This window comes from Kitasatospora sp. NPDC059327, assembly GCF_042752535.1.
In the GTDB taxonomy this organism is placed as follows: Bacteria; Actinomycetota; Actinomycetes; order Streptomycetales; family Streptomycetaceae; genus Kitasatospora.
In genome coordinates this window covers 57,672-115,342 of the sequence record NZ_JBHYYB010000021.1, presented here as the reverse complement: position 1 = coordinate 115,342, position 57,671 = coordinate 57,672, and the positions used below count along the sequence as shown (strand labels likewise).

Here is a 57,671-nt window from a genome sequence, read left to right as displayed (position 1 = left end):
ACCCGGTGCGCGGCCCGAAGGCCCGGGCGGCCCAGGTGAAGGTGGTCCCGCAGTCCGGGTCGGAGGCGTTGAGCTCCTTGTACGCGTACGCGATCATCAGCATCGGGATGAACGCCAGGATGGTGACGATCGGCGCCTGGAACCCCACCCCCACCACGATGATCCCGAGCGTCGCGGCCAGGCTGTACGCGGGCGCCGTCGAGGCCAGCCCGATCGCGATCGAGGAGACCAGACCGAGCGCGCCGGTCTTCAACCCCTTCTCGCCCGCACCCGAGCCGGTCGCCTGAGGCGCGACGCTCGGGGCCGGACCGTCGGAGGAGTGCGGCATCGATCCCACCTCCTCCCCCTGACCCGCCCGAGGTCGTCGAGCGGCATCACGGGGCCAAGACAATTCGTCTTAAACCGACGATACTGCCCACACCCCGCCGGGGCGCGACCAGCCCGCGGCCCCCGGCGGGGAAAGCCCTGCCCACCCAGCTGCCCCGGCCCGCGGGGTGGGTCCGGCCAGACCCCGAACCCACCCCGCGCGATCACGACCTCAGCCGGCCTCGACGGCCGGCCGCCGGGTCAGGGCGCGTGCTCCTCGTACCTGAGGGTCCACTGCTGGTTGCCCTGCGGCGCCGGACAGTCCCAGATTCCGAGGCGGGTCCCCTGGGCCGTGGCCCAGCCGGGCAGTTCCAGGCACCTTCCGCCCGGGTTGCTGACCGGGTCCACCGTGGCCGGGAGGTAGATGCGGCCGTCCGGGCGCACGGCCCACTTCTGCCCGGTGTTTCCCACACACCTGGAGAGGACCACACGGGTGCCGTTGCCGAGGGCGTTGTCCTTCGTGGAAACACACCAGCTTCCGGCGCGGACAGTGCCGTCGACCGCGAAGTTGAATCGCTGGTTCACGGTCTGCCAGCAGGCGTACACGGAGAGCTCGGCACCCTCGTAGGGCCCACCCGCGTTGTCGGCGCAGAACCAGTCGACCAGGTTGGAGCGGATGGTGACGCTGGAGTCGGAGTAACCGGCGAAGGCCGGGGCGGCGAAGGTGGTGACCTTCCCCCTGGCTCCGGGGCTGCTCACCCCGGCGAAGACGGCGACCGCGTTGGTGCTGTCCATGACCCAGAGGTCCGCGGTTCCGTCGTTGTTGAGGTCGCCCGCACCGATGCGGGCGAAGTCGGCCGACGTCAGCGACTGACCGGTGGTCATCTTGATGCCCTGGTCCGGCCTGGTCAGTGCGGTGTAGTCGACGGACCCGTCGCTCTTCCAGCCGAGTGGGTAGGCGTAGACGTCACCGGTGACACGGTTCCGGGCCCAGAGAGTGGCCTGATAGGTCTCGTCCCCGCCCCCCGGAATGGTGGTGGCGCCATTGGCCGCACCGGGGTTGACGAGCTCCAGGTCGGCCCAGCTCCCCGAGGTGGTGGGGATGAGGGTGGCGGCATCGAGGCCGTCGACCTGGCCATTGGGCCGGAACAGGTAGAGCTGGTTGTTCTCCAGGGTGAGGATCGAGGTCTGGGTCATGATGACCTTGTGGGTCTCGTTGTTCGGCTCACCCCCCACCGCTTCGCCGTCGGGCGTACCGAAGGCGATCACCTGTGAGGCGCTGCTCCAGTTGGCCCGGTTGTAGCCGGGGCACGGTGCTTCGGTCTCGTAGGCGGTGCAGTCCGGCCGGTTGAGCGCGACCGGTGCGAGGGTGTCGAAACGCCCGGTGCCGCCGTTCGGGATCAGGTACAGGACTTCCCTCAGCCTGGAGGTGGTGTCCTTGTTGTAGTGGGCGATGATCTCATCGACGGCCTGCCCGACGGCGAACGTCCCGTGGTGACTGACCTGATAGTCGGCCCAGGTGACCCCGTACTCGCGGTTGCCGGGGGCCGCCGCCGCAGGAGCGGCGAGCGAGGTGGTGGGGTCGATGGTGCCGCCGATGATTCGCAGGTCACCGCTCTTGTCGACGCTGATGACGTCGGGCTTCTGATCGTTGTCGACGTCGCCGAACAGGGGCTGGGTATCCGGCCTCCAGGGAACGTAGAAGTTGTAGAGCGCCGGCTGGCTGTAGTTTCCGGCGTTGTCCATCGCCCAGGCGTAGAGCGTGTTGGTGCCCCAGTCCTTGGGCTGGTAGCTGAACGGCCGGCCGGGAGCCATGGTGCCGTTCTGGCCGCAGCGCCATCCGACGGCCGGCGTCGGATCGGTACTGACACGGATGCAGGCGACGCCGGAGGCCTGGAGCCCCGCCCCCGGAGCCGGATCCTCGGCATTGATCGTGAACCAGCCCGGGTCGTTCATGTACTTGGCCGGCGTCGGGTTCGGGGTGCCGGAGGGCGGGAAGTCCGTGGAGCTGATGCTGACCCGGGGGTTGGTCCGGTCCACCCGGAAGTAGCACCAGACGCTCGCCTCGGAAGTGAGCAGGCCGTCGGTGGATCGGGCCAGCCAGCCGTACTGGTGACCATCGGTCAACGGGCCAGGCGAGACCCATTCGGCGGGAGAGTTGTAGCTGCCCCCCTGACGGCCGTCGGCCCACGAGAAGCCGCGGTCGTTGTCGTCCCACATCTGGAACCCGGTGAAGAGGCTCTGCCCCGTGGGAGACCAGCTGTTGGCGAGTAGGTAGATGTTCTGGTTACTACCGACCCAACCCGGATTGTCCCAGGGATTGACACCGGCCCCACTGCTGCACTCGGCCGTGCTGTTGTCACTCGCGAAGCCCGGGGTGGGGCTGGTGCGCGGGTACCAGACGGTCGGGGTGATGTCGTAGGTGGTGGTGACGCTGGGGTTGTTGGCAATGGCGTGACGGAAGAGCTCATTCCCCTCATCGCTCTCGGGGGCGATGCCGATGGTCCAGGTGGCCCACTTCTCGGCCGCCGCACGCTTCATCATGTCGGTGACGTCCAGGGCGAGCGGGCCGGTGCCGGTGATCCACTGACTGCTGCCCCGCGTGCAGCCCTGCATGACCACGTCCTTGGCCTTTCCGCAGGGCTGGCGAATCCAGTTGGTGTGTTCCTCGATCCCGGTAGGGGTCCAGAACACGGCCAACGGGGTCGGGGTGCCAGGGCTGGAGGCCCCGGTCACCTGTGCGTTGAGGGTCGAGGTGAACAGTGTCGGCGGGGTCGTGGTGCCGCCGACCACGGTGTAGATGGCCGGGTTCACGTTGAACTGGAAGTAGGCACGCTGGCGGCCGAGCTTTCCGCAGTCCAGGCGCGGATCGGAGCTGTGGTAACCGCAGTAGCCGGTGGAGAGGTTGGACTTCTTGTTGAAGTTCTCCGCGTCCTCGTGGTTCTCCTGGACCTCCACCGAACTCTGGGTGTAGCTGGTGACGGCCGTGAGCGACGGATCCAGGTACCAGGGCCCGGTGCCCGAGTTGAGCGCTTCCTGGTTGGGCGTCAGCTCGATCGCGTTGCCGGCGACCTTACTGCCGATCGCGGCGACGTTGGCGCCGTCGCCCGGTGCCTCCGTGGTCGAAGGTGCCGCGGCAATGGACTGCGGGGCGGCAGCGGTCGCGGCCGACCTGGCCGACTTGGCCGCGACGGCAGGGGCGCCCACCACAGGAATGGACGAGTCCCACTGGAGCGGCGCGGGCGCCCGGAAGCGCAGTGCGCCGGTGGCGTCCTTCACATCGATCCGCCCCTGATCGTCGGACGCAACGGTGAGGCCCTGGGCGGTGATCGGGAAGCGGAGGTTCTTGAGTGCCGGATTCGCCGCGGCCGCCGGCGTGTGAACGACGATCACATCGCGCCAACCGCCGACCGGGAGCGCGGTCAATTGGAGGTCCACGCCGGGGAGTACGTCCGCGTAGGTAGCAGTGGCCCCGTTGAGCACCGGCTTGGGCAGGGAGAACGGCGCCTCGACGGCCAGCTTCTTCCCGTCCGGTGTGGAGACCGTGGCCATCGCCCCGGAGCCACCGCCGGAGAACGTCAGACCGGTGGTCGCGACAGCCGGGCTCAAGGTGCCATCCGGATTCGACCGCAGCGTGGCATCGATGTCGACCCAGGCACTCCCCCGCTTGGTCCGCACGGGAAGGGCATTGTCGGTGGTCGTCAGCTTGCCGTCCGGCTTGGCGATGGTCTTCGACGCCTCATCGGTCATCGCGTCCACGATGACCGGATCTCCGGTCGCCCTGGCCTTGACGATGGCATCGACCACGGCCTGCTGCAGCGGTGTGCGCGGTGGCGCGGGCTTAGGGGGAACGAGCGGCAGTACGCCACCCGTCGGCCCGTGCGAGGGCGACGGGGTGCTCTCGGCAGCGAGGGCGGCCGGTGCGGTGAGCAGAGCGAGGCCGAGAACGCAGCTCGCACCGAGGGCGGTCATGCGGACCAGTCGGTTGCGTATCGATGGTGGCGGCGGTGTGCTTGTCCATGGGCGTGGAGTGGTGGACATGTCGTTGCGTGTTCCCTCCGGGTCTGCGGCCTCGACGTCGGGGCAGCGTTCGGGTCGGAACGATGCGGCCTGACCTGCGATCAGGTCAACCCGACTGTCGCCTTGGTTGGAATTGTCCGAATCGCTCCGGATCGTCAGATCAAGAATCTGTAAACATCACATGCATGGTGACCGAACCATCTGGCGGCGCAATCAACCTGTCACCTATCGTCACCTCGATCATGAGACAGCTGTGTCTGTATACCGCTGTATCGACAATGAGCGAGGAGATCCCACCGTGGGCCTTTGGCCTGCCCGGAAACGGGCTGTGAGACCAGCGGGGGGCCGATGGCGTTCCCCTGCCGTGGCGACGATGGTCGCCCTGGCGATGACGGGAGTCGCCGTGCCGCCCGCAGCGGCTTGGACGTTCCCCGAGCCGGAAGGCGAGATCTGGACGCCCCCGAACACACCTCTGGGCGACGGAACGGTCTCGGTCAAGGGCCATGACGCCCGACCGTCGGGTGCCAGAGCGGTCGGCGGGCCGGCCGACTGGAAGCCGGAACCGGTAGCACCGGTGGTCACCGGCACCGAGACTGTCAGCCTCGGAGTAGACAGTCCCGAGGCACAGGCGGCCCGTTCCGCCACCGGCGGCGCCTCCCCTTCGTCCAGCGGGGCGACCGGCGCCAAGGCCGGCGACCTGGCGGTCAGGGTCGCACCCGGAACAGGTCTGGGCGAGAGCGCGACCACCGTCACCGTGCAGGTACTCGGCGAGGACAAGAGCAAGGCAGCGGGTGTCGGCACTCCCCTCGTCGCGGTCTCCGATGCCGGTACGACAGCCACGAGCGATGGCCGCTCCGCGAGCGTCACGCTCGACCTCAAGGCGCTGCAGGCGGCCGGCTGGTCCGACCGCGCCGCGCTCGTCTCCCTGCCGGCTTGCGCGCTGACGACCCCGAATCGGGCCGAATGCCGGACCCAGACGCCTGTTCCCTCGAAGGCCGACGGCACCGGCAAGGTGACGGCCGACGTCACTCTGCACCCGGCTTCCGCCCCGCAACCTACGGATGACAAGAGCCAGAGCGGAGCGGTGAAGGCCTCGTTCACCACCGTCGGCTCGCCGGCCCTGGCCCCTGCGGCGAGCAGCGGTGCGGGTGCGCCGGTCGTGCTCGGGGCGATAGCGGCACCGTCCGGGCGTGGAGGCTCCTACACCGCAACACCGCTCTCGCCTTCGGCGGCTTGGAGTTCAGGATCCAACGTAGGCAACTTCACCTACGACTACCCGATCCAGATGCCGCCTTCCCTCGGCGGCGCGGCCCCGGCGGTGTCACTCAGCTACAACTCCGCTGCTGTCGACGGCAAGACCTCGGCCACCAACTCGCAGTCCTCGTGGATCGGTGACGGCTGGAGCTACGAGCCCGGTTTCATCGAGCGCTCCTACAAGAACTGCGACAAAGCCGGGATCACCGGCTCGGCCGACCAGTGCTGGGGCGGGCAGAACGCCACCCTGGTCCTCGGGGGTCGCTCCGGAACCATCGTGCGCGACGACGCCGTGGGGACCTGGCACCTGCAGAACGATGACGGGTCAAAGGTCGAGCAGCTCACCGGCGCCCCCAAGGCAGCCGGTGACGTCGACTACCAGGGCATGGAGTACTGGCGGATCACCACTCCGGACGGTATCCAGTACTACTTCGGGCGCAACCACCTGCCGGAGGGCGACGGCACCGACCCCGCCGCGTCCTCGGTCCTCACCACCCCGGTGTACTCCCCGAACAGTGGCGACCCCTGCTACAGCGCGGGGGCCGGCACACGGTCCTGGTGCCAGATGGCCTGGCGCTGGCAGCTCGACTACGTCGTCGACACGCACGGCAACCTGACGACGTACAGGTACACCACCGAGAGCAACAAGTACAACCGCGGTGGCTCGCCCATCAGTGCCAACGGCACTCTCACCGACTACCAGCGCGCCGGCTACCTGCGCGAGATCGGCTACGGTCAGCGCCTGGAAGAGCAGAAGGCGGCCAAGGGCACGCTCACTCCCGCCGCCAAGGTGCTGTTCAAGGTCGAGGAGCGGTGCAAGCCCGGCACCTCGGTCTGCACCGAGGACCAACGCACCTCGACCGACTGGCCCGACGTGCCGATCGATCAGATCTGCACCGGCAGCTCTTGCACGAACAGTGCGCCGACGTTCTTCTCCACCAAGCGCCTCGGCGAGATCAGCACTCAGGTCCTGGTGAACGGTGCCGACCGCACGGTGGACACCTGGAAGCTGCAGCAGAGCTTCCCCCCTCCCGGCGACGCGACTGCGGCAACGTTGTGGCTCGACTCCGTCCAGCGCGTGCCGAGCAACGGTCAGGCGCCGCTCGAGAAGCTGCCCGCGGTCACGTTCGGCTACAAGATGATGCCCAACCGTGTCGACGGCACCGATGTACCCGAGCACATGTTCATGCGCCCGCGCATCAAGGAGATCGTGACCGAGACCGGCGGCGCGATCAACGTTCTCTACTCCGACGCCGAGTGCTCCCGCGTCAACCAGCGCATGCCCGCCTCCGAGGTCGACAACTCGATGGCCTGCATGCCGGTCAAGTGGTACCTGCCCGGCCAGTCCTCCTCGAACCCGGTCAACGACTGGTTCAACAAGCCCCTCGTCCGAGCCATCACGGAGCAGGACCTCGTCAGCAGTCCCGCCATCGGCAGGACCACCGAGTACACGTACAACGGGGGCGCCGCCTGGCACCGCAACGACGCCGAGTTCACCGACCCCAAGACCCGTACCTGGGACGGCTTCCGCGGCTACCAGTCGGTGACCACCACCACCGGTAGCGGTTCGGTCAGCGAGGCGCCCAAGACCCAGCAGACGGTCACCTATCTGCGCGGCATGGACGGTGACTACCTCGCCAACGGCAGCAGCCGGCGGAGCGTGCAGGTCGCCAGCCCCCTCGGCGGAACGGTCACCGACAGCGACTGGCTCAGCGGTCACGTCGTCGCGACCGAGGTCTACGACAAGGCCGGCGGCTCCGTCCAGACGATATCCGGCACGACCGCTCAGACGGTCTCCATCGATGGCTACACCGGGAATCCCGTCACCGCGACCCATGTCCAGAGCACAGGCGCGCCGCAGGTCTACGCCCGCCATCCGGACAATCAGGTCACCTCGGTCACCAAGTCCCGCCTCGCCGACGGCACCTGGCGGAGCTCTGCCGCAAGTACCACGACCGACCCCTCGCGCGGCAACCGGGTCGTCCAGGTCAATGACAAGGGTGACGGCACAGCGGCCACTCCTGAGACCTGCACCAGCACCAAGTACGCGGTCAGTGACAACCAGCAGCAACTCAACCTGGTCTCGCAGCAGATCGCCGTCCAAGGTCCCTGCGGCACCGACCCCACGTCCACCAGTACAATCAGCGGGAGTCGCAGCCTCTATGACGGCAGGCCGTTCGGCCAGGCGGGGCCCACCGGTGACCTGACCGGCAGTCAGGTCCTGGACCACTTCGACCAGGCCGCGAGCCCCCTCTACGTCAGCAGCGGCGACACCACGTTCGATGTCCTCGGCCGGCCTCTGACGACCACGACGACCGACGGATCGGTCTACGACCGCGACGGCTCCCGGATCAGCGGTCCCTCGACCACTCCGGCCGTCACGTCCGTCACCTACCTCCCGGCGTCGGGCGCTCTCCCGACCGAGGTCCGGTCCACCGGCCCCCTGGTCGGCTGGACCACCGCTGTCACCCTGGACCCCGCCCGTGGGTCGCCCCTGACCGACAAGGACGTCAACGACCGCGTCACCACCGCTCAGTACGACGCCCTGGGCCGTCTCACCGCAGTGTGGGCACCGGACCGGCCCACCACTGATCTTCCGAGCCGGAAGTTCACCTACTCCCTCAAGGGCGCCAAGGGTCCGTCCGCGGTCACCACCGAGTCCATCAACGACGACGCCGTCACCTACTCGGCAGTCATCGACATCCTCGACGGCCTCGGCAGGCCGCGCCAGAGTCAGAGCACCAGCGCTGCCAAGCCCACCGGCCGCCTGATCACCGATACCCTCTACGACACCCACGGCTGGGTCATCAAGACCTCCAGCCCGTACTACGAACAGGGCTCCTTCCCGAACGAGTCGGTCTTCCTCCCCGCTGGTGACGGCCAGGTACCCGGCCAGGCGTGGAACAGCTACGACGGCAACGGCCGCGTCGTCCGGTCGGAGTTCCGCTCCTACGGCAACCTCCAGTGGGCCACCACCACGGCCTACCCCGGCGCGGACCGGACCGACGTCACCCCGCCCGCCGGCGCGGCACCGTCCTCGGTCGTGAGAGACGCCCGCGGGCGTACCACCGCCGGCTGGCAGTACCGTACGCCCACCGCGACGGGCAACCCCGCTGACGCGGACGTCACCACCTACGCCTACACGGCTGCGGGCCTGACGTCCCAACGGACCGACAGCAGCGGCAACCGCTGGAGCTACGGCTACGACCTTCGCGGGCGGCAGACCTCCGCGTCCGATCCTGACACGGGCGTGACCCAGACGGTCTACGACGTCAATTCCCGCATCGACCACACGACCGATGCGAAGGGCAGCTCGCTCACCTACAGCTATGACCTCCTCGGACGCAAGACCGGTGTGTTCAGCGGCAGTGTCGCCCCAGCGAACCAGCTCGCATCGTGGACCTACGACACGCTGCTGAAGGGGATGCCGACCTCGTCGACCCGGTACGTCGGCGGTACGTCGGGGGCGGCCTACGTCAAGGCCGTGACCGGCTACGACACCGCTTACCGGGCACTCGGCGCCACCATCACCGTCCCGACTGCCGAAGGGGCGCTCGCCGGGACCTACACCACGACGAGCACCTACAGTCCGGTCCTCGGATCCCTGAAGAAGGTGAGCGTCCCCGCCGCCGGCGGTCTCCCCGCCGAGACCATCAGCTACGGTCGCACCATCACGGGCCTGATGACCGCGTCAGCCAGTCTCAGCAAGGCCGTCGTCGCCAAGGTCGAGTACGACGCACTCGCCCGACCGGTCCGTACGACAGCCGGCGAATACGGCAAACAGGTCATCTCCACCCAGCAGTACGACTGGGCCACCGGGCGGGTCATCAACTCGTTCCTCGACAAGCAACTGGGCACCGCCTCCGTCGATCAGACCACCTACACCTACACCGCCTCCGGACGGATCACCTCGGTCACCGACGTTCAGGACGCCGCCGGCACAGACACCCAGTGCTTCACCTATGACCATCTCGGCCGGCTGTCCGATGCCTGGACCGACACCGGAGGCGCCTCCACCACGGCGGACTGGACCGACTCCTCCGGCACGGTCCACGGCACCGGAAGCTCCACCACGGTGCCCGGGATCGGAGGCTGCAACAACGCGAGCGGCCCCGCCATCACCGGCCCCGGCGGTCGCACGGTCGGTGGTCCCGCCCCCTACTGGAACACCTACACCTACGACGCCACCGGCAACCGCACCGGCCTCGTCCAACACGACATCACCGGCAACAGCCTCAACGACACCACCACCACCCAGACCTTCGGAGCCGCCAAGAGCCCCAACACTCCCACCAGCGCGCCCAACACCGGCGGCGGAACCGGCGGGCCCCATGCCCTCCTCACCTCCAGGACCACCAGCCCCGGCGGCACCACGGCGGTCTCGTACCAGTACGACGCCAAGGGCAACACCACCGCCATCACCGACACCGGCGGCACCACCACCCTGACCTGGAACGGCGAGGACAAGCTCGACTCCCTCGCCAAGACCGGCCAGGCCGGCGCCACCACGTACCTGTACGACGCCGACGGCAACCAGCTCATCCGCCGCAACCCCGGCAGGATCACGCTCAACCTGCCCACCGACGAGCTCACCCTCGACACGGCGAGCGGCTCGATGAGCAATGTCCGCTCCCTCGGAGCCTTCGGCGGCCTCAGCTACACCCGGGTCACCGCCGCCATCGGGGGCGGTAAGGTCCTCATCCAGGCGTCCGACCCCCACGGCACCAACAACGTCCAGATCAACACCACGGCCGGGCAACCCGTCACCCGCCGCCCCGTCGACCCCTTCGGCAACCCGCGCGGCACCCAGCCGGCCGCCACCGCCTGGGCCGGAACCAAGGGATTCGTCGGCGGCAGCAAGGACGACACCACCGGCCTCACCAACCTCGGCGCACGCCAGTACGACCCGACTACCGGCCGATTCATCAGCCCTGACCCGATCCTCACTCCCAGTGATCCTCAGCAATGGAACGGCTACGCCTACGCGGACAACAATCCCGTAGACAACACCGATGCCGACGGATTGCAATGCCTCCATGGCGCACCGGGTGGCGGCGCCGATGGTCGCTGTGCCGGAGTACCAGGTGATACCGATGGCGTCGTCGGCGACTATTCCAACAACTGCGTATTCGACTACTGCAGGGAGCGCGCAGCCGAGATGGAGGTGGCTGCGTTCGTTGCGGGAAGATGGAATACCGACAACAGCGGTCGGACCTATGGTCCGAAGCAGCCCACGAAGAAGAAGACTGGAGGCATTAAAGACTACATCGCTGGAATGATTCGCTCGGCACCATCGACCATAGACTCTGCGCCAAACCTGAGTCCAGCATGTTGGATTGAGAACTGCAGTCCGGATCTCGCGGGTAAGTACGACCATGTGATGAAGAAGCTTGGAGTCGACACATCCTCGGACTCCTATCGGGGCGGCGAACTCTTTGCCGATGTCGTTTCTGCGGTCTCAGCAGCCCGCGGAGCAGTGGAGGCGGCATCCCTCCTGAAGAGATTGGTTAAGTCGTGCGATAGCTTCCTACCCGAAACATTGGTCTTGATGGCCGATGGCACCACCAAGCGAATCGGCGATCTTCGCGAAGGCGACACCGTCACCGCAACCGACCCACAAACCGGCCAAACTGCGGGCAAGACTGTCACCGCGAAGATTGTCACTCCCGATGACTCCAAGTTCACTGAGCTCACTCTCGGCCCATTCGGAAGTGAATACGAATCATCCGACGTCCAGATCCTGGCATCCACCTCCCACCACCCCTATTGGAATGAGACCACCCAGCGCTGGACCAAGGCCGATTCGGTCGAGGCGGGCCACCGTCTCCGCACCTCGGACGGCAGCACGCTTGTCGTCCTTGGCGCCCGGAGCTACACCACCCCGCCCCTGCGAGCAGACAATCTGACCGTCGCAGACTTCCACACGTACTATGTACTCGCTGGCAGCACGCCGATTCTCGTGCACAATAGCGGCCCATTCTGCGGCAAGCCGATTGGTGGAAAGATCGGCGACCATCTTGGCGGAGAGGACTTCCATGGTAGCGAATACTCGCTTGACGAGATCGTGGAGTTCGTGAATGGGCATACGGGAGGCGGAAACCCAGCCATGGGGCGGCCGACAGTAGCAGAGGTTGAGACGACTTTGCGCCAGGCTGGCCCGGTTCGCATCGGCGACCAGAACGCCGCACAATTTGACTACAGGGGCGTGAGGGTGATCGTTAACTACGATATGCCATGGAAGAGTACGTCGTACTATCCCGGTTCGCTTGGAAAGCCGTGACTATCGTGACAAATTCTGACCCGTCTTGGATTTATGGACGCCTTTCCCCGGATGACCTTCGCACATTGGAGGGGGTGACCGTCCACCTCTCTGGCCAGCGGAGTACCACTCTTCCCCATCTTCTGGCTTCCTGGAAGACTCACGTAGAGAAGCTTGAGGCAGACCTCTCCTTGCCCAGCTCGGACAGGTCCGTATGGGGGGCGCATGACTTGATCGCCGCTTTGGTCCTCCGGGATTTCATCCAGGATGGAATGGGTGCTCTTGATGTCGCACTGAGATCTCGCTTCGAAAGCCTGATCTCTGAAATCGACAATCGCTTTATCTCCTTCACGGAGCCGGATGATCAGCTTCGTGTTGAAAAGGTGGACGCTCGCTCCGGGAGTGAACGTGAATGGTGGTGGAAGCGGATCCCGGTGACCGGACCGGCGCGAGAAGAGGTAATTCTTTACAGTGGACTTTATTAGCGCCCTGTGAATAAGTGCTAATGATAGAAGCCCTCCCCGTGGTAGGTCCCGGGGAGGGCTTCTGGGCGTTTTGACGGCAGTAGTTGACGGCAACGTCAGCGCACGGGGGCTGCACAAAGCGGCGGATCGTCGCCGTTGTCGGGGTCGGTGGTGGCCTCGGAGGGCTTGCCGAGGGTGCGGCCGAGGAGGTCGATGGCGTCGCGCTGGAGGCGGAGTCGGACGTGGGCGTAGACGGCGACGGTGACGCCGATGAGGGCATGGCCGAGGAGTTCCTTGATGACGACGAGTTCGACGCCTTGTTCCAGGAGGAGTGTCGCGGTCGAGTGCCTCAGGTCGTGGAAGCGGACCTGGCGAAGTCCTGCTTGGCGGAGGAGTGCGCTGAAGTGCCGTGTGAGGGTGGCCGGTTCGATGGGGTGGCCGCCAGGCCGGGTGAAGACGTGACCGCTGTCCACCCAGCCCGCGCCGGCCTGCTTCTTCTCCTGGGCCTGCTGATTGCGGTGGACCCGGAGCGAGAAGAGACAGGGGGCCGAAAGGGCGATGCGGCGTTCGGAGCTGACTGTCTTGGTGGGGACGGTGATCAGGCCGCCGGTGCGCGTGGGCTGGAGGGTACGGCGGATGCTGGCGGTGCCGCTGCCGTGGTCGAGGTCTTCGCCCGCGCAGGCCAAGGAGTTCGCCCTTGCGGAGTCCGGTGCGGAGGGCGAGTTCGAGCAGCGCGTGGAGGCGGTGGCCCTGGGCGGCGGTGAGGAGAGTGCGGGCTTCGTCGGCGGTGAGGGGTTCGAAGCGGCGGGGGCGGGGTCTGCCGCTGCCGACGTTGCAGGCGACGTTGCGTGGGATCTCTTCCTCCCGGGACGGCGTGCTCCAGGGCGGACTTGAGCACGGAGTGGATGCAGGCGAGGGTCAGCGGGGAGCACCGCTTGCCGCAGCACATGCCGGTCGCGCAGCAGCGGGGCTGGGTGCGGGCGGCGTCGACAACGACCTACTCTCCGCCATTGCGCTCGATACTCGCAGCGGCCCTCAGGCTTCTCTGAATGGGATGCGCACTGCCGAACACATTCCATCCGAACTTGACAGTCAGTTCCCTCAACATCGGAAAGGGCGCGGCCGGGAGGTGTCTTATTCCCAACTCTCGAACCCCTCATCTGACCCCCTCGGGGTCGTCTTGAGCCGATCCTCCGCCCAGTTAAGTTCGGTTTCACCTCACAGTGGCGGCCAGCACCAGTGCAGGCCGCCACAACAAACCACACAAATCAATCGCGCAGTCCGCCAACAGCCGTTGGAAAATAGCGAGAGAGCAACACCAACAGCCTGAACACCGGCCTTCCCGCTCAGCATCCGGAACTTTAGCGTTCGATCGGTCAGGCAGAGCGGCGGGCATCCCGCTCTAGGGAAACACAAAACATCCTGCTCGTTCGACAAATACACATCGGCACAGGACCTTGACAGCCAAGCGTCAACGCAGTCCATCGAAGCCCGGCCAGTAGCTGTGTCGGCTACCCAGGCATCAAGAGCTTCACTGGTGATATCAGCCAAGACCAGAAGAACAGACGGACCGGGCCGGCTGGAGAGTTGCCAGAAGGTCGCCCCCGTCAGTGCCGGTGGCGGTTGTCGGGTTGGGCCGGGTCGCCGGGGTGTTCGAGGCCGGGGAGGAGGGTGAGGCGGGTGGCGCGGGCGTGGTCGAGCCAGCGGACGAAGGCGGCGCGGCGGGCGGCTGCGTGCACGGTGGGGGTAGGGTCGGCCGATTCCGCCGCCGGTGGGTGGGTGGCGCGCCGGGCCGCCGTCCAGCCGCCGGCCGTGACCCGGGTGCCCGGGGCGGCGGCGCGCAGGGCGGTGGCGAGGGCGTGCGGGAGGGTGGCCGGGTCGGCCTCGCAGCCGCCGCCGTCGGGGAAGGTGAGGTGCCAGACGGCGGGGGCGGGGCGGCCGGCGGTCATCGTGCGGTAGTGGGCCACCTCGTCCGGCCGGGGGCGGACGTCCGCCGTGACGGCTTCGTAGACCGCCCGGACGGCCGCGCTGCCCTCGTAGGCGGCGGCGGTGATGGAGCCGAGTTCGACGGCGGCCCGCTGGTCGAGCCGCGCCGGGGTGTCGGCGGGAGCGGTGGCCTCGACGGGCAGGCCGCGCTCGGCGCAGACGGCCGCGCACAGCTCCTCCGTGAGCACCACCTGGGCGACCCAGCGGGTGAGTTGGCGGTCCTCGGAGCTACCGGGCCGCGGCAGGGCGGCGGAGCGAGGGCCGGAGCGCAGGGCGGCGAGGCGGCGGTCGAGTCCGGTGCGCGGCAGCGGGCGGCCGTCGAGCAGGCCGAGGGCGGCGGCGGTCACGGTTCCACCACCACGGCGACGGTCGGCGAGTACTGGCAGCGGCCGAACCACATCACCTTGGCCAGCGCCCAGGCCGCGCCCGGGTCGGCGTCCTCGGGGGCGGTGAGTTCGAAGGCGGCGGTCCGGGTGGCACCGGCGGGCAGGGCGAAGCCGCGGACCGGGGTGGCGACCGCCTCCCACGTCCCCCAGGGCGAGACCAGTTGCAGTTCGCCGCGGATCTCGCCGCGGGTGCGGTTGGCGAGACGGACGGCGAGGGTGGCCCGGCCGCCGGGGGCGAGGTGCAGGGACTCGGCGTCCACCGTCACGGTCAGCCCGGTGTCGCGGCCCTGCTCCGCCTTGGTGCCCTGGGCGGCCGTCCAGTCCTCGGGGGTCTCACCGGGCACCGGCAGCAGGGCGGGGAGGTCACCGACCGCGAGGGTGGCGACGTCCTCGATCTGCTGGCCCTCGTGGGTGATCCGGACGGCGGCGAAGTACAGGCCGGGTTCGACCCCGGCCGGCGGGGTCAGGGTGACCGGGAAGCGCAGGTGTCCGCCCGCCTCCAGCCGGTAGGGGCGGGCGGCCGGGCTCGCCGTCCAGCCCTCGGGGGGCAGGACCAGCGCCGTCCCCTCCACGGCGGCGTCCCGCAGCTGGGAGGAGAGGGCGACGGAGAGCGGGACCGGCTCCCCGGCCGTCCGCAGCAGGCCCGGCGAGACGCCGACCGACACCGGGAGGTAGCCGAGCGGCGCCGGGCCCCGGTTGTGCAGCCAGTAGCGGGCGTGGACGGGCTGGGCCGGCTCGGCGACCGCGCCGAGCACCGGGGCGGCCGGGTCCGCGGCGACGGTCACGGCCGGCCGGGCCAGTACGGTGGCGATCTGCGAGCCGGCGAGGTCGAGCACCGGCCCGGCCGCCTCCAGCGGACGCTCCAGCAGGTCGGCGCGGTGCAGGTCGGTGAGTCCGAGGGCGCCGCCGAGGGTGACGGTGCGGCCGAGGCCGGTGGACTCGACCAGCCGGACGGTGAGTCGCCCGTCCGCCGGGGCGGCGGAGCCGTGGGCGATCGGGTTGCCGGTCTGCTTCACCGCCCCCACCAGGACCTCCCGGGCCGGTTCGACCCGCAGCCAGGAGAGGGTCGGGGGCAGCGGCCCCTTCCGGGCCGGTGTGATCCGGGCGTACAGCGGGTGGTTGAACTCCTGGCCCTGCGCGGGCAGCGCCTGGGCCCGCCAGTCCCCCGCGCCGCCGGTCAGCGCGTAGGTGAACTCGTGTGTCCAGTGCTGGAGTTGGAAGGAAGCACCGTCGGGCAGGGTGCGCCGGGGCGGGTCGATCCAGACGCCGGAGGGCCAGCCGGTGCAGGAGCGCATCAGCGAGAGGTGCAGTGCGCCGGTGGCGTCGACCGCGAAGCCGGGCAGGCCGAAGCTGAGCAACCCCACGGTGTGGTCCGTGAGTTGCTCCGAGTCGTGGAGCGGGCCGGGGCAGACGGCGGCGATCCGGGCGTCGGCGAGATCGGCCACCAACGCGGCGGGGTCGGTGACCACCAGGGCGGGCAGCGCCCGCAGGTCGCGCAGATCGGCACCGGGCTGCCAGACCTCGGTGAGCGGGATGAGCGCTGGCACCCAGACGGCGCCGCGCGCCTTGAGCACCGTGGCGTACTCCTCCCCCGCCCGGTCGATCAACTCCCTTGCGGCCGTGTTCGCTTCGGGGCCGCCGAGGACGATCCGGAAGTCCGGCAGGTTGGAGTCGACGTCCAGCCAGCCGTAGCGGGCCCAGTCGGCCCCGGAGGTGGTGGCGGTGACGCCGACCCGGGCGAGCGCCACCACCAGGTCGCGGGCGTCGGCGGCGGCGTCGAGGTCGGCGGCGACCACCTCGGCGACACCGAGGGCGCGTTCGCCGAGCGGCGCGCCGGCCGGGTCGGTGAGCGTGATCCGGGCGGTCGAGCCCAGGCCGAACCAGGTGTTGGCCGGGTTGTCCAGGGTCCAGGGCGCCTCGGCGGAGTCCACCTCGGGCAGGGCGAAGCCGCGGCCGACCACGGCGTCGGCGACTTCGCTGACCGGCAGCGCACCGGGCAGGTCGACCGGGAAGCAGAGCCGCAGCAGGCGGTCGGCGCCGGAGTAGTCGATCACCCTGGTCCGGCAGTCGACCCGGTCGACGCCCTGCCAGAGCGTCACGGTCTGCTCGTAGCGGAGGCCGTCGACGGTGCCGGCGATCACCAGCCGCTCGCCGAGCGGCCCGGTCTCGCGGCGCACGCTGGCCAGCTGCCCGCCGGAGCCGAGGACGGGCCCCTTGGGGACGAGGTGCCAGGGCCCCTCGCCGAAGTCGGGGTGCTGCGGGTACTCCTCGTAGACCCGCAGCTCGTTGCCGACCCGGCCGTCCTGGATCACCTCACGCTCGTGCAGCAGATCCCGGACGGACGACAGGCCGCCGCCCCGGGCCGGGTCGGCGGTGACGCGGTAGCGGGCGTTGGCGGCGGTGTGACCGTCGGCGAGCGACCAGGCGGTGTCCTCGATCCCGTCGGCCGAGGGGACCAGCCGCCAGGTGCGCCAGCCCAGTGCGGGCACGTCGGCGGCCAGGAACCGCAGGGTGCCCCGGTCGACGGCGCTGGGCACCACGGCGCCGGTGTCGTCCAGCACCAGGACGGCCCGCGACCGCTCGCGCGGGAGCCGGACGGCGACCAGGTCGGTGCGGTCGAAGGAGAGCGTGTTGGTCACCACCACGGCCGAGCCGATGCCGGCGGTGTCGATCCGGGCGGTGAGCGCGTCCAGCGCCCGGTCCCGGACGTCGGCGGCCAGGTCGTACGCCTCGCGCCAGCCGCCGAGCAGGTCGAGGTAGACCTGGTCGGACTCCGAACCGGTGATCGCGTCGTGGTGGGCGCCGTAGGCGAGGTGGCGCCAGACCTTGTCCAGCGCCGCCCCGGGGTAGCGGCCGAGTCCCTGGACGGCGGCGAGGGCGGCGAGTTTCTCGGCGTCCACGGCGGCGACCTCGGCGGCGCGCTGGGCCTGCTTGGTGTCGATGTAGGAGACGTCCTTGCCGGTGTAGACCGGGTTCATGTCCCGGCTCTGCGGGCTGGGCCGGCGGCCGGTGGCGGCCTGCTCGGCACGGACGGCGTCCAGGAAGTCGCGCGGGGTGCCGCAGACGAACCGCGGCCACAGGTACTTCTTCGCCCAGGAGCGGTGGATCTCGGTGACCCACTTGTTCGGCGGCGTGTAGTCGGTGCCGACGGGCAGCAGCAGGTTCTTCGTCGCGCCGACCGGCTTGAGCTTGCGGTACAGCGCGTAGACGGCCTGCTCGGCGGTGGCGAGGTCGGCCGAGGAGTCCATCCACCAGCCTGCCGAGTAGTGGTGCGGCATGTAGTGGGTGAGCACGCCGTCGCCGGAGGGCGCGATCCACTCGAACTCGCTCGGGAACTGCATCACCCGGGCGTCGTCCTTGGCCGCACCGAAGTTCTTCTGGATCGGGCCCCACTGGTGGAACGGGCCGCGCGCCCACGCGCTGCCGGTGAGGCCGGCGGCGGCGAGGTGGCCGGGGAACTGCGGGTCGTGCCCGAACACGTCCAGCTGCCAGGCGGTCCGCGGGTCGCCGCCGAGGATGTCGCGCTGGTAGCCGATGCCGTGCACGATGTTGCGGATGGTGGTCTCGGCGCCGGTGAGGTTGGTGTTGGGCTCGTTGTAGGTACCGCCGACCAGTTCGACCTGGCCGCGCTCCAGCAGCAGCCGCAGCGTCTCGCGGCGCTCCGGGTGCTGGTCGAAGTAGGGCTTCAGGTAGTCGACTTCGGCGAGCACGAAGCGGTAGACCGGGTCGCGCAGCGCGAGGTCCAGGTGCGCGTCGACGAGCGCGAAGCCGTTGCGCTCCCAGAGCGGTCGGGTCGTCGCGTCGGCGGCGAGCAGCTCCCACGGCGAGGTGTAGGCGGCCTGGGTGTTCCACCAGACCGGGTCGTAGTGGAAGTGCGAGACCAGGTACATCGTCCAACCGGGCTCGGCGACCTCGACGACCGCCGCCACCGGCTCGGCGGACGCCGCTGCCACGAGGACCGGCAGCCGGGCGCCGGGCGCCGCTCCGGTGATCTCCAGGGGGACTTCGACCAGCCCCGTGCCGGCCGCCTCGCCGCGCACGCCCGGGCCGGTGACGGTGATCCGGGCGGACGGGCCGTCGAGGGCCACGCGCAGCAGCTGGCGCGGCGCGTCCTCGGACCCGGTGAAGAGGTCCGTGCTCTCGACGGCGGTGATGGTGACCGGCACGGGGGTGGTTCCTTCCACGAAAGGGGGGGTTCCTCGCGCGGAGGGGGTGGTTCCTCGCGCGAAGGGACGGCGGGGTTACGCGCCCCAGGCCTCGAACTCGTAGACGCGGGCGGCGGGATCGGCGCCCTGGGTCGGCTTGGTCACCGACAGGCGGACGTAGCGGGCCGTGGTGCTCACCGGGTGGGTGGTGGTCCCCGCGGTGTTGCCGGTGACGGTGGCCACGGTGGTCCACGCGTCGGACGTGGAGTTGCGCACCTGGATGGTGAAGTCCCGGGTGTTGTACGCCGCGCTCTCGCCGCCCGCCGAGGCGTGCTTCACCACGAACCTGCTGAGCGGCTGCGCCGAACCGAGGTCCACCTCCAGCCACTTGGCCGAGGTGGTGGTGCACCACTTGTCGCCGTTGCCACCGTTCACGGTGCCGTTGACGGCCTTGGCCGGGGTCTCGTTGCCGTTGCACTGGCCGGAGGCGGTGGCCGGACGGTTCAGCGCCAGATTGCCGCCGACGGGCGGGGTGCCGGTCCAGGAGACCGTGGTGGTGGCGGCGGCGGAGCGGCCGTACTCGGTGGAGACCGCCTCCACCTCGACGGTGGTGCCGCTCTCCGTGCCCGACCGCTCCAGCCTGGAGACGAAGTAGGCGTCGGACGGGGTCGCGCCGAGGTAGCCGCGGGTGCCGTCGGCGTTGCGCCGGTACAGCTCGTAGTGGTGCACCGAGCCGGCGGCCGAGGGCGTCCAGGAGAGCCGCAGCGACTGGCTGGAGCCGGCCACCACGTCACTGGCACCGAGCACGGTGAGGCCGCTCGGTGCGGCGGGCGCGTCCACCGGGCCGTCCTGGACGGCGAGCTGACCGATCCTCACCTCGTAGGACGGGTTGGACCCGTCGGCCTGGAGGCCGATCTGGGCGATGGTCCGGCCGGCGTAGCCGGAGAGGTCCAGGGTGTGGCGCTCCCACCCGGTACCGGCGTTGGCGCCGAGGTCGAGAGTGGTGAAGGTGCCCGGCGCGTCGGTGAAGGAGATCGCGGCCTTGAGCCCCGTCGCCCCGGCCGCCGGCGTCTTCAGCACCAGCGAGAGCTTGCTGTCCGCCGCCACCGGCAACTTCGTCTGGTACAGGCGCACGGTGTTGACGGCGTCCAGCCTGCCGCTGAGGCGCAGCGAGGAGCCGCCCTCGTAGGCGTCGGTGAAGTCGATGGACGGGGTCAGCTTCGAGCCGCCGGAGGAGACCAGCCAGCGGTAGGTGGGCGGGACGTCCTGGAGCGAGAGGTTGTTCCAGCCGCCGGTCGCGACCCGGCCGCCGGCGGCGTTGTAGAAGTCGCCCTGGCCGGTGGAGAAGTTGGTGACGAAGGGCTTCGCGGTGATCGGCGAGGACTCGGCGACGTAGGTCGACAGGCCCTTCCAGCTCGACGAGGTCGTGGTGTTCGACGGGTCGCCGTTGGCGCCGACCCAGTAGCGGGAGTCCTTGGCGTAGAAGTCGGCGCGGTCGGTCGCGGACTTCCAGGTCCACTCGGGGCGGTAGATGCCGAGCGAGGTGGTGTGCGGCTTGCCCGCCGGGAAGAGCGTGTTCCAGTCGACGGAGGTGTTGTAGCCGTTGGACTCGGTGTCGATGCCGGAGTAGAGGTCGTACTCGCCCCGGCCCAGGCCCCGGGCCAGGGTCCGGGAGGAGTCCAGGCCGCCGGCGCTCCAGTTGAAGTTGAGGAACATCGAGTCGGAGGTCCGCTTGGCGCCGTCCTGGAGGAAGGCGTCGTTGGCGGAGGTCAGCGCGTTCTGCCAGGAGACCGAGCCGGACTCGGTCATCGCGTCGTACCACATGTACTCGGTGCCGCTCTGCGCCTTGGTGTACTGCATCAGGTTGCGGACCTCGCCGGCCAGGGCCGCGTCCCCGCCCCCGGTCTCCTGGTTGATGAACCAGCCGTCGAAGCCGTAGTACTGGGCGGCCTGGGTGAGCTTGTCGGCGACGGGGTAGCGGGTGCCGGACTTCTGGACGAAGTCGCGGACCCACTGGAGCTGGCCACCGTAGACCGCCGGCGGGAAGAAGACGGTGCCGTAGACCTTGACGCCGTTGCGGTGCGCGGCGTCGATGACGGTCGGGTTGGGGGCCAGGATCAGACCCTCAGCGGCCGAACCGCCCCAGAAGACCAGCTTGTCCAGGTACTGCCAGTAGCCGAAGGCGTAGTAGTTCGGGTCGGCCGAGCCCTGCGAGGGGTTGTTGGAGGTCGGCCCGAAGGCGGCCAGCGAGGCGACCCTGCCCTCGCCGGCGCGGGCGTTGGGGTTGGCCTTGAGCGCCGGGTCGCTGGTGCGCGGCTGGAGCGGGACGCGGGAGCGGTTGAAACGGGCGTCCGGGTCGGTGGCCGGGTCCCAGTCCAGGATGGTGTTCGGGTACCAGTAGGAGGCGTAGGGCTGGTTCCCCGCGGCCGCGGCGGCGGCCGGGGGCGCGGGGGTGGGTTCCGCTTGCGCGGTGGGGGCGGCGCCGAGGACGGCGGCCCCGAGGGCGGCGCTCAGCAGGAGGGGGAGACGTCGTGACATGCGGTGGCTCCGATCGAGCGGAGGATGGTGGGGTGGTCCGCCGGGGAAGGGCGGTCCGGGTGCATGTGCGGGCGGTCGTGCGGCTGGGCGGTCATGGGGCCGGGCGGCTGAGCAGGTGCGTACGGTCGAGCAGGCGCGGACGGCTACGGGCGGTCGCGCTCGGCGCTGATCAACGGGGTGGTTCGCCGCTCGGCCGGCGGGGTGCCGGCCGAGGACGTCACCGGTGGGCGGGCTACGACGGGTGGTGCGGGCCGCCCCGCCGCGCGGCCCGACCGGAACGCGAAAGCGGTACCGGCCGGAACGCGGGGGCGGGCCCGGCCCCGCGCAGGACGAGCCCCGGGGCCCATGACACCCCGGGCACCGACCGGACGCCCCCGGGGGCAGCGGATGCCCCCGGGCCCACGGCGCGCGCGGCCGGGAGCCGCCCGAATCCCCGCCCGTGCCGACGGCCCGCCCGTGCCGGCCCGCCGAGCGGGACCGGCTCGGCGCTGCGAACCTAAACCGGTTCAGACCGCCTGTCAACGGTGCCCGCAACCGCCGCTCCGGCGAGTGATCCGGGGGCCGGCGGGGAGGTGGACTCGCGCACCGTCAACCGCGGCGTGGGCATCTGCAGGTCCCGACCGGGACCGGTCCCGTCGATCACCGCGAGCAGGCTGCGGGCGACCTGCTCGCCCAAGGCGAAGGTGTCCCGGCTGAGCGCGGTCAGCGGCGGATGGACGATCCGGGCGAGCACCGAGTCGTCGAAGGAGACGATCGACAGTTCCCCGGGCACCGCGACGCCCATCTCACCGGCCACCCCCAGCCCGGCCACCGCCATGACGTCGCTGTCGTAGACGATCGCGGTGGGCCGCCGGGGGCGGGAGAGCAGCGTCCGGGTGGCGGCCGCGCCCTCCGCGTCGCTGAAGTCGGTCGGCACCGAGACCGCCTCCTCCAGACCGAGCCGCCGCGAGGCGTCGCGCAGCGCGCGGATCCGGCGCTGGGTGTGCTGGAAGTGCGGCAGGCCGGCCAGGTGGGCGATCCGGCGGTGCCCGATCGCGGCCAGGTAGTCGACGATCGAGAGCATCGCCTCCCGGTCGTCGGCCCAGATCCTCAGCGGACCGCCGCCCTTGCCCGGGCCGCCCAGCACGACGGCGGGCAGCGCGAGGTCCTCCAGCGTCTCCAGGCGCGGGTCGCGGACCTGGAGGTCGACCACGATGAAGCCGTCGACCCGGTGCTCGGAGGCCCAGCGCCGGTAGACCTCGATCTCGGCGGCGGTGTCCTCGACCACCATCAGGTGCAGCGCGACCGCGTGGGCGGAGAGCACCGCCTGGAGGCCGGAGAGCAGCTGGCTGAAGAACGGCTCGACACCGATGGTGCGGGCGGGGCGGGCGATCACCAGCCCGACCGCGTCGGCCCGGGCGCCGCCCAGGGCGCGGGCGGCGCTGTGCGGCCGCCAGTTCATCTCCTCGGCGACCCGGAGGATCCGGGCCCTGGTCGCCTCGCTCACCCCGGGGCGCCCGTTGAGCGCGAAGGACACCGCGCCCTTCGAGACCCCGGCCTGGCGCGCGATGTCGGCGATGGTCGGTCTGCCCACAGAATCCGACTCCTCTCTTGACATCCAAGTTTAGGCGGGAGCATAGTCCCTGCAACAGCTAGACCGGTTTAGTAAGTCAGGTTCTGTACGTCAGCACAATCCCCCACCCACCCCTGGACCGGGAGACCCTCATGCGAAGAATCTGGGCGGCACTGACGATGGCGGCGGTCTCCACCGCCGCGCTCACCGGTTGCGGACTCGGCTCCGACACCAAGAGCGACGACACCCTGGCGAGTGCGGCCGCCACCGGTGACGTCAAGGGCAAGGTCTCGCTCCAGACCTGGGCGCTCAAGCCGAAGTTCACCGACTACATGCAGAGCGTGATCGACGGCTTCCAGAAGAAGTACCCGGGTGTCCAGGTCGACTGGATCGACCAGCCCGGCGACGGCTACCCGGACAAGGTGCTCAGCCAGGCCGCCGCCGGCTCCCTCCCCGACGTGGTCAACCTCCCCCCGGACTTCGCGCTGCCGCTGGCCAAGCAGAACCAGCTGCTGGACATCGCCAAGGCCGACCCGAAGCTCGCCGACGAGTACGTCGCCGGCGGCATCGACGCCTACCGCTTCACCGGCCAGGACGGCACCTTCGGCTACCCGTGGTACCTCAACACCGATGTGAACTACTGGAACGCCGAGCTGCTGACCAAGAACGGCCTCGACCCGGCGAAGCTCCCCACCACCCTGGACGAGCTCATCGCCCAGGCCAGGGTGGTCAAGGAGAAGTCCGGCGGCTCGACCTACCTGATGAGCCGCAAGCCCGGTCTCGGCGACCTGACCAGCGCCGGTGTGAAGGTGATGTCCGACGACGGCAAGTCCTTCACCTTCAACACCCCCGAGGCCGCCGCGCTGCTCGACAAGTACCGCGCCGCGTTCAAGGAGGGCCTGCTGCCGAAGGACATCCTGACCGACGCCTACGCCGGCAACTCCAAACTCCTCAACTCCGGTACGGCGGCCTGGACCACCGGCGGCGCCAACTTCATCACCAGTCTCGCCACCGACAATCCGACCCTCGCCCCGAAGATCGTCCCCTCCCCCGCGATGGGCATCCCGCCGCTCTACGTGCAGGGGCTGTCGGTCCCGAAGAACAGCAAGAACCCGGCCGCCGCGGTGGCCCTGGCCCGCTGGGTCACCAGCCCGGAGAACCAGGCCCGGTTCGCGCAGCTGACCAGCATCTTCCCGTCCACCAAGGCGTCCGCCGGCGACCCGTTCTTCAGCAGGAGCGACGGCACCAACGCCGGTGACGCCAAGGTGATCGCGTTCACCTCGCTGGCCAAGGCGAAGATCATCCAGCCGGTCCAGGTCGACGACGCGATGAGCACCGTCGTCAAGCAGCAGATCGCCCTGGCGATCAGCGGCGACGCCACCTCCCGGCAAGCCCTGGACACCGCCGTCGAGCGCTGCAACCAACTGCTCAAGGGCTGACCCCGGCCGCCACTCGGTGGCCCGGCCCCCGACGTACCCCGTGCCGGCGGGGCGCCCTCCCCCAGGACCCGACGTACCCCGTGCCGGCGGCGCGGCGGCGCCCTCCCCCAGGACCCGCCGCCCGCCGGGGCCCGCCCCACCGGGCCCGCTACGCCCCACCCGCCCCACCCCGCGCGCCCCCGCCCCAGGAAGGCATCGGCATGACCCACCGGCGTTGGTTCACCCCCTGGCTGCTCGCCGGGCCCGCGATCATCTGGCTGGTCGTCTTCAACCTCTGGCCGACGATCAACACGGTGATCCTGTCGTTCACCAACGCCAAGCCCCTGGGCGGCGGCCGGTTCACCGGCCTGGCCAACTACGAACGTATCCTCGACGACGAGCAGCTGGCCGACGCCCTGCTCAACAGCATCGTCTACCTGCTGGTCTGCCTCCCGCTGCTGACCTTCCTGCCGCTGCTGCTCGCCCTGCTCGTCCAGCACAAACTGCCCGGCATCACCTTCTTCCGCACCGCCTTCTACACCCCGGTGATCGCCTCCGCCGTCGTGGTGGCGCTGATCTGGGGCTGGGTGCTGGACGACCGCGGGCTGGTCAACGGCCTGCTCCAACAGACCGGGCTGACCGACTCCCCGGTCGCGTTCCTGACCGACCGCTGGCTGCTGCTGCTCAGCGCGATCGCCCTGACCACCTGGAAGGGCCTCGGCTACTACATGGTGATCTACCTGTCCGCGCTGGCCAACGTCGGCCGCGAACTGCACGAGGCCGCCGCCGTCGACGGCGCGAGCGCCCTCCGCCGGTTCTGGCACGTCACCCTGCCCGGGGTGCGGCCCACCATGATGCTGATCTCGGTGCTGATCTCGGTCTCCTCGCTGCGCGTCTTCTCCGAGCTGTACGTGCTCTCCCACGGCACCGGCGGCCCCGGCGGCCGGGACATGTCGGTGGTGATGCTGATCCAGATGTACAGCCGCGGCTTCACCGGCCACCTGGGCTACGCCTCCGCCCTCAGCCTGCTGCTGTTCGTCATCACCCTCGGCCCGATGCTGCTCCTGACGCGCCTGAACCGGAAGGCGGACTGACCCCGTGACCGACACCGCCGCCCCCGCCCGGCCCGCCGCGCCGACCGCGCCGGCTCCGGCCCCGGCCCGCCGCGCCCGGAGCTTCAACTCCCCCTCCCCCGCCCGGAACGCGCTGCGCTACCTGCTCCTGCTGGTCGTCCTGCTGCTGGTGATCGGCCCCTTCCTCTGGCAGCTCTCCACCTCGCTCAAGGGGCCGGGTGAGGACGTCTACACCCGGAGCCCGAGCTTCGTCCCCGAGGACCTGACCTTCGCCAACTACGCCAAGGTCGCCGACACCATCCCGGTCTGGACGTACGCGGCCAACTCGCTGACCGTCGCCGCGATCGCGATCTTCGGCAACGTGGTCGGCACCACCCTGGCCGGCTACGCGCTGGCCAACCTGCGCTTCCGCGGCGCCCGGCTGGTCTTCGGCCTCTTCCTGGCCACGCTGGTGCTGCCCGGCGAGGTCACCATCGTCTCCCAGTACGTGACGGTCCGCGGCCTCGGCCTGGCCGACTCCCTGACCGGTGTCGCCCTGCCCGGCGCGATCGCGATGCTCAACGTGCTGCTGATGCGGACGGCGTTCGCGGCCGTCCCGCCCGAACTCGACCAGGCCGCCCTGGTGGACGGCGCCTCCGTCTGGCAACGGCTGTGGCACATCGGCCTGCCGAACGTCCGCGGCATGCTCAGCGTGATCGTCATCTTCACCTTCATCGGCGCCTGGGACGACTTCCTCTGGCCGCTGATCGTGCTCAACGACCCGCAGAAGTACACCCTCACCGTCGGGCTCCAGTACCTCAACGGCACGTTCAGCGCCAACCCCCGGCTGATCGCGGCCGGCACCATGATCGCCTTCCTGCCGATCGTCGTGGTGTTCGGGATCTGCCAGCGGTTCTTCTTCCGGGGCGTCGAGGAGGGAGCCGTCAAGGGGTAGCCGAACCGTCCGCCCGACCCGTCGCCGGACCAGCGACGGCCGCACCCACCGAGGAAGCCCACCGCGCATGACCGCCGCTCAGGACCGTACGCAGGAAAGCACCCAGGACAGCACGAAGGACAGCACGCGGGACCCGGCCCGGGACCGCCCGCGGGCCCCCGCCGCCCCGCGCTTCGGCGTCAACTACACGCCCAGCGCCGGCTGGTTCCACCACTGGCTCGACTTCGACCTCGACGCCGTCCGCGCCGACCTCGACTCGATCGCCGCGCTCGGCCTGGACCACGTCCGGGTCTTCCCGCTCTGGCCCGTCTTCCAGCCGAACCGCACGCTGATCCGCCCGCGCGCCGTCGAGCAGCTGACCGAGCTGGTGGACGCGGCCGGCGAACGCGGACTGGACGTCGCGGTGGACGGCCTCCAGGGCCACCTGTCCAGCTTCGACTTCCAGCCGTCGTGGACCCAGACCTGGCACCGCCGCAACCTCTTCACCGACCCGGACGTGATCGACGGTCAGGCCGCCTACCTGCGCACCCTGGCCACCGCCCTGCGCACCCGGCCCAACTTCCTCGGCATGACGGTCGGCAACGAGGTCAACCAGTTCTCCGGCGACCCGCACCCCGACCCCGACCGGGCCGGCCCCGAGCAGGTCGACGCCTGGCTGCGCCGGATGCTGGCCGCCTGCGAGGAGGGCGCGCCCGGCCGGCTCCACCTGCACGCCTCCTACGACGCCGCCTGGTACCTGGACGAGCACCCGTTCACCCCCTGGCACTCGGCCCGGCTCGGCGCCGCGACCGCCGTGCACTCCTGGGTGTTCAACGGCACCGCCCAGCGCTACGGCGCGCACTCCACCGCCACCGCGCAGCACGCCGCCTACCTGGTCGAGCTCTCCAAGGCCTGGGCGGACGACCCGCACCGCCCGGTCTGGCTGCAGGAGGTCGGCGCGCCGGCCCCGCTGATCACCGCCGAGGACGCCGCCCGCTTCACCGGCGACACCGTGGCGGCCGTGCTGGACTGCCCCGACCTGTGGGGCGTCACCTGGTGGTGCTCGCACGACGTCGACCGCTCGCTGGCCGACTTCCCCGAGCTGGAGTACAGCCTCGGTCTGCTCACCACCGACCGCCGGGTCAAGCCGGCCGGCGCCCGGCTCGCCGCCGCCGTGGCCGAGCTGCGCACCGGCCGGCAGCCGCCCCGGCCGCGCACCACCGCCGTGGTGGTCGCCACCGGCGACGACGTCACCTCGCCCAAGCGCTCGGTCTGCGGGCCCGGCGGCGCCGTCTTCGAGGCGTTCATGCGGCTCGCCGAGGACGGCGCCCGGCCGACCGCGGTGCTCGCCGAGCGCGCCGAGGACCGGGCCCACCTGGCCGCCCGGGGCATCACCGAGGTCGTCCACCCGGACGACGTACGCTGACCGGTCGGCCGTCCCGCCGTCCCGCCCGACTTTCCGTCCCGTCACCCCCTCAGTCACGCAACGGAGCCCGCTGACATGCACGATGACCGCAGCCTGGTCGAGTCCCGCCTCAAGCGCGTCCTGGAGGAGCGCATCCGCCCGGCGCTCTACCCGGAGTCCGTCCCGCTGGAGGTGTCGATCTGGACGGCGCCCGGCGAGCCCGTCCCGGTCGCCGAGGGCCTGGCCGCGCCGCGCACCCCGATCGCCGTCGGCGACGCCTGGGGCGCGCCGTGGGGCACCAGCTGGATCACCGTCACCGGCACGGTGCCCGAGGCGTGGGCCGGGCGGACCGTCGAGGCCCTGATCGACCTCGGCTTCGACGCCAACATGCCCGGCTTCCAGTGCGAGGGCCTGGTCTACCGCCCGGACGGCAGCCCGGTGAAGGGCCTCAACCCGCAGAACCAGTGGGTGCGGATCGCCACCCCCGCGGCCGGCGGCGAGCAGGTCGTGCTGCACGTCGAGGCCGCCGCCAACCCGGTCATCCTCGACTACCACCCCTTCCTGCCGACCGAGCTGGGCGACCGCGACACCGCCGGCGACCGCCCGCAGTACAAGCTGACCCGGATGGACCTCGCGGTCTTCGACGAGACGGTCTGGCAGCTCGTCATGGACCTGGAGGTGCTCGGCGAGCTGATGGCGGAGCTGCCGGTCGACGGCGCCCGCCGCTGGGACGTGCTGCGCGCGATCGAACGGGCCCTGGACGCGGTCGACCTCCAGGACGTCAACGGCACCGCCGCGGCGGCCCGGGAGCAACTGGCCGCGGTACTGGCCGCGCCCGCCGTGCCGTCGGCGCACCGGATCAGCGCGGTCGGCCACGCGCACATCGACTCGGCCTGGCTCTGGCCGCTGCGCGAGACCGTCCGCAAGGTCGCCCGCACCACCGCCAACATGACGGCGCTGCTGGAGGACGAGCCGGACTTCGTCTACACCATGTCGCAGGCGCAGCAGTACGCCTGGATCAAGGAGCACCGGCCGGAGGTGTACGCGCGGGTCAAGAAGGCCGTCGCCGAGGGCCGGTTCGTGCCGGCCGGCGGGATGTGGGTGGAGTCCGACACCAACATGCCGGCCTCGGAGGCGATGGCCCGGCAGTTCGTGCACGGCAAGCGGTTCTTCCTGGAGGAGTTCGGGGTCGAGAACCAGGAGGCGTGGCTGCCGGACACCTTCGGCTTCACCGGCGGGCTGCCGCAGATCATCCGCAACGCGGGCTCCAAGTGGCTGCTGACCCAGAAGATCTCGTGGAGCCAGGTCAACACCTTCCCGCACCACACCTTCCTCTGGGAGGGCATCGACGGGACGCGGATCTTCACCCACTTCCCGCCGGTGGACACCTACAACTGCTCCATGAAGGGCAAGGAGATCGCGCACGCCGCGCGGAACTTCAAGGACAAGGGCGTGGCCCGGCACTCGATCGCCCCGACCGGCTGGGGCGACGGCGGCGGCGGCACCACCCGCGAGATGATCGCCAAGGCCGCCCGGCTGCGGGACCTGGAGGGGTCCGCCACGGTCCGCTGGGAGCGGCCGGCCGAGTTCTTCGAGCAGGCGCAGGCCGAGTACCCGAACCCGCCGGTCTGGGTCGGGGAGCTGTACCTGGAGCTGCACCGGGCCACCCTGACCAGCCAGGCCAGGACCAAGCAGGGCAACCGCCGCAGCGAGAACCTGCTGCGCGAGGCCGAGCTGTGGTGCGCCACCGCCGCGCTGCGCACCGGCCTGGCCTACCCGTACCAGGAGTTGGACCGGATCTGGAAGACGGTGCTGCTGCACCAGTTCCACGACATCCTGCCCGGCTCCTCGATCGCCTGGGTCCACCGCGAGGCCGAGGCGACGTACGCGACGCTCGCCGGGGAGCTGGAGACGCTGATCGACCGGGCGCAGCGGGCGCTGGCCGGGGACGCGGCGGGCGGGCGCGAGCTGGTGTTCAACGGCGCCCCGCACACCCGCTCGGCGGCGCCCGCCGGCGGGGCGGCGCTCGCCTCGGCGGCCCGGGCGGACGGCTGCGCGATCACCGCCCGCGACGGGGGCGGGTTCGTCCTCGGCAACGGCCTGCTGTCCGTCACGGTGGACGGCGACGGCCTGGTGGTCTCGGTGGTGGACCTCGCGACCGGGCGCGAGACGGTGGCCCCCGGCACCCGTGCCAACCTGCTCCAGCTGCACCCGGACTTCCCGAACATGTGGGACGCCTGGGACGTGGACCAGTTCTACCGCAACACCGTCACCGACCTGACGGGGGTGGACGCGCTCACGGTGGCGCTGGACGCGCCGGAGGCGGTCGCCGTCCGGGTCGCGCGCTCCTTCGGCTCGTCGACGGTCGTCCAGACGCTGACCCTGCGCGCGGGCGCCGGGCGGCTGGACATCGACACCGAGGTGGACTGGCACGAGACGGAGAAGTTCCTCAAGGCGGCCTTCCCGCTGGACGTGCACACCGAGCGGTACGCCGCCGAGACCCAGTTCGGCCACCTGTACCGGCCCACCCACACCAACACCAGCTGGGAGGCGGCCAAGTTCGAGGCCTGCAACCACCGCTTCGTCCACCTGGAGGAGCCGGGCTGGGGCGTCGCGCTGGTCACCGCCTCCACCTACGGGCACGACGTCACCCGGACGGTGCGCGCGGCGGACGGCGGCACCACCACGACGGTGCGGTTCTCGCTGCTGCGCGCGCCGCGCTTCCCCGACCCGCTGACCGACCAGGGCCTGCACCGGTTCCGGCACGCGCTGGTGCCGGGCGCCGGGATCGCGGACGCCGTCCGCGAGGGCTACCTGATCAGCCTGCCCGAGCGGCGGGTGACCGGGTCCGCCGAGGCCGTCCGGCCGCTGGTGGAGCTGGACCAGGACGCCCTGGTGGTCAGCGCCGTCAAGCTGGCCGACGACGGCAGCGGGGACGTGATCGTCCGGGTCTACGAGGCCGACGGCGGCCGGGCCCGGGGCCGGCTCGCCACCTCGTTCCCGCTGGCCGGGGCGGTGCCCTGTGACCTGCTGGAGCGGCCGTGGGACGGCACCCGCGGGTCGGTGGTGGTGAGCGGTGACGGGGTCGAGCTGGCCCTGCGCCCGTTCGAGCTGGTCACGCTGCGGCTGACGGCCGCGTCCGGCTGACGCTCTACCCTGTCCGTTGCCCCCTCCCGCCCGGGAGGGGGCCCCGCCCCTGGTTCTGGAGCCGTCGCGATGACCCCCGCCCCGTCCGTCCGCCCACTGGTCGCCGCCCTCGACATCGGCGGGACGAAGATCGCCGGGGCGCTCGTCGACGAGCGCGGTGGGCTCTCCCACCGGATCCAGCTGCCCACCCCGGCCAAGGAGTCCGGCGCCGACGTACTGGCGGTGGTGCACCGGGTGCTCGACCACCTCGCCGCCGCGCCCGGCTGGGGCGCGGTGACCGCCGTCGGCATCGGCAGCGCCGGACCGGTGGATCTGCGGCACGGCACCGTCAGCCCGGTCAACATCCCCGGCTGGCGGGCGTTCCCGCTGGTCGCCGAAGTCGCCGCGCACCCGGCCGTGGCCGGGCTCGCCGTCCCGGTGGCGCTGGCCGGGGACGGCGTCGCGATGGCGGCCGCCGAACACTGGCGCGGTGCGGCGCGCGACGCCGCCAACGCGCTCTGCCTGGTGGTCTCCACCGGTGTCGGCGCCGGGCTGGTCCTGGACGGCGCCGTGCGACCCGGCCCCAGCGGCAACGCCGGCCACCTCGGCCACATCAGCGTCGAGCTGGACGGCGATCCGTGCCCGTGCGGATCGCGCGGCTGCCTGGAGGGGATCGCCGCCGGCCCGGCGATCGCCCGGCGGGCCCTGGCCCTGGGCTGGCGGCCGACGGGCCCGGACGAGGACCGCTCGGCGCGGGCCGTCGCCGCCGCCGCGCTGGCCGGCGACCCGGTCGCCCTCAGCTCCTTCGACCGGGCCGCCCAGGCCCTGGCCGCCGGAATCGCCGCCACCGCCGCCCTGGTCGACCTCGACCGGGTGGTGATCGGCGGCGGGGTCGCCGCCGCCGGCGCCCCGCTGTTCGACCCGCTCGCCCGCCACCTCGACCGGTACGCCGCGCTGCCCTACGTCCGCGGCCTCGACGTCCGCCGCGCCGAACTCGGCACCGACGCGGGCCTGATCGGCGCGGCGGCGCTCTGCCGCTAGGGCGTGTTCGTCACTCGTGTCGCGCGCCCGGCGGGAGTGACGGAACACGCCCCAGGCCCGGGCCTCCCCCCGGCCCCCACAGGAGGGACCCCCGCATGCCCGCACCCACCCGTCCCCCGTTCGCCCCGCTCGCCAACCCCGTCCGGGCCTACGCCTGGGGCTCCACCACGGCCATCCCCGCGCTCACCGGCAGGCCCACCACCGGTGAGCCGCAGGCCGAGCTCTGGATGGGCGCCCACCCGTCCGCCCCCTCACTGCGGGACGACGCCGGAGGCGCCGGCCCGCGCCCGCTGGACCGGTTGATCGCCGAGGACCCGGAGGGCGAGCTGGGGCCGGACACCGTACGGCGGTTCGGCCCCAGGCTCCCGTTCCTGTTCAAGGTGCTGGCCGCCGAGCGGGCGCTCTCGCTCCAGGTGCACCCCTCCCGGGCGCGGGCCGAGGCGGGCTTCGCCGCCGAGGAGGCCCGCGGCATCCCCCGCGACGCCCCGCAGCGCACCTTCAAGGACCGCGACCACAAGCCCGAACTGATCTGTGCCCTGGGTGACTTCGAGGCACTCTGCGGGTTCCGGCCGGCGTCCGCCACGGCCGGGCTGCTGGACGCGCTGGGCGTCCCGCTGCTCGCCCCGTGGGCCACCGCGCTGCGCCGACGGCCCGCCGGGGAGGTGCTGCCGGCGATGCTGCGGCACGTCCTGGAGGACGTCCGCCCCGGCCCGGCCGAGCTCGCCGGTGTCGCCGCGGCGCTGCGGCGGGTGGCCGCCGAGGGCGGTCCGTACGCGGCCGCGTGCGCCGCCTACGCGCGGGCCGCCCGGGACTACCCCGGTGACCCGGGTCTGGTGGCCGCGCTGCTGCTGAACCACGTCCGGCTCCGGGCCGGTCAGGCGCTGGCCCTCGACGCCGGGGTGCCGCACGCGTATCTGCACGGCCTGGGCGTCGAGTTGATGGCCAATTCGGACAACGTCCTGCGCTGCGGGCTCACCGCGAAGCACATCGACGTGGCGGGGCTGCTGGTGGTGACCTCCTTCCGGACCGGCGAGCCCCCCGTGCTCACCGCGTCGCCGGCCGGTTCGCCGCCCGCCTCCTCGCCGGACGGCCCTCGGGCCGTCGACGCGGCCGGTGCGGGGATCGAGGAGGTGTTCCCCTCACCGGCCGAGGAGTTCCGGCTCTCCCGGCTGCGGCCCGCCGCCGCACCCGCCCGGATCGACCTGGCCGCGCCACAGATCCTGCTCTGCACGACCGGGCGGGCCCGGCTGCGGAGCGCGGCGGGGCACACCCTCGACCTCGCCCCGGGCGGCTCGGCCTACCTGCGGCCGGCCGGTGAGCCGGTGCTGCTGACCGGCACCGGAGCGGAGCTGTTCCGCGCCACCACCGGCTGAGGCCCCGTCGACGGCCGGGACGGCCGGCGGATCGGGGCCGCGCGGTGGGCCGGCCTCCGCCTCCCGGCCCAGGCCGTCGTGGCCGGACCGGACGGGGCGACCCGGCCGAACGGGTGTGCCCCGACTGGACGGGTGTGCCCGGTCGGGTGTGCCGGGGGCGGCCCTCCCGGGGTGGCGGGCTTCGCCGGGCCGGTGGCCACCGGACGGCCCTCGCGCGCCCGGACGCCCGCGGGCGCCACGCGGGCGGCGGGCCCGGAGCGGGGCGCCGGGGCCGCACACCGGTCCGGTGCGCGCCCGCGGTCGGCGGCGCCGTTGCCGCCGTTGCCGCTGCCACCCCTGCCGCCGCCACCCGGCCATCGGCGCCGTCCCGGGAGCCGCGGGACGGACGGGCCGGGCGGGCGGTACCGGTCCGGTGGTACCCGCGGCGGCCCTTCGGTTTCGGTGGGCCCGGTGGGCCCGGTAGGTTCGGGCGGGTTGGTGGGCCCGGACGGTCCGTTGGGCCCTGCGCCGGATGCCGGCAGCGTCATCGGTGCCGGCATCGCCGCCGTCAGCGCGCCGAGGTGCGACAGCGCCGGCGGGCGCGGTGCGCCGAGCCCGGCAGGGGGCCGCGCGCTGCCTTCGCCGGCACCCGCTGCGACGGCGTCGAAGACAGCGCCTCGACCGGGATCTCGACCGGGAGATCGACCGGCACGAACGCGGAGAGAAAGCGCCGCTCGGACTGGCTGAGTTTACGGGACCGGCCCGATTCCCGATCTCGCGCGACCACCACGGTGCGGGCCCGCATATACGTGAGCGGATCGCGGCAGACATTCACCACCACATGCGCGGAACTGCGGCCCAGCTGCGCCACCGTCAGCCGTACCAGCAATGGCTCCGGCTGGTGGTGCAGCTGTTCCAGGTAATCGATCTCGTGCCGCGCGATCAGGAATCCGGACGGAAAAAGGGATTCCCGGACGGCGGTCCGGTGATGACAGAAGAGGTCGTAAATCCCCTCCTGGACGTAGGAGACCAGCCGGGCGTTGTTGATGTGCCCGTTCTCGTCCACGTCGCTCCACCGGGTGGGGCAGGTCAGGACGTGCGCGTTGGAGTGCGGCGCGCTCACGGCTTCTTCAGCCCGGCATCGCCCTGGCCACCTGCCCCGACGGGCAGCAGCGCCCGTCGCAGGCGGGCGTAGTACACGGCGTGTTCGGAGGCCATCCGGGCGGCCGTCCAACCCTCCTCGGCGGCCTCGGCGGCGGCCTGGACGACCAGGCTGTCCAGTACCCCGTCGACGGCGCGGCAGAGCTCGGCCACCGCCGCCAGGCGCTCGGGGACGTCGGAGCCGCCGGCCCCGCCCCGGGCGGGGAACGCCGCGAGGGAGTCCACGGCGAGCCGCAGCTCGTCGACGGCGACCGGCCGGATTTCCGAAAGGCTATTACCCACGAGTTTCTCCCGAATTAGTCGGAGCATTAGTCGGATGCGTTCGAACGGACCGGAGCGGCACTCACACAGTTCACGCACCCCCCGGTGGACTTGACGCTATCCCAGCGTGGGCACCGCATCCGAGGTTTGCGCTGCCCCACGGAAAACTGCCCACCATTGGAGTAGTTTGCCGGGGCATAAAATCTGCCGCATCAGCCGAATGCCGACCCGGCGGTCACCCTGAGCGACGATCAGCCGCTCCAACTGGCCCACCAGCGCGCCTTGTACAGCTTGGTGCCGCGCAACGTCCGGACGCCGTCCGGGCGGTGGAGCGCGAGGACCGAGGTGCACCAGGAACAGGGTCCGGCGTGATCGGGCGCGGCGGTGAGCAGCCGCCCGGTGCCGGGTTCGTCACCGACGCTCTTGATGTCCCGCTCCGCCGCCTCGGCACCCAGTCGCACCCGGGTGAAACGGCCGTCGGCCGGGTCGTACTGCCACAGGTGCGTGGCGGTGCTCACCCAGAACCGGCCCGGCGCGGCGAGCACCGGCGCGAGATCGTGCCCGCCCGGATCCGGCAGCGCGACGCTGCGGACGGCGGTGAGCACGGGTGCGGCCGGGGTGCCGCCCACCCGCAGCGCGGTGAGCGTGTCGTCGCCCACCGCCCAGAGCAGCCGGGTGCGCGCGTCCCAGTGCACCCCGTGCGCGCCCTTGAGCGGGTACGCGGCGTGGGCGCTGCTGCGCGGCCCCTGCGAGGCGGCGTAGAGCCGGACCCAACCGCCGGTGCTGGCCGCGACGGCGACGTTCCCGTCCGGCAGCAGCTCCAAGCTGTGCGGGTTGGCCCGGCCGGTGTCGGCGGCCCAGTAGGTGCCGCCGGTCGCGGTGTCGACGACCGCCACCAGCCCGCCGGAGGCGGCGGTCAGCAGATAGCGGCCGCCCTCGCGCACCCGGGCCTTCGCCTCGTCCGGCATCGACCAGCTCCGCGCCGGGGCGAGGTCGGCGAGGTCCGGCGCGCGGTCCGCGCTCCAGGACCACACCACCGGCAGCCGGCCGGGGCTCCGATAGGCCATCAGCTCCTCGGCGCTCTGCAGGAGCAGCACGCTGCGCGACTCCTGATCCACCACCACGACCGCCCACCCGGGCCGGACCGGCACGGCCGAGGCCGTGGGCGCACCGAGCCCCAGTGTCGCCGCCAGCCCCACCAGTCCCACTCGCCACCTGCGCACCCGCGCCGTCCCTCCGCCGTCTCCGACCCCGGGACCACCGTGCGTCGCGCCGACCGCCGGTGCCACCTCGGCACGCCCGAACGGCCGCCGGGACCGCCCGGGAGCGGCGGCGCGCCCGCTCAGTGCCGCCCGGAGATCACGTCCGCCAGCCGGGCGAGGGGCGAACTGGTCGGCCGCCCGGTGGCCTCCTGGCGGTCGGCGGCGTGGTACGCGGCGTAGAGGGCGTGGACACCCAGCCAGCGCAGCGGCTCCGGCTCCCACCGGCGCACCTGGTGGCCGACCCAGGGAAGCCGGGTGAGCTCGGTGTCGCGCCCGAGGACGAGGTCGCCCAGGGTGCGGCCGGCCAGGTTGGCGGTGGTGACGCCACTGCCCACGTAGCCGCCGGCCCAGCCGAGGCCGGTGGCGCGGTCCAGGTCCACCGTGGCGCACCAGTCGCGCGGGACGCCGAGCACGCCGGCCCAGGCGTGGTCGATCCGGGCGCCGGCGGCGGCCGGGAAGAAGCTGTCGAGGATCTCGCGCAGCTGGCGGACGGTGGCCGGCTGGGTGGTCCCGTCCGCGTCGGTGCGCGAGCCGTACCGGTAGGGGACACCGCGGCCGCCGAGGGCGATCCGGTCGTCCGCGGTGCGCTGCGCGTACATGTAGGCATGGGCGAAGTCGCCGAGGACCTCGCGGCCGTTCCAGCCGGCCTCCGCCCAGAAGGACGGCGGAAGCGGTTCGGTGGCGATCATCGCGGAGTTCATCGGCAGCCAGGTGCGCCGTTCGCCGCGGAGCCCGGCGGTGAAGCCCTCGGTGGCGCGCAGCACGTAGTCGGCCGTGACGGTGCCGTCCGGGGTGACGGCCCGGGCACGGGTGCCGGCGCCGGCCGGTTCGACGGCGGTGACCGGGGTCTGCTCGTGGATGCGCACCCCCAGGCCCGCCACCACCGCGGCGAGTCCGCGCGCCAGCTTGGCGGGCTGGATCCGCGCGCCGCACGGTGCCCAGGTGCCGCCGAGGGTACCGGCGATCCGGACCCGCTCACCGGCCTCGGCGGCGGTCAGCAGGTGGACCCGGTCGGCGCCGTAGGAGCGCTCGGCCTCGGCGAAGGCCTTCAGCCGGGCCAGCTGGGCCGGGGTGCGGGCGACCTCCAGGACGCCGCCGCGGACGAGGTCGGCGTCGATGCCCTCGGCGGCTACGGTGTCGGCCACCTCGCCGACCGCCGCGTCCATCACCCGTTGCATCGCGGCGGCCGGTCCGGGCCCGTAGCGGCGGGCGAAGGCCGCGCGCCCGGCGAACCCGTTGTAGAGCCACCCGCCGTTGCGCCCCGAGGCGCCGTAGCCGCAGAAGCGGCGCTCCAGCAGGGTGATCCGCAGGCCGGGGTCCGCCTTCTTGAGGTAGTAGGCCGCCCAGAGCCCGGTGTAGCCGCCGCCGACGATGCACACATCGGTGTCGGCGTCGCCCGGCAGCGCGGGCCGGGGCTCGGGCAGCCCGGTCTGCGCGTACCAGAAGGAGACGCCGCCGTTGACGGCGGGGGATGCGTCGCCGGTGCGGTCCACGGGAACCTGCCTTCGCTCGGTGATCTCCCCGGACGCTATGCCTCCGTGCGCCCCCGGACCACCGACACGATGGCAGGAACCGTGCACCCGGCCGTGCACAGTGTCAGCGCGGCCGGTCGGCGGGCAGCCCGGTCCATCTCGAATGGCATATGCCATTCGACAACTCTTGTTACCCGTGCTCCATCACGACAACTACAGTTACCAGTATGCCGACACCCGACATCACCGCCACCGAGCAGGCGGCGCTCGACCGGATCCTCCTCGACGCCCTCGATCCGCTCGCCTCCGCCGTGCGCGCGCGGGCGACCGGCTACCGCGTGGACCGCGGCCGACCGGCGGACCCGGCCGAGGTGGCGCCGGCCGTCATCGGCATCTGGAAGGTCGTCGACCAGGAGGTCTAGCGCCCGACGGCGATCGCCGCCCGGACCGCCGCCTCCCACGGCGCGAGCCACGAGCGGCTCGGCGCGGCCTGGGGCCTCACCCGGCAGGCCGCGCGCACGAAGTGGCCCGAGGCCGTCGAGCGGCCGGCCACCACACCGCCGGGCAGCCGTCGCATCGAAGTGTTCCGCGGCGCGGCCGAGTTGCCGCCGGACGCGGCATCGGGCGGCCGGCGGTGGAACGCCCGGGGCGCCGACGGCACCCGGTCGGCCGACGGCTCGCCCGCGCTCGCCACCGCGGAGGAGGCCGCCGCCCGCGCGGGGGCCATCCCGAGACAACACCGCACCGACGGCTGACGGCCGGGGTGGACCCGCCCCGAGGGCCGGGCCGCACGGGGCGGGCCGACCGGTACCGCCGGCCGGCCCGCCCCGCACCACGTCAGCGGGACGCGCCGGCCCCGATCGTCGAACCCTCGACGGGCGCGGACAGCGGGATGCTCTCCCCCGCGAAGCCCGCCTTGACGAACTGCCAGGTGAGGCCGTTGATCACACCCTGCCCCAGCGGGGCGAGCCTGGCGAACGCCGGCTGGCTGAGGTCGATGTGGGTGGAGTCGCAGGAGGGACACTTGTCCTTGACCGGGACGGTCACGGTCTTGCCCTGGTAGGTGACCTTCACCGATATGCCCGTGCACAGCGGGTCGTTGTTCGGATTCGCGCTGGTCCACCAGGTGTGCGAGACCGCCACCAGCAACTGACTGCCGGCGTTGATCTGACTGCCGCAGGCGCCGTAGCCGGCGTCGTTGTAGTAGGTCGCCTTGCCGGTCATCGGCTCGTTGATCGGGATCGCGGCACTGGCCGAACCCGCGGTCAGGGCGATCAGGGCGGCGGCGGCGAGCGGAGCGCCGGCCAGGATCCTGATGTTCTTGACGACTCGCATGTTTCCCTCCGATTGTCGGTGCGGACGGCATGACCGAGTACGGGCGGGCCGCCGGCCCTGCGGGAGCTCCCGAGCAGGCCGAATCGGCTGCGGTGCAGTGGAGTTCGGGCACGTCCGGCCCGCCCAGGGAAGGACCGTATGACGAGCTCGGAGCTGAGGTCCATACCTTTGATGTGTTGTCATGAACACAAGGGAGGAAGCTTTACGAAAGCGGCCGAAGGCGGGACGATGCGTGACCGCGAGCGACGGTGACGCGTTGTCAGGTCACGTGTTCCACTCCCCGGAGGCCCCCTTGCGCACCCCGCCCCGCACCCCGCTCCGCTCCCTGTCCCCCGTTCGGTTCCGCGGCCCGTTCCGCACGGCCCTCGGTGCCGCGCTGCTCGGCACCGTCGCCCTGACCGGCGCCACCGCGACCACCGCCACCGCGACCACCGCGCCCGCGACCCGGGAGGTGAACCAGGGCTACAGCATCCCGGTCGGCGCGGTCACCGACCTCGGCGCCCTCCCCGTGCTCGGCACCCTCGGGCTGGACTTCGCCCGCCTGCTCGGGCAGTAGCCGGCGGCCCCGGGACGGGCGCCGTCGACTCCGCCGGACGGGCGGGCGGCACAGTCGCCCGCCCGTCGGCACCCCCGCCCCCGGCCCCTCGGTCCCCCGGGGCCCAGGCCCCCTCAGGCCCTCAGGCCCGGCCGCGCACTCCCGGCACGGTGACCGCGAACAGCGCCCCAGAGAGCGGGAGTTGCTCGCTGCGGGCGGTGGTGATGTACAGCGTGTCCAGCTCCGGCCCGCCGAAGGCGCAACTGGTCGAGCGCGGCACCGGCACCTCCACGGTGTCCACCAGGCGCCCCTCCGGCGAGAGGCAGTGCACGGCCCCGCCGTCCCAGAACGCCACCCAGAGGTTCCCGCTCTCGTCCAAGGTCATGCCGTCGGGCATCCCCGGCAGGTGGGAGACGTCCAGCGAGCGGATCCGGCGGCCGAGCGGCCCGTGCTCGGGGTACTCGTAGAGCTCGATCCGCCGGGTCGGGGTGTCGATGTGCCAGAGGCGGTCCGGTTCGGGCCAGGCCAGACCGTTGGGGATGGCCAGGCCGTCCAGGATCGCCCGCACCGACCCGTCCGCCTCCAGCCGGTACAGCGACCCCGGCCGCCGGGGCTCCGTGCGGTGCATCGTCCCGGCCACCGGCCGGCCGAACGGGTCCCGCTTCCCGTCGTTCATCCGGCGCTCCGGGCGGTCGACCTCGACGGCGGCGAGCACCTCCGTCCGGCCGGTGGCGGTGTCCAGCAGCTCGAACCCGCGCTCGGTCGCGAGGACCGGCCGGCCCTCGGCGGCGAGCATCAACGTGCCGGGCGTGACGTCCAGTTCGAGCACCGTGAGCCGACCGCTCGGCCGGTGCAGCGTGAGCACCCGCCGGTCCGGGATGCCGATCCAGTGGAGGCTCTGGGCACCCGCGTCCCAGACCGGCCCCTCGCCGAGCGCGAGAGAGGGGGTGTCGGCAACGGGTTCGGCGCGCATGGGCAGCTCCTCGGGGGCATCACTCGACTCGGCAGGGCTCCCGGGAAGCATCGCACCCCCGTCGGACGGAACGGCAGTCGCCGGTGCGGCGGACCGCGAGCGGCACGGCCGCGGACCACCTCCCGCGCACGCGAGCGCGGCGCATCCGGGGTCCCGGCTCTCGGCGGCCGGCGGGGCGGGCGGCCCACCCGGCCGGCCTCCCGCCCCACCGACGGGCCCGCGCGGCGGCCTACATCGCGCCGGCGAGCGGGACGGTGATCTGCTTCAGCCAGGTGCGGGTCGCGAAGTCGCGCGCCTTGAGGACGACGCGGTCGGTGTGGACCTCGACCTGAAGACCCTGGTTGAAGGCGCCGACCACGGCCGTCTCGCCGCCCCGGCCGTCGTCGGTCCAGCCGGTCTGCACGGCACCGGTGTTGACCACCGAGAAGCCGTCGAGGTTGGCGGTGCCCGGGACGACGCGGCGGACGTACCAGTCGGACAGGCCGAGGTCCCAGTGGGTGTGGCCGCAGAAGACGAAGACGTCGCGGTACCGGCCGAGGATGCCGAGCAGGCGGTCGGCCTGGAGGTAGTCGTGCAGGTAGAGGTTGTTGCGACTGCCGGAGACGGTGTTCGGCAGCGGGTGATGGGTGATCACCATGACGGGCCGGCGACGCGACGCCCAGTACGCGAGCCGCTGTTCGAGCCAGGTGAACTGGGTGTCGCTCAGCCACACCTCGTCCCAGAGCTTGGGGTCGTGGTAGTGCATGTAGCGCTCGGTGCCCAGGGTCAGCACCGGGATGCCGCCGAAGACGTGCTCGGAGAAGACCGTGCCGCGGCCGGCGAAGGTGTAGAAGCTGCGGAAGAGCGAGTCCTCGGTCGCGCCGTTGGGCCAGGCGGCCTGGTCCAACGTGGCCGGGTCGCGCCACTTGGGCACGTAGAACTCGTGGTTGCCGATCGCCCAGGCGACGGTGGCCGGGGGGCCGGCCTTCGCGAACTCGGCCCGGACGGCGGCGTACTCGGCGTCGTAGCCGCGCGGGGTGATGTCCCCGGCGACGGCGAGGCCGGCGGAGGCGGGGTTGGTGGACTTCATGTCGCGCAGCGCCACCCCCAGGTCGGCGAGGTCGCCCTGGATGTCGCTGATGACGTTGAAGGTGGTGACGGGGGCGACGGGCCGGGCGGCGGCCGGGGTCGGGGCGAGCGCGGTGGCGGTCACCGCGCCCACCGCTCCGACGGCGGCGGTGCCGAGCAGGGTCCTGCGGTCCACGGGTACGTCCTTCCGGGGTACGGCGGTGCCACGCCGGGCGGACCGGCGTGGCACCGCCTGCTGGGAGCAGACCCGTTATCTCTAGGTGATCTCCCTGGACCCGCCGGCGGAGACGGTGTGTCCGGCACATGAACGGCGCCGGAAGCGTCGTACGCGCCCGAAGCGCGGCGGGCGCCCGGCCGGACCGGACCGCGGCCGGCCCCGGACCGACCCCGGACCGGCCGCGGCGCGCGCCGTCAGACCAGCGCCGCCGCCAGCAGCGCGGCGGCCCCGGCGACCAGCGGCTCGTCCGCCGGGGCGGCGGCGTCCGGCTTGGTGGACAGCACGGCCAGGACCACGGGCGCGCCGTCCGGGGTCCAGGCGATGCCCACGTCGTTGGTGGTGCCGTAGTCGCCGGTGCCGGTCTTGTCGGCGAGGGCCCAGTCCTTGGGGAGTCCGGCGCCGAAGCGGCCGCCGCTGGTGGTGTTGCCGAGCAGCCACGCCGTCAACTGCCGCCGGTCCCGCGGGGCGAGCGCGTCCCCGAGGACCAGCTTGAGGTTGCTCCGCCCGATGGCGGCCGGGCTGGTGGTGTCCGTCACGCGTCCCGGTTCGGCGGTGTTCAGCGCGGGCTCCCACCGGTCGAGCCGCGTCACCCGGTCCCCGATGGACCGGCAGAAGCGGGTGATCGCCGTGGGACCGCCGAGCTCACGGAGCAGCAGGTTGTCGGCGGCGTTGTCGCTGTGGTCGATGGCGGCGGCGCACAGCTCGGCGACGGTCATGCCCTGCGCCAGGTGTTCGGGCGTCCCGGTGATCGGGGCGTAGCCCGCGTCCATGACGTCCTTCGCGGTGTACCGGATCCGTCGGGCGAGGAACTCGCCGTCCCGGTCGAGGTCCCGCAGCACCGCGGCGGCGGTGATCGTCTTGTGCGCGGAACAGATCGGGAACAGCTCGTCCGCGCGGTGCAGCACGGTCCGGCCGGTGACCGTGTTGCGCGCGAACACCCCCAGCCGGGCGCCGTGCTCCCGCTCCAGGTCGGCCAGCGCCCGGACGACCTGGTCCGGCCCGGCCGACGCACGGCCCGCGGCCTGGGCCGGCCCACCCGTGGACACGGCGGCGGCCAGTGCCGTCCCGGCGCCGAAGGCCAGTACCGCGCGACGGCCCGGGCGCCCTGCGAAGGTCTCCACGATCGTTTCCTCCTGATTGTTCGGCAACCATCCTTCGAGGATCGGGACGCCTCGACGACCCGATCGGTTCGCCCCCGTTCCATCAGGTTCGTCGCCGACCCGACGGCCGGCCGGGCCGCCGCGCGGGGTTTCTTCCGCTCCGAGAGTTAATAACTCCGACACGCCCGCGACAAGGTCGAATACGGTCGGGTCGCGCGCCGGACATCGGCCGGACATCGGCCGCAACGGTCGCTTCACAGGGCCGCAACACCCGTTCCCAGCAGGCAGAACGGTGATTGACAGCGAGCCTCGGCCTTCAGCACGATGAGCGCCGAGCCCAGTCGCAGCACACCGGAAGGAGGGCCGATGACCACCGTGCGCCACGTCCAGAGCCCTCCCTGTCCGCGCCTCGGCGCCGCTCTCCGCCGTTGTTGTCGCGGAGCGCTCACCCGCTGATCCGGTAGGCCGGACCGGCCTTGCCGCACGGCCGCGCCGTGCCCGCACGTCCACTGCCGTGCGCCCCGGCCGAACCACCTGCCGACCCACCGCCCGCACCACCGCACGAGCCACCGCGCGTACCCCGCGCCGGGTCGTGCCGGTCGTCCCGGGTCGTGCCGGTCGTCCCGGGTCGCACGGTGCCGCGCCGTACCGCCGCCGCCCTGCCGCCGGACCCGTGGGCCCGGCGGCCGCACCTCCCCGCGCCCCGCCCGCTCCACCTCCCTTCCCGCGTCCCCCGAAAGCCGAGGATCCGCCATGACCGCTGCCCTCACCGACCTCCGCATCACCCCGGCCGCCGGCCGGATCGGTGCGATCGTCCACGACATCCGCCTCGGCGGCGACCTCTCCGCCGAGACCGTCGCCGCCGTCGAGGCCGCGCTGTACCGGCACAAGGTGCTCTTCTTCCGCGGCCAGGAGCACCTGGACGACGTCGAACACGAGGCGTTCGCCCGCCTGTTGGGCCAGCCGGTCGGCCACCCGACCGTGCCCGGCGCCGACGGCCGGTACATCTTCGAACTGGACGCCACCAAGGGGGTGCGCGCCAACAACTGGCACACCGACGTCACCTTCGTCCCGTCCTACCCGAAGGCGTCCATCCTCCGCTCGCTGGAGCTGCCGCCGGCCGGTGGCAGCACGGTGTGGGCGAACACCGTCGCGGCCTACCAGGACCTCCCGGAGCCGCTGAAGGTGCTGGCCGAGAGCCTGCGCGCGGTCCACACCAACGACTACGACTACGCGGCGAGCCTCGCCCTGCGGCCCGAACTGGCCGACAACGTCGAGGTCGCCAAGCTCTTCCGGCAGGTGTTCGTCTCGACCGCCTTCAGGACCGAGCACCCCGTGGTCCGGGTCCACCCGGTGACCGGCGAGAAGACCCTGCTGCTCGGCGCGTTCGCGCAGCGGATCCAGGGTGTCTCGGGGGCCGACAGCCGGGCCCTGATCGAGCTGTTCCAGCGGTACGTGGAGCGCCTGGAGAACACCGTGCGCTGGGACTGGCAGGTCGGTGACGTGGCGATCTGGGACAACCGGGCGACCCAGCACTACGCCGTCAACGACTACGGCGACGAGCCGCGCCTGGTGCGCCGGATCACCCTGGACGGCGACCTGCCGGTGGGCGTGGACGGCACGGCGAGCCGACTGCTGGAGCCGACCGAGCCGCCGAAGGTGGCCGGGCTGGTACCGGCCGCGGAGCTGGAGGCCGCCCTCCAGGACTGACCACCGCCCGCCCCGCACCATCCTCCCCACGACACCACTCGCGAAAGGCCGGCCGATGTCGGACACGCTCCCGCGCCCCGCCCTGCGGATCGGCGACGAACGGCGGGACGTCAACGCCGCCGTCGTCCTGCGGACCGTGCTCGATCACGGGCCGGTCGCCCGCAGCCGGGTCGCCGCGCTCACCGGCCTCAGCGCCTCCGCGGTGTCCCGGCAGGTGGTGGACCTCGTGCGGCTCGGACTGCTGTGCGAGCGACCGGAGTTGACCGGTGGCGGGGCGGGGTCGGTGGGCCGGCCGCAGCAGCCGGTCGACATCGACACCGACCGGCTCGCCGTCGCCGGGCTGCACATCGGGGTGCCCTACACCACCTTCGCGCTGCTGGATCTGCGCGGAAACGTGCTGTACCGGCAGGAGTTGAGCAACCGCGGTCGCACCGGGCACGCGGTGCTCAAGCCGCTGCTGGAGCGGCTCCCCCGGCTGCTCGCCTCCGTGCCCGGCGGCCGCCGGGTCCTCGCGATCGGCGCGGTGACCGGCGGCACGGTCGACCCGGAGCACGGAGTGACGGTCCGTCACGACCCGCTGGGATGGCGTGACATGCCGTTGGGCGAGCTGCTGTCCCGGGCCGGTGGACTGCCCGTCCAGGTGGACAACCACGCCCGGGCGCTCACCCAGGCGGAGCTCCTGTTCGGCCACCCGGCGGCGCGCCGCAGCATGGTCCAGCTCTTCGTCGGCCATGTGGTGGACGCGGCGCTCGCGGTGGCCGGCGTGGTCCACCGCGGGCCCGCCGCGGCCACCGGGGACGTCGCTCACCTGCCCGTCCCCGGCAGCGACGCGCTCTGCCACTGCGGCCGGCTGGGCTGTCTGGCGGCGGCCGCCTCGGACACCACGCTGTTCGAGGCGGCGGCCGCCGCCGGAGTCACCGAGAAGCCGGACCGGGCCGAGCTGACCGCCGCGGTGCGGGCCGGTGATCCGCGCGCCGACCGACTGGTCCGCCGGCGGTCCGAGGTGATCGGCCGCGCGCTGGCACTGCTGGCGGACGTGGTCAACCCCGACCTGGTGGTGCTGACCGAGACCTTCAGTCTGCTCGACCCGGCCTATCTGGACGTGGTGCGCGCCGAGTTCGCCCGCCACTCGCACCTGCGGCGGGACGCGAGCCTGGTGATCGCCCAGCGCCGGGGCCCGGACGCCCTGGCCGTGGCCGCCGGGGCCGCGGTGCTGGGCGAGCTCTACGCCCGGCCGCTCCAGGCGACGGCGGCGGCCGCCCGCACGCCGCCGACCGGCCGGGGGCTGCTGCGGTAGCCGCCCGTCCGTCCCCTCGCCCGACCCCTCCCCACGCCGATCGCCGCCCATCCGCCCGCCGGCCCGCCCCTCCCGAAGGACCCGCCATGACCGCGTTCACCTCCCTCTCCCCGTCCGGCCCCTCCCGGCGCGCCCTGCTGCGCGGGGGCCTCGCCGGCGCCGGCCTGCTGGCACTGGCCGCCTGCCGCTCGGCCGCGGACACCGCGTCGTCCGCCGCGAGCGGCTCGGCGACCCCGCGTCGCGGCGGCGTCCTCACCGTGGGCACCGGCATCGACTTCACCCCGAGCCTGCTCTTCGCCCAGAGCGCCAACACCCTCGTCCAGCGGCTGGTCTTCAACACCCTGACCCGCTACGACGACAAGCTGCGGCCGCAGCCCGAGCTGGCCACCTCCTGGCAGGTCGGCGCGGACGGCACCAGCGTCACGCTGAAGCTGCGCGAGGACGTGCTCTTCCACAGCGGTCGCAGGTTCACCGCCGACGATGTGGTGTTCGCCGTCAAGAACCTGCAGAATCCGGCCCGTTCGGCCCAGCTGCGGTCCACCGCCGCCGCCGTCACCGACTTCCGCAAGAACGGCGACTTCGAGCTGACCCTGGTCCTCGCCCACCCCGTCAGCAATCTCTTCGACCTCTTCGAGTTCATGATCATCCCGGACGCGGCCGGCGTGGAGGACGCCGTCGCCGGGACGAAGCTGATCGGCACCGGCCCGTTCACCTTCACCGAGCGCAAGCCCGGCAGCTCGATCACCTTCGCCCGCAACGCCGCGTACTGGAACCCGGGCCGGCCCTACCTGGACGGGGTCGAGATCCGGATCGTCCCGCAGGCCGAGTCCCTGCTCTCCTCGCTCAGGACCGGCCAGACCCATCTCTCCTACGGCATCCGCGGCAAGGACGTGGCCACCCTCAAGGGCGACCCGCAGTTCCGGATCAAGCAGTACGACACCGGCTCCGGCGCCTACTACATCGGCGCCAACCTCACCGCCGAGCACGTGAGCGACAAGCGGGTCCGTCAGGCCATCGCCTGGGCGGTGGACCGCGACCGGCTGGTGCAGCAGGCGCTCGGCGGGTACGGCACCGTCTCGGCCGCGCCCTGGCCCAAGTCCTCGCCCGCGTACAGCGAGGCCAGCGCCGCCCGCTACACCCACAACCCCGACCGGGCCCGGGCGCTACTCAAGGAGGCCGGGATCGACACGATCACCCTACCGTTCGCGCACTCCAACGACCCGGGCGGCACCGCGATCGCCCAGATCCTGCAGTACGACCTCAAGCAGGTCGGCATCGAGACGGTGCTCCAGCCCACCGACTCCCCCACCATGCAGAAGCAGCTCATCGCGCAGTCCATGCCGGCCCTCTGGACGCTCAGCCACGGCTTCGCCCAGCTCCAGCCCGCCACCCTCGCGGTCAGCGCCTACCCGTTCAACGAGGCGAAGAACAGCTCCCGGTTCAGCTCGCCCGCCTACACCGACGTCGTCCAGAAGGCCTGGAAGCGCGCGGACAGCGACAGCCCCGAGGCCAAGGCGCTCTACCAGCAGATCACCGACGTCCTGCTGGACGAGGAGTTCGTGATCGACCTCGCGATCGGCGGCCTGGTGGAGGTGGCCGGCAGCAAGGCCGTGGGCACCGACCTCAACAAGTTCGGCTACCTCATCCTCGACGACGCCTACCTGACGGCCTGACCGATGCGTTCCTTCCTGCTCAAGCGGCTCCCCTCGGGTCTGCTCGTCCTCGTCCTCGCCTCCTTCCTGGTCTTCCTCATCCTGCGGCTGATCCCCGGCGATCCGGCCACCTCGCTGGCCGGGCCGGACGCCGGGCCGGAGGCCGTCGCCGCCATCCGGGACCGGCTCGGCCTCGACCAGCCGGTGCTCACGCAGTACGGTTCCTGGCTCGGCGACCTGCTCACCGGAAACCTCGGGCCCAGCTACGCGATCGGCGGCCAGATCTCCGACCTGATCGGCAACGGCCTCGGCGCCACCGCCCAACTCACCCTCGGCGCCCTGCTGCTGGTGATCGTGATCGCCGTACCGCTCGGGGTGCTCGGCGCCACCACCCGGCGCCGGCCGGTCGCCGCCGCCGTGCGCGCCTTCACCACCACCGTCCTGGCGGTGCCGCCCTTCGTCACCGGCGTGCTGCTGGTGCTGCTCTTCGCGGTCACCCTGGGACTGCTGCCGGCCGGCGGCCACGAATCCCTGCTCGACCAACCCGACCTGGCCGTGCAGTACCTGCTGCTGCCGGCCGTGTGCCTGGCCCTGCCGAGCGCCGCCGTCCTCGCCCGCTATCTCCAGGACGGCCTGGAACGCGCCCTCGCCGAGGACTACGTCCGCACCGCCACCGCGCTCGGCGTGTCCCGCCGGCGGATCGTCTGGCAGCACGCGCTGCCCAACGCGCTGCCCTCGGCGGTCACCGTGCTGGGCCTGCAGATCGGCCAACTCATCGCCGGAGCCGTGCTGGTGGAGCGGATCTTCGCCTGGCCGGGCCTCGGCCAGCTGATCGAACAGGGGGTGATCCGCCGCGACTACCCGGTCGTTCAGGACCTCCTGCTGCTGATCGTCGCCGTCCATGTCGCCGTCCAGCTGCTCACCGACCTGGTGTACGCGTGGCTGGACCCCCGGATCCGCTGGGAGTGACCGATGACCGCCCTGACCACCGAGGCGCCGCGGCGCGCCGCCGGCGCCACCCGCGCCCGCCGCAACCGCTACCTGGCCGGCCTGCTCACCGGGCGCGGCCTCACCGGCCTGGCCCTCGTCGGCACGGTCGCGCTGGCCGGCCTGTTCGCGCCGCTGCTGACCGACCTCGACCCCAACGCGCAGAGCGCCCTCGCTCTCGCCGGCCCCGGCGCCGACCACCCCTTCGGCACCGACGACCTGGGCCGCGACCTCTTCAGCCGGGTGCTGCACGGTATCGGCACCGATCTCGCGATCACCTTCAGCGCCGTCCCGGTCGGTGCCGTGCTCGGCTGCTCGCTCGCCCTGCTCGCGGCCTCCTCCCGCTGGGCGGACGTCACCGTCCAGCGCGCCTTCGACCTGCTGCTCGCCTTCCCCGGGATCATCCTGGCGCTCGCCGTGACCGCCGTACTGGGCCCCGGCCGCTGGCCGGTGCTGATCGTCATCGCCCTCGCCGAGATACCCGGCTTCGGGCGGCAGTTGCGGGCCGGCATCCTGGTCCAGCGGGAGCGTGAGTACGCGCTGGCCGCCCGGGTCGGCGGGGCGTCACGGCTGCGGGTGCTGCTGCGCCACGTCGTCCCCAACGCCGCCGATCCGCTGATCGTGCAGACCGCGGTCGCCCTCTCCATCGGGGTCTTCATCGAGGGCGCGATGAGCTTCCTGGGGCTGGGTGTCCGTCCGCCGGATCCCACCCTCGGCTCCATCCTCAGCCAGTCCGTCGCCTACCTCTCCACCCAACCCGCCTTCGCGGCCGCCCCGCTCGCCGCGACCACCGCGCTGGTGCTCGGCTTCACGCTGATCGCCGAGGCCCTGAACAAGGGGATCCGCCGATGAGCCGCCCAGTCCTGCGGGTACGGGACCTGACCGTCGAGTTCGACGCCGTCAAGGCCGTCGACGGCGTCGGCTTCGAGCTGTCCGCCGGCGACACGCTCGGCCTGGTCGGCGAGTCCGGCTCCGGGAAGTCGACCACCGCGCTGGCCCTGCTGCGGATGCTGCCGGCCGGCGGGCGGATCAGCGCCGGCTCGGTCGAGCTGGACGGCCAGGACCTCGCGGCACTGCCCGAGGCCGCACTGCGCGGCCTGCGCGGACGGCGGATCGCGATGATCTTCCAGGATCCGATGTCCTCGCTCAACCCGGTCCTCACCGTCGGCAAGCAGCTCGACGAGGCACTGCGGGCCCACGGCGACGCCGGGCGGGCCGAACGTGCCGCCCGGGCGGTCGAGTTGCTCGACCTGGTCGGCATCCCCGACGCCAGCGGGCGGCTGGGCGACCATCCGCACCAGTTCTCCGGCGGCCAGCGCCAGCGCGTCATGATCGCGCTCGCCCTGGCCAACCGCGCCGAGGTGCTGGTCGCCGACGAGCCGACCACCGCGCTCGACCCGACCGTCCAGCAGCAGATCCTCCAACTGCTCGACCGGATCAACCGGGAGACCGGCACCGCCCTGGTGGTGATCAGCCACGACCTCGGCGTGATCGCCCGGACCTGCCGCCGGATCCTGGTGATGCGCGACGGCCGGGTGGTCGAACGGGGCGCCACCGGCGAGGTGCTCGCCGCGCCCCGACACCCTTACACCAAGCGACTGCTGGCCGCCGTGCCGCGCCTGGAGACGCCCTCCGAGGCCGGCGCCAACAGCCTCCCGGGAGCCGAACCGCTGCTCACCGTCCACGGGTTGCGCAAGACCTACGGTCCGCGCCGACGGCCGGTCACCGCCCTGGACGGCGTCGACCTGGAGCTCCACCCCGGGGAGACGCTCGGGCTGGTCGGCGAGTCCGGCTCCGGGAAGTCCACCCTGGCCCGCGCACTCGTCCAGGTGCACGCGCCCTCGGCGGGCACCATCCGGTTCCGGGGCGAGGAACTCGGCCGCGACGGCGGCCGGGCCGCCCGGCGCGAGCTGCAGATGGTCTTCCAGGACCCGTACTCCTCGCTCAACCCGCGGCTGACGGCCGGCCGGATCATCGAGGAGCCGCTGATCGCGCACGGGCTCGGCACCGCGGCCGAGCGGGCCGCGCGGGTCGCCGAGCTGCTCCAGCAGGTCGGCCTGGAGCCCGAGTCGGCGGACCGGCACCCGCGCGCCTTCTCCGGCGGCCAGCGCCAACGGATCGGCATCGCCCGCGCGTTGGCACCCCGGCCGAGCGTGCTGATCTGCGACGAACCGGTCTCCGCGCTGGACGTGTCGGTCCAGGCCCAGGTGATCGAGCTGCTCGCCCGGCTCCAGCGCGAACTCGGCCTCGCCGTCCTGTTCATCGCCCACGACCTCGCCGTCGTCCGCCAGGTCAGCCACCGGATCGCCGTGATGCACCGCGGCCGGATCGTGGAGACCGGCCCGGCCGACCGCGTCGTCACCGCGCCGGAACACCCCTACACCGCCGAACTCCTCGCCGCCGTACCGCGCCTGGACGCCGTCGGCCCCACCCTCAGGAGCACCGTATGAGCAGCACCGCCGGGCCCGACCGAGCATCCGCGCCCGACCTCGGCCAGGAGCCGGCGCAGGCCCCCGGCCGGCGCGACCCGTACGCCGGGTTCGCCGGCACCGTCGGCCGCACCTTCGCCGGCTCCACCGCCGCCTGGCCGCGGCCGGTCCGGCCGCGCGAGGGCGCGCCCAACATCGTCGTCGTGCTGATCGACGACATGGGCTACAGCGACATCGGACCGTTCGGCGCCGAGATCCCCACGCCCACCCTGGACCGGCTCGCGGCGGGCGGCGTCAAACTGGCGAACTACCACACCATGCCGCTCTGCTCACCCGCCCGCGCGGCCCTGCTCACCGGCCTCAACCCGCACCGGGTCGGGTACTCCTTCGTCGCCAACGCCGACCCCGGCTTCCCCGGCTACGGCATGGAGGTGGCGGCGGACATCCCGACCCTGGCCGAGACGCTGCACGACAACGGCTACGCCACCTATGCCGTCGGCAAGTGGCACCTGACCCGCGACTCCGCCTCCAACGCCGCCGACAACCGCGCCAACTGGCCCCTGCAGAAGGGCTTCGACCAGTACTACGGCGTCCTCGAAGGCCTGACCAGCCTCTTCCACCCGCACCAACTCGTGCGCGACAACAGCCCGCTGGACATCGACGAGTTCCCGGACGACTACTACTACACGGACGACATCACCGACCGGGCGATCGCCATGGTGAAGTCGCTTCGCGCGCACGACGCCGACAAGCCGTTCTTCCTCTACCTGGCGCACAACGCGGTGCACGGCCCGCTCCAGGCGAAGCCGGCCGACCTCGCCCGGCACCGGGGCCGCTACGACGAGGGCTGGGACGAACTGCGCGCCGCCCGCTTCGCCCGGCAGCTCGCCGCCGGCCACTTCCCGGTCGGCACCGAACTGCCCGACCGCAACGGCGAGGCCGGGTACGACGTCGGCCCCTGGGACGAACTCACGGACGTCCAGCAGAAGTTGTACGCCAAGTACATGGAGGTGTACGCGGCGATGGTCGACAACGTCGACCAGAACCTCGGCCGGCTCACCGACACCCTCGCCGCACTCGGTGAACTCGACAACACCATCATCGTGTTCACCTCCGACAACGGCGGCACCGGCGAGGGCGGCGCCGAGGGCACCCGCAGCTACTTCAGCCGCTTCGTCCACCACCCGAACCTGCCCGCCGACTGGAACCCCGACGTCGCACGGGAGATCGAGCTGATCGGCGGCCCGCGCAGCCTGGTGCACTACCCGCGCGGCTGGGGCATGGCCTCCAACACGCCGTTCCGGCTCTACAAGGGCCAGACCTACGCGGGCGGCGTCCGGGTGCCCTTCGTGCTCTCCTGGCCGGCCGGTCTGCCGCGCGCCGAGGGTGACACCGGGGTGCGTCCGCAGTACCAGTACGTCACCGACATCCTGCCCACCCTGCTCGAACTCGCCGGTGTGGAACGGCCGTCGGAGCGCTCGGGGCAGCCGGTGCAGTCCCTCGACGGGATCAGCTTCGCGCCCGTGCTGCGCGACCCGGCGGCCGGCTCCACCCACCCCGAGCAGTACTGCGAGATGACCGGCAACCGCAGCTACTACCGGGACGGCTGGAAGCTGGTCACCCTGCACCGCTTCGGCGCCCCCTACGACGACGGCGAGTGGGCGCTCCACGACCTGCGCACCGACCCGACCGAGATCCACGACGTCGCCGCCGACCACCCCGAGCTGGTCAAGGAGCTGTCCGCCGCCTGGGAGGCCGCCGCCTGGCGCAACGGCGTCTTCCCGCTGGCCGACGGCAGCGGCGCGCTCGCCCTGCGCGGCCCGGAGGACGAGCGGCTGCGGCGACCGGTCACCCTGCTCGCGGGCACCCCCGAGCTGGAGCGGTACCGCTCGTCCCGGCTGATCTCCTTCCGCTCCTTCCGCGTCGACGCCGAGCTGACCGCCCACGCCGCCGGGGATCAGGGCGTGCTGGTGTCGCACGGGGACCAGGGCGGCGGCTACAGCCTGTACGTCGAGGACGGCCGGCTGCGGTTCGCCTACAACCAGTACGGCGAGCTGTTCGAGGCAGACGGCGGGCCGCTCACGGCGGGCGCCCACCTGGTCACGGTCGAGGCGACCGCGGTGGCGGACCTCAAGTGGGAGTTCCGGCTGCTGGTCGACGGCACCGAGGGCGGGCGGCTCGGGCCGGTCCACCAGCTGATCGGCATGGCGCCGTTCCAGGGCATCAGTGTCGGCGTGGACCGGAAGTCCCCGGTCTCCTGGCCGGTGTACGAGCGGCACCGCTCGTTCCGCTACACCGGCGACCTGCGCGCGGTCACCTACCGGCCGGGTGCCCCGGCACCGTACGACCCGGAGACGGTCGTCCGCGCGCTGCGCGAGGCCGCGGCGGCCTTCGAGTAGCCCGCGGCGCGGGTGGCCGGGGCGCTCCCCGGGTGGGCCGTGCCGCGTGCCCGGCGGCCCCCGCGGGCCCGTCCGGGTGGCCGCGGGGGCCTTCGGCCAACGATCCGGCCGGCCCCCCTACGGGCCGGCCGGTCGGGTTAAGCTCACCGTCGTACGCGTGCCACACATTCAGGGGGGACCTGTGATCGGCGAACTGCTTCCCGCATCGGTCGTGGTGGAGACGGCCTACGACGACCCGCCGCAGGCCCGGCTGGAGCCGGCCGAGGAGGCGGTCGTCGCCCGCGCCGTCGAGACCAGGCGCCGGGAGTTCACCACCGTCCGGCACTGCGCCCGGCTCGCGCTCGGCCGGCTCGGCGTCCCGTACCGGCCGCTGGTCCCCGGTCCGCGCGGCGCGCCGAGCTGGCCCGACGGGGTGGTCGGCAGCCTGACGCACTGCGCCGGCTTCCGGGGCGCGGCCGTCGCCCGCGCGGGCGAGGTGGTGTCGATCGGCATCGACGCCGAACCGGCCGCGGCCCTGCCGGAGGGCGTGCTCGACACCATCGCGCTGACCGGCGAGCAGGAGCGGACCGCCGAACTGCTCGCGGACCACCCTGGGCTGCCCTGGGACCGCTTGCTGTTCAGCGCCAAGGAGGCCGTCTACAAGGCCTGGTTCCCGCTCACCGGCATCTTCCTGGACTTCTCGGAAGCCGACATCACGCTGCGTCCGGACGGCACCTTCCACGCCGTGCTGCTGGTCCCGGGTCCGGTGGTGGAGGGGCATCGCCTCACCGGCTTCGACGGGCGGTGGGCCGTCCGCGACGGCCTGCTCGCCACCGCGATCACCGTCCTGCCGGGCGCGCGCGGGTAACGCCCCCGGGGCAGCGGTCGGACCGGACGCGCCGGACCGGACGCGCCGGGGTGGACGCGCCACAGGCCGTCCGGCTCCGGGGAGACCGGTCGGAAGGGCCGGATCGGCCGCCTGGGGATCCGGCGGCCGGCCCGGCTCAGAGCTTGAACAGCTTGTCGTAGGGCTGAACGACTCGCACCTGGTGCGAGCCGAAGTCGACCAGGACCGCGCCCTGACCCGCGGTCTCGGTGCTGATGATGCGGCCCAGACCGTACTGGTCGTGGGTGACGCGGTCACCGGCGGCGAACTGCTTGAGGGGCGGTGGAGCCTCGCTTCGGAAGGGACTGGTGGGCAGGTGGCGTCTCGGCGCAGGTGATTTCGTCATCCCTGGAAGTATGCGCCCAGTTCGCGGTCCCGGGCCGCACCAAGGCGCCGAATTCCACGATCCGAACGGGCCGCCGGCCACCCGGCAGCGGCCCGCGGGGCGCGCCGGGAGGGAAGGTCCGATCCCACCGGGGCGCCGCGTTCCGCCGCCGTTCCCGCCCCGTTCCGGCCCTGTTCCGACGCCGTTCCGTCCTTCCCGCTGCCCGGTCCGGCCTCGCCGGGCCCCCGCCGCCGGCCGTCACGGATCCGCCGAAGCCCTTCCCGGAGGGGGTGGGAGAGTGCGGACGGTGCCTTGACACGGCCGGATCCGGCCGGCCCCACCGCCGGGCGGCGGCTCAGGCCAGCACGTCGGAGAGGCGGACGAAACGGCGGCCCGCGGCCAGCAGGGCCGGCAGGGCCGCCGCGAACCCGGGAGCCGTCCCGCCGCCCGGGTGGTTCATATGGGCGATCACGATCGCGCCGGGCGGTGCGGCCGCCACCTCGCTCCGGACCTGGGCTGCACCGAGGGTGGCGCCACCGTCACCGTTGACGGTGAAGCCGGCCACGCGTTCGCCCAGCCCGGTGACGATCCGGGTCGCGACGTCGTCGTAGTGGGCGGTGCCGGAGCGGAAGAAGCGCGGCGGCCGGCCGAGCAGGGCGGCCAGCTTGGCCGCGTTGCCCGCGATCTCGTCGTACACCTCGCCCACGTCCCGGGTACCCCTGATTCCGTACGCGGACCGGCCGGTGACCGAGAGCGGTCGGTGCGCCGTCCCGTGGTTGGCGATCTCGAACAGCGGGTCACCGGCGAGGCTCTCGAACTCGGCGGGGTTGGCGTCGATCCAGCGGGCGTTGAGGAAGAGGGTCGCGGGGACGCCGTTCGCCCGCAGGAGGTCGATCAGGTCGGCGTCGTAGCCCGAACCGCCGGGGCCGCCGCAGGCGTCGAAGGTGAGCGCCGTGGCCCCGTCCCCGTCCGGCAACCCGGTGACCACTCCGGGGACTTCGAGACCCCACTGCTCGGGCGTCGCGTCCCCGTAGCGGGCCACCACCTCGGCCCGGCCGCCGGCGGGAGCGGGCGTCGGGGGCTCCGCCGCGGTACCTTCGGCCGGCTCGGCGACGGCCGAAGGTACCGCGGCGGGCGCCGCGGAGGTGGGTGCCGCGGCGGAGGGTGTCGCGGTCGTCGTGGCGACGGCGGAGGTGGTGGCGGGCGCGGTGGCGGCCCCCTGAGCCACGGGCGGCCGGCTTCCGCTCCCGGCCCTGGTGACGGGCTGACATCCCGCCAGCGCGCCGCCCGCCGCCAGCACCAGGACCGCCCGACGACTCAGCCCCATGCCCATTCCTCCACAATAGTCATAAAGTCAGATAACTCGCCCGTCTGCTTCTATGAATACCGATCGTCCGACACCCGCAACTCCAGCCCCCTGCTCCAGCCCCTGCTCCACCCCACTGCAGCCGCGCGCCCCTCGGCCCCACCGCTCCCCCGGCCGCGCCGGCACTCCCCCCGCCCGACGCGGGCCCCGGCCACGGGTGGACCAGGAAGTCGACCGGTCCGACGTCCTACGCCGGACAGCCCAGTACCGCCCGGCCGCAGAGCCCGCCGAGCCCGTCGCGCACACCGAGCCCGTCGAACCCGCCGACCGAGGAGCCCCGATGCCCGACCCGCACCCCACCGACCCGCACCCGAGCGACCCGCACCCCGCCGACGCCGTCCGCACCGTCCTGAGCGGGCTCGCCCTCGGTGAGTCGCCGCGCTGGCACGCCGGCCAGGTCTGGCTCTGCGACTGGGGCGCGCAGGAGCTGATCACGGTCGGGAGCGACGACCGGCCCACCGTCGTCGCCGCCGTCCCCTCGTTCCCGTTCTGCATCGACTGGCTGCCCGAGCCGGACGGCCGCCTGCTGATCGTCGCCGGCGGCGACCGGCGGCTGCTGCGCCGCGAGACGAACGGCACCCTGACCCCGTACGCGGACCTGCGGCCGCTCTCCGACCGCCCGTGGAACGAGGTGGCCGTGGACGGGCGCGGCAACGCCTACGTCAACGGGATCGGGTACGACCTGATGGGCGGCGAGGCCCCCGCGCCGGGCCTGCTCGCCCTGGTCACCCCGGACGGCGCGGTCCGCCGGGTGGCCGACGGCCTCGCCTTCCCCAACGGCATGGCCGTCACCCCGGACGGTTCGACGCTCATCGTCGCCGAGTCGCACGCCGCCCGGCTCACCGCCTTCACCATCGGCCCCGGCGGCGAGCTGACCGACCGCCGGGTCTGGGCCGAGGTGGCGGGGTCGGCACCGGACGGCATCAGCCTGGACGCGGAGGGCGCGGTCTGGTTCGCCGACGTCCCCGGCCGCTGCTGCGTGCGGGTCCGCGAAGGCGGCGAGGTGCTCCGGCGGATCGCGTTCGACCGGGGCTGCTTCTCCTGCGCCCTCGGCGGCCCGGACGGCCGGACCCTCTTCGTCACCGCCGCCCGCTGGCCGCCCCCGCAGGGCACCCGCACCGGCCGCCTGCTGGCCGTCGAGGTCGACGTCCCCGGGCGCCTGCGCTGACCCGCACGGCGGGACCCGGCCCGCACCGGCGGGTCGGGCCGGTCAGCGGCTCAGTCGCTCAGGCCGCTCAGGCCGCTCAGGCCGGGACGGCGGGCCTGATGGCGTCGAGGATGGACCGCGCGCCCCGGTCGACCAGGTCGTCGGCCAGCGCCGCGCCCAGCCGCTCCGGTTCGCTCGCGGGCCCGGTGACCGATCCCGTGACCTGGCGCCGGCCGTCGAGGGAGGTGACCTGGGCGTACAGCCGGAGCGTCCCGTCGGCCCGCGTCGTGGCACTCGCGCCCACCGGCACACTGCACCCGCCGTGCAGCTGCGCCAGCAGGGCCCGCTCGGCGCGGACCTCGCGGTCCACGGCGACGTCCCCCACGGTCGAGAGCACCGCCCGGACCGCCCGGTTGTCCTCCCGGACCTGGATGCCCAGGGCTCCCTGCCCCGGACTCGGCGGGAACAGGTCGAGGGGCAGCGCCTCCCCGATCTCGTCCTGCCGGCCGAGGCGGTTGAGACCGGCGACGGCCAGCACCACGGCGTCCAGCTTCAGGGAGCGGAGCTTCTCCAGCCGGGTCGGGACGTTGCCCCGGATCGGCACCGGGACGATGTCGGGGCGCACCGCCAGCAGCTGGGCGATCCGACGGGCAGCGCCGGTGCCCACCCGGGCCCCCTTCGGGAGCCCGTCCAGCGTCGATCCGCACAGCGCGTCCCGGACGTCCTCCCGCCCCGGCGGGGGCAGCAGGACCAGTCCCTCGGGGTTCGCGGTCGGCAGGTCCTTCAGGGAGTGGACCACCACGTCCACCTCACCCCGGACCAGTGCGGCCTCCTGCTCGGTACTGAAGGCCGACCCGCCGCTGACGGCCGAG

The 57,671-nt window shown here is 72.5% G+C and carries 38 protein-coding genes and 1 pseudogene (2 of these 39 cut by a window edge); 20 read left to right on the top strand and 19 right to left on the bottom strand.

From position 1 onward, the window contains the following. Together ACFXHB_RS15680 and ACFXHB_RS15675 are read right to left on the bottom strand one after the other, a co-directional pair. Positions 1-328 carry the start of an APC family permease gene (locus tag ACFXHB_RS15680; RefSeq protein WP_380574716.1) on the bottom strand. Its footprint begins 1,241 nt before the window's first position, so 328 of the gene's 1,569 nt are visible here — the first part of the coding sequence; its start codon is at positions 326-328; the stop codon falls past the left edge of the window. A 239-nt stretch (positions 329-567) separates the two neighbouring features. Next, the gene (locus ACFXHB_RS15675) at positions 568-4,278 is read right to left on the bottom strand and encodes a ricin-type beta-trefoil lectin domain protein (protein WP_380574715.1); all 3,711 of its coding nucleotides are present in this window, start codon (positions 4,276-4,278) and stop codon (positions 568-570) included. Between the two features lie 421 nt (positions 4,279-4,699). Between ACFXHB_RS15675 and ACFXHB_RS15670 the strand changes: the two genes are divergently transcribed. Together ACFXHB_RS15670 and ACFXHB_RS15665 are read left to right on the top strand one after the other, a co-directional pair. After that, positions 4,700-11,860 (top strand): polymorphic toxin-type HINT domain-containing protein, encoded by a 7,161-nt coding sequence (locus tag ACFXHB_RS15670; protein WP_380574730.1) that lies wholly within the window; start codon positions 4,700-4,702, stop codon positions 11,858-11,860. Between the two features lie 74 nt (positions 11,861-11,934). Then, entirely contained in the window at positions 11,935-12,324 is a 390-nt protein-coding gene (locus ACFXHB_RS15665) for a hypothetical protein (RefSeq protein ID WP_380574714.1), read from the top strand. 95 nt (positions 12,325-12,419) lie between these two features. Here the strand turns inward: ACFXHB_RS15665 and ACFXHB_RS15660 are convergent. From ACFXHB_RS15660 to ACFXHB_RS15640, 5 genes and pseudogenes are all read right to left on the bottom strand, one after another. Continuing rightward, positions 12,420-13,294: pseudogene (locus ACFXHB_RS15660) on the bottom strand (tyrosine-type recombinase/integrase); the annotation flags it as partial. A 616-nt stretch (positions 13,295-13,910) separates the two neighbouring features. Further along, entirely contained in the window at positions 13,911-14,636 is a 726-nt protein-coding gene (locus ACFXHB_RS15655) for a hypothetical protein (protein ID WP_380574713.1), read from the bottom strand. Continuing rightward, positions 14,633-18,841 carry an NEW3 domain-containing protein gene (locus tag ACFXHB_RS15650; RefSeq protein ID WP_380574711.1) on the bottom strand — a complete coding sequence of 1,403 codons (4,209 nt, stop codon included), beginning with the start codon at positions 18,839-18,841 and terminating at the stop codon, positions 14,633-14,635. The genes ACFXHB_RS15655 and ACFXHB_RS15650 overlap by 4 nt, the downstream gene beginning before the upstream one ends. Positions 18,842-18,916: 75 nt before the next feature. Continuing rightward, positions 18,917-21,358 (bottom strand): discoidin domain-containing protein, encoded by a 2,442-nt coding sequence (locus ACFXHB_RS15645; RefSeq protein ID WP_380574710.1) that lies wholly within the window; start codon positions 21,356-21,358, stop codon positions 18,917-18,919. A 496-nt stretch (positions 21,359-21,854) separates the two neighbouring features. Continuing rightward, positions 21,855-22,931, bottom strand: coding sequence for a LacI family DNA-binding transcriptional regulator (locus ACFXHB_RS15640; RefSeq protein WP_380574708.1), 1,077 nt, complete (start codon positions 22,929-22,931; stop codon positions 21,855-21,857). Between the two features lie 131 nt (positions 22,932-23,062). Here ACFXHB_RS15640 and ACFXHB_RS15635 point away from each other — a divergent pair, with 131 nt between their 5' ends. The 7 genes from ACFXHB_RS15635 (at position 23,063) to manA (ending at position 33,259) form a co-directional block, all read left to right on the top strand. Next, entirely contained in the window at positions 23,063-24,349 is a 1,287-nt protein-coding gene (locus ACFXHB_RS15635) for an ABC transporter substrate-binding protein (RefSeq protein WP_380574707.1), read from the top strand. A gap of 200 nt (positions 24,350-24,549) precedes the next feature. Continuing rightward, positions 24,550-25,422, top strand: a complete 873-nt coding sequence (locus ACFXHB_RS15630) for a carbohydrate ABC transporter permease (RefSeq protein ID WP_380574706.1) — start codon at positions 24,550-24,552, stop codon at positions 25,420-25,422. Between the two features lie 4 nt (positions 25,423-25,426). Continuing rightward, positions 25,427-26,335, top strand: a complete 909-nt coding sequence (locus tag ACFXHB_RS15625) for a carbohydrate ABC transporter permease (RefSeq protein ID WP_380574705.1) — start codon at positions 25,427-25,429, stop codon at positions 26,333-26,335. Between the two features lie 67 nt (positions 26,336-26,402). Next, positions 26,403-27,740, top strand: a complete 1,338-nt coding sequence (locus tag ACFXHB_RS15620; RefSeq protein ID WP_380574704.1) for a glycosyl hydrolase — start codon at positions 26,403-26,405, stop codon at positions 27,738-27,740. A gap of 75 nt (positions 27,741-27,815) precedes the next feature. Next, a complete protein-coding gene (locus ACFXHB_RS15615) occupies positions 27,816-30,866 on the top strand; it encodes an alpha-mannosidase (protein ID WP_380574703.1) in 3,051 nt (1,016 codons plus the stop codon). Between the two features lie 69 nt (positions 30,867-30,935). Beyond that, a complete protein-coding gene (locus ACFXHB_RS15610; protein ID WP_380574702.1) occupies positions 30,936-31,886 on the top strand; it encodes an ROK family protein in 951 nt (316 codons plus the stop codon). A gap of 95 nt (positions 31,887-31,981) precedes the next feature. Next, on the top strand, positions 31,982-33,259 hold the full coding sequence (manA, locus tag ACFXHB_RS15605) for a mannose-6-phosphate isomerase, class I (RefSeq protein WP_380574701.1): 1,278 nt from the start codon (positions 31,982-31,984) through the stop codon (positions 33,257-33,259). A 547-nt stretch (positions 33,260-33,806) separates the two neighbouring features. Here manA and ACFXHB_RS15600 read toward each other — a convergent pair. The 4 genes from ACFXHB_RS15600 to ACFXHB_RS15585 form a co-directional block, all read right to left on the bottom strand. Next, positions 33,807-34,361 (bottom strand): acyl-CoA thioesterase, encoded by a 555-nt coding sequence (locus tag ACFXHB_RS15600; RefSeq protein WP_380574700.1) that lies wholly within the window; start codon positions 34,359-34,361, stop codon positions 33,807-33,809. Continuing rightward, positions 34,358-34,681: a hypothetical protein gene (locus tag ACFXHB_RS15595; RefSeq protein WP_380574699.1), complete on the bottom strand. Its 324-nt coding sequence runs from the start codon at positions 34,679-34,681 to the stop codon at positions 34,358-34,360. The genes ACFXHB_RS15600 and ACFXHB_RS15595 overlap by 4 nt, the downstream gene beginning before the upstream one ends. A 230-nt stretch (positions 34,682-34,911) precedes the next feature. Further along, positions 34,912-35,868 carry a DUF6528 family protein gene (locus ACFXHB_RS15590; protein ID WP_380574698.1) on the bottom strand — a complete coding sequence of 319 codons (957 nt, stop codon included), beginning with the start codon at positions 35,866-35,868 and terminating at the stop codon, positions 34,912-34,914. A gap of 134 nt (positions 35,869-36,002) precedes the next feature. Then, the gene (locus ACFXHB_RS15585) at positions 36,003-37,415 is read right to left on the bottom strand and encodes an NAD(P)/FAD-dependent oxidoreductase (RefSeq protein ID WP_380574697.1); all 1,413 of its coding nucleotides are present in this window, start codon (positions 37,413-37,415) and stop codon (positions 36,003-36,005) included. A gap of 206 nt (positions 37,416-37,621) precedes the next feature. Here ACFXHB_RS15585 and ACFXHB_RS15580 point away from each other — a divergent pair, with 206 nt between their 5' ends. Beyond that, positions 37,622-37,816 (top strand): hypothetical protein, encoded by a 195-nt coding sequence (locus ACFXHB_RS15580; RefSeq protein WP_380574696.1) that lies wholly within the window; start codon positions 37,622-37,624, stop codon positions 37,814-37,816. Here the strand turns inward: ACFXHB_RS15580 and ACFXHB_RS15575 are convergent. After that, positions 37,813-38,121, bottom strand: a complete 309-nt coding sequence (locus ACFXHB_RS15575; protein WP_380574695.1) for a hypothetical protein — start codon at positions 38,119-38,121, stop codon at positions 37,813-37,815. The two genes, ACFXHB_RS15580 and ACFXHB_RS15575, sit on opposite strands and share 4 nt — an antisense overlap. A 110-nt stretch (positions 38,122-38,231) precedes the next feature. Next, a complete protein-coding gene (locus tag ACFXHB_RS15570) occupies positions 38,232-38,729 on the bottom strand; it encodes a cysteine/serine endopeptidase inhibitor (protein WP_380574694.1) in 498 nt (165 codons plus the stop codon). Between the two features lie 292 nt (positions 38,730-39,021). Between ACFXHB_RS15570 and ACFXHB_RS15565 the strand changes: the two genes are divergently transcribed. Beyond that, a complete protein-coding gene (locus tag ACFXHB_RS15565) occupies positions 39,022-39,285 on the top strand; it encodes a hypothetical protein (RefSeq protein WP_380574693.1) in 264 nt (87 codons plus the stop codon). A gap of 121 nt (positions 39,286-39,406) precedes the next feature. On the opposite strand, the gene ACFXHB_RS15560 is transcribed toward ACFXHB_RS15565, so the two are convergent. The 3 genes from ACFXHB_RS15560 to bla form a co-directional block, all read right to left on the bottom strand. Continuing rightward, a complete protein-coding gene (locus ACFXHB_RS15560) occupies positions 39,407-40,237 on the bottom strand; it encodes an SMP-30/gluconolactonase/LRE family protein (RefSeq protein ID WP_380574692.1) in 831 nt (276 codons plus the stop codon). A 229-nt stretch (positions 40,238-40,466) separates the two neighbouring features. Beyond that, a complete protein-coding gene (locus tag ACFXHB_RS15555; protein WP_380574690.1) occupies positions 40,467-41,480 on the bottom strand; it encodes a metallophosphoesterase family protein in 1,014 nt (337 codons plus the stop codon). Positions 41,481-41,716: 236 nt separating this feature from the next. Next, entirely contained in the window at positions 41,717-42,643 is a 927-nt protein-coding gene (bla, locus tag ACFXHB_RS15550) for a class A beta-lactamase (protein ID WP_380574689.1), read from the bottom strand. Between the two features lie 732 nt (positions 42,644-43,375). Here bla and ACFXHB_RS15545 point away from each other — a divergent pair. The 8 genes from ACFXHB_RS15545 (at position 43,376) to ACFXHB_RS15510 (ending at position 53,943) form a co-directional block, all read left to right on the top strand. Then, positions 43,376-44,332: a TauD/TfdA dioxygenase family protein gene (locus tag ACFXHB_RS15545; protein ID WP_380574688.1), complete on the top strand. Its 957-nt coding sequence runs from the start codon at positions 43,376-43,378 to the stop codon at positions 44,330-44,332. A gap of 55 nt (positions 44,333-44,387) precedes the next feature. After that, entirely contained in the window at positions 44,388-45,629 is a 1,242-nt protein-coding gene (locus ACFXHB_RS15540) for an ROK family protein (protein WP_380574687.1), read from the top strand. Positions 45,630-45,715: 86 nt separating this feature from the next. Next, positions 45,716-47,302, top strand: coding sequence for an ABC transporter substrate-binding protein (locus tag ACFXHB_RS15535; RefSeq protein WP_380574685.1), 1,587 nt, complete (start codon positions 45,716-45,718; stop codon positions 47,300-47,302). A gap of 3 nt (positions 47,303-47,305) precedes the next feature. Then, on the top strand, positions 47,306-48,250 hold the full coding sequence (locus ACFXHB_RS15530) for an ABC transporter permease (protein ID WP_380574684.1): 945 nt from the start codon (positions 47,306-47,308) through the stop codon (positions 48,248-48,250). Between the two features lie 3 nt (positions 48,251-48,253). After that, positions 48,254-49,120, top strand: coding sequence for an ABC transporter permease (locus ACFXHB_RS15525; RefSeq protein WP_380574682.1), 867 nt, complete (start codon positions 48,254-48,256; stop codon positions 49,118-49,120). Further along, a complete protein-coding gene (locus ACFXHB_RS15520; protein ID WP_380574681.1) occupies positions 49,117-50,718 on the top strand; it encodes an ABC transporter ATP-binding protein in 1,602 nt (533 codons plus the stop codon). The genes ACFXHB_RS15525 and ACFXHB_RS15520 overlap by 4 nt, the downstream gene beginning before the upstream one ends. Then, positions 50,715-53,096, top strand: a complete 2,382-nt coding sequence (locus ACFXHB_RS15515) for an arylsulfatase (protein WP_380574680.1) — start codon at positions 50,715-50,717, stop codon at positions 53,094-53,096. Before ACFXHB_RS15520 ends, ACFXHB_RS15515 begins: the two co-directional genes overlap by 4 nt. A 181-nt stretch (positions 53,097-53,277) precedes the next feature. After that, the gene (locus ACFXHB_RS15510) at positions 53,278-53,943 is read left to right on the top strand and encodes a 4'-phosphopantetheinyl transferase (RefSeq protein WP_380574729.1); all 666 of its coding nucleotides are present in this window, start codon (positions 53,278-53,280) and stop codon (positions 53,941-53,943) included. A 136-nt stretch (positions 53,944-54,079) separates the two neighbouring features. Here the strand turns inward: ACFXHB_RS15510 and ACFXHB_RS15505 are convergent, their stop codons facing one another. Together ACFXHB_RS15505 and ACFXHB_RS15500 are read right to left on the bottom strand one after the other, a co-directional pair. Further along, a complete protein-coding gene (locus ACFXHB_RS15505) occupies positions 54,080-54,307 on the bottom strand; it encodes a hypothetical protein (RefSeq protein WP_380574679.1) in 228 nt (75 codons plus the stop codon). A 334-nt stretch (positions 54,308-54,641) separates the two neighbouring features. Next, entirely contained in the window at positions 54,642-55,613 is a 972-nt protein-coding gene (locus tag ACFXHB_RS15500; protein WP_380574678.1) for a polysaccharide deacetylase family protein, read from the bottom strand. 319 nt (positions 55,614-55,932) lie between these two features. On the opposite strand from ACFXHB_RS15500, the gene ACFXHB_RS15495 reads away from it, so the two are divergent. Continuing rightward, entirely contained in the window at positions 55,933-56,820 is an 888-nt protein-coding gene (locus ACFXHB_RS15495) for an SMP-30/gluconolactonase/LRE family protein (RefSeq protein WP_380574677.1), read from the top strand. Positions 56,821-56,896: 76 nt separating this feature from the next. Here ACFXHB_RS15495 and hemC read toward each other — a convergent pair whose 3' ends face one another. Further along, positions 56,897-57,671, bottom strand: partial view of a hydroxymethylbilane synthase gene (gene hemC, locus ACFXHB_RS15490; protein ID WP_380574676.1) — the 3' portion only. 161 nt of this gene lie beyond the right edge of the window; 775 of the gene's 936 nt are visible here — the last part of the coding sequence; its start codon lies off the right edge, out of view — the gene reads right to left on this strand; its stop codon occupies positions 56,897-56,899.

Bases quoted from the DNA above. Each gene is read 5' to 3' on its own strand.
- ACFXHB_RS15675 (WP_380574715.1), bottom strand. From the start codon at position 4,278: ATGACCGCCCTCGGTGCGAGCTGCGTTCTCGGCCTCGCTCTGCTCACC.
- ACFXHB_RS15670 (WP_380574730.1), top strand. From the start codon at position 4,700: ATGGTCGCCCTGGCGATGACGGGAGTCGCCGTGCCGCCCGCAGCGGCT.
- ACFXHB_RS15645 (WP_380574710.1), bottom strand. From the start codon at position 21,358: ATGTCACGACGTCTCCCCCTCCTGCTGAGCGCCGCCCTCGGGGCCGCC.
- ACFXHB_RS15635 (WP_380574707.1), top strand. From the start codon at position 23,063: ATGCGAAGAATCTGGGCGGCACTGACGATGGCGGCGGTCTCCACCGCC.
- ACFXHB_RS15630 (WP_380574706.1), top strand. From the start codon at position 24,550: ATGACCCACCGGCGTTGGTTCACCCCCTGGCTGCTCGCCGGGCCCGCG.
- ACFXHB_RS15620 (WP_380574704.1), top strand. From the start codon at position 26,403: ATGACCGCCGCTCAGGACCGTACGCAGGAAAGCACCCAGGACAGCACG.
- ACFXHB_RS15615 (WP_380574703.1), top strand. From the start codon at position 27,816: ATGCACGATGACCGCAGCCTGGTCGAGTCCCGCCTCAAGCGCGTCCTG.
- ACFXHB_RS15610 (WP_380574702.1), top strand. From the start codon at position 30,936: ATGACCCCCGCCCCGTCCGTCCGCCCACTGGTCGCCGCCCTCGACATC.
- manA (WP_380574701.1), top strand. From the start codon at position 31,982: ATGCCCGCACCCACCCGTCCCCCGTTCGCCCCGCTCGCCAACCCCGTC.
- ACFXHB_RS15580 (WP_380574696.1), top strand. From the start codon at position 37,622: ATGCCGACACCCGACATCACCGCCACCGAGCAGGCGGCGCTCGACCGG.
- ACFXHB_RS15575 (WP_380574695.1), bottom strand. From the start codon at position 38,121: ATGGCCCCCGCGCGGGCGGCGGCCTCCTCCGCGGTGGCGAGCGCGGGC.
- ACFXHB_RS15570 (WP_380574694.1), bottom strand. From the start codon at position 38,729: ATGCGAGTCGTCAAGAACATCAGGATCCTGGCCGGCGCTCCGCTCGCC.
- ACFXHB_RS15560 (WP_380574692.1), bottom strand. From the start codon at position 40,237: ATGCGCGCCGAACCCGTTGCCGACACCCCCTCTCTCGCGCTCGGCGAG.
- ACFXHB_RS15545 (WP_380574688.1), top strand. From the start codon at position 43,376: ATGACCGCTGCCCTCACCGACCTCCGCATCACCCCGGCCGCCGGCCGG.
- ACFXHB_RS15540 (WP_380574687.1), top strand. From the start codon at position 44,388: ATGTCGGACACGCTCCCGCGCCCCGCCCTGCGGATCGGCGACGAACGG.
- ACFXHB_RS15535 (WP_380574685.1), top strand. From the start codon at position 45,716: ATGACCGCGTTCACCTCCCTCTCCCCGTCCGGCCCCTCCCGGCGCGCC.
- ACFXHB_RS15530 (WP_380574684.1), top strand. From the start codon at position 47,306: ATGCGTTCCTTCCTGCTCAAGCGGCTCCCCTCGGGTCTGCTCGTCCTC.
- ACFXHB_RS15525 (WP_380574682.1), top strand. From the start codon at position 48,254: ATGACCGCCCTGACCACCGAGGCGCCGCGGCGCGCCGCCGGCGCCACC.
- ACFXHB_RS15520 (WP_380574681.1), top strand. From the start codon at position 49,117: ATGAGCCGCCCAGTCCTGCGGGTACGGGACCTGACCGTCGAGTTCGAC.
- ACFXHB_RS15515 (WP_380574680.1), top strand. From the start codon at position 50,715: ATGAGCAGCACCGCCGGGCCCGACCGAGCATCCGCGCCCGACCTCGGC.
- ACFXHB_RS15505 (WP_380574679.1), bottom strand. From the start codon at position 54,307: ATGACGAAATCACCTGCGCCGAGACGCCACCTGCCCACCAGTCCCTTC.
- ACFXHB_RS15500 (WP_380574678.1), bottom strand. From the start codon at position 55,613: ATGGGGCTGAGTCGTCGGGCGGTCCTGGTGCTGGCGGCGGGCGGCGCG.
- ACFXHB_RS15495 (WP_380574677.1), top strand. From the start codon at position 55,933: ATGCCCGACCCGCACCCCACCGACCCGCACCCGAGCGACCCGCACCCC.